The sequence below is a fragment of the Streptomyces sp. NPDC039462 genome, from assembly GCF_055639375.1.
On record NZ_JBVKAO010000001.1, the window covers coordinates 2,445,806 to 2,501,962 of the forward strand.

The 56,157-nt window shown below is 71.5% G+C and carries 51 protein-coding genes (2 of these 51 only partly in view); 22 read left to right on the plus strand and 29 right to left on the minus strand.

What is annotated here, in order from left to right; all coding sequences use genetic code 11:
• The 3 genes from ACZ7LU_RS10070 to ctaD form a co-directional block, all read right to left on the minus strand.
• Window positions 1-779, minus strand: partial view of an AraC-like ligand-binding domain-containing protein gene (locus ACZ7LU_RS10070; protein WP_471916342.1) — the 5' portion only. Its footprint begins 184 nt before the window's first position; 779 of the gene's 963 nt are visible here — the first part of the coding sequence; its start codon is at window positions 777-779; its stop codon lies off the left edge, out of view.
• 64 nt (window positions 780-843) lie between these two features.
• A complete protein-coding gene (locus ACZ7LU_RS10075; protein WP_471916343.1) occupies window positions 844-1,218 on the minus strand; it encodes a hypothetical protein in 375 nt (124 codons plus the stop codon).
• A 5-nt stretch (window positions 1,219-1,223) separates the two neighbouring features.
• Window positions 1,224-2,903 carry an aa3-type cytochrome oxidase subunit I gene (gene ctaD / locus ACZ7LU_RS10080; protein ID WP_471916524.1) on the minus strand — a complete coding sequence of 560 codons (1,680 nt, stop codon included), beginning with the start codon at window positions 2,901-2,903 and terminating at the stop codon, window positions 1,224-1,226.
• Between the two features lie 124 nt (window positions 2,904-3,027).
• On the opposite strand from ctaD, the gene ACZ7LU_RS10085 reads away from it, so the two are divergent.
• Both ACZ7LU_RS10085 and ACZ7LU_RS10090 read left to right on the plus strand, forming a co-directional pair.
• A complete protein-coding gene (locus tag ACZ7LU_RS10085) occupies window positions 3,028-3,600 on the plus strand; it encodes an RNA polymerase sigma factor (protein WP_468315609.1) in 573 nt (190 codons plus the stop codon).
• Window positions 3,590-4,603 (plus strand): CU044_5270 family protein, encoded by a 1,014-nt coding sequence (locus ACZ7LU_RS10090; protein ID WP_471916344.1) that lies wholly within the window; start codon window positions 3,590-3,592, stop codon window positions 4,601-4,603. The genes ACZ7LU_RS10085 and ACZ7LU_RS10090 overlap by 11 nt, the downstream gene beginning before the upstream one ends.
• A 14-nt stretch (window positions 4,604-4,617) precedes the next feature.
• Here ACZ7LU_RS10090 and ACZ7LU_RS10095 read toward each other — a convergent pair whose 3' ends face one another.
• Complete coding sequence (locus ACZ7LU_RS10095; RefSeq protein WP_471916345.1) at window positions 4,618-6,903, minus strand: FUSC family protein; 2,286 nt, start codon at window positions 6,901-6,903, stop codon at window positions 4,618-4,620.
• Window positions 6,904-7,142: 239 nt separating this feature from the next.
• Here ACZ7LU_RS10095 and ACZ7LU_RS10100 point away from each other — a divergent pair, with 239 nt between their 5' ends.
• Entirely contained in the window at window positions 7,143-7,613 is a 471-nt protein-coding gene (locus ACZ7LU_RS10100; RefSeq protein ID WP_471916346.1) for a peroxiredoxin, read from the plus strand.
• A 77-nt stretch (window positions 7,614-7,690) separates the two neighbouring features.
• Here the strand turns inward: ACZ7LU_RS10100 and ACZ7LU_RS10105 are convergent, their stop codons facing one another.
• Complete coding sequence (locus tag ACZ7LU_RS10105; protein ID WP_471916347.1) at window positions 7,691-8,074, minus strand: hypothetical protein; 384 nt, start codon at window positions 8,072-8,074, stop codon at window positions 7,691-7,693.
• A 261-nt stretch (window positions 8,075-8,335) separates the two neighbouring features.
• Between ACZ7LU_RS10105 and ACZ7LU_RS10110 the strand changes: the two genes are divergently transcribed.
• Both ACZ7LU_RS10110 and ACZ7LU_RS10115 read left to right on the plus strand, forming a co-directional pair.
• Window positions 8,336-8,893: a PadR family transcriptional regulator gene (locus ACZ7LU_RS10110; RefSeq protein WP_468084871.1), complete on the plus strand. Its 558-nt coding sequence runs from the start codon at window positions 8,336-8,338 to the stop codon at window positions 8,891-8,893.
• A 50-nt stretch (window positions 8,894-8,943) separates the two neighbouring features.
• On the plus strand, window positions 8,944-10,668 hold the full coding sequence (locus ACZ7LU_RS10115; RefSeq protein ID WP_471916348.1) for an acyl-CoA dehydrogenase family protein: 1,725 nt from the start codon (window positions 8,944-8,946) through the stop codon (window positions 10,666-10,668).
• A 127-nt stretch (window positions 10,669-10,795) separates the two neighbouring features.
• Here the strand turns inward: ACZ7LU_RS10115 and ACZ7LU_RS10120 are convergent, their stop codons facing one another.
• The 5 genes from ACZ7LU_RS10120 to ACZ7LU_RS10140 form a co-directional block, all read right to left on the minus strand.
• Window positions 10,796-11,257 carry a nuclear transport factor 2 family protein gene (locus ACZ7LU_RS10120; RefSeq protein ID WP_471916349.1) on the minus strand — a complete coding sequence of 154 codons (462 nt, stop codon included), beginning with the start codon at window positions 11,255-11,257 and terminating at the stop codon, window positions 10,796-10,798.
• Between the two features lie 84 nt (window positions 11,258-11,341).
• Complete coding sequence (amaB, locus tag ACZ7LU_RS10125) at window positions 11,342-12,874, minus strand: L-piperidine-6-carboxylate dehydrogenase (protein ID WP_471916350.1); 1,533 nt, start codon at window positions 12,872-12,874, stop codon at window positions 11,342-11,344.
• A complete protein-coding gene (gene hglS, locus ACZ7LU_RS10130; RefSeq protein ID WP_471916351.1) occupies window positions 12,871-14,259 on the minus strand; it encodes a 2-oxoadipate dioxygenase/decarboxylase in 1,389 nt (462 codons plus the stop codon). Before hglS ends, amaB begins: the two co-directional genes overlap by 4 nt.
• 68 nt (window positions 14,260-14,327) lie before the next feature.
• Window positions 14,328-15,527 carry an NAD(P)/FAD-dependent oxidoreductase gene (locus tag ACZ7LU_RS10135; RefSeq protein ID WP_471916352.1) on the minus strand — a complete coding sequence of 400 codons (1,200 nt, stop codon included), beginning with the start codon at window positions 15,525-15,527 and terminating at the stop codon, window positions 14,328-14,330.
• A 222-nt stretch (window positions 15,528-15,749) separates the two neighbouring features.
• On the minus strand, window positions 15,750-16,649 hold the full coding sequence (locus ACZ7LU_RS10140) for an alpha/beta hydrolase (RefSeq protein WP_471916353.1): 900 nt from the start codon (window positions 16,647-16,649) through the stop codon (window positions 15,750-15,752).
• Between the two features lie 116 nt (window positions 16,650-16,765).
• Here ACZ7LU_RS10140 and ACZ7LU_RS10145 point away from each other — a divergent pair, with 116 nt between their 5' ends.
• A complete protein-coding gene (locus ACZ7LU_RS10145; RefSeq protein WP_471916354.1) occupies window positions 16,766-17,809 on the plus strand; it encodes a helix-turn-helix domain-containing protein in 1,044 nt (347 codons plus the stop codon).
• Here the strand turns inward: ACZ7LU_RS10145 and ACZ7LU_RS10150 are convergent.
• Entirely contained in the window at window positions 17,781-18,743 is a 963-nt protein-coding gene (locus ACZ7LU_RS10150) for a type II CAAX prenyl endopeptidase Rce1 family protein (protein ID WP_471916355.1), read from the minus strand. The two genes, ACZ7LU_RS10145 and ACZ7LU_RS10150, sit on opposite strands and share 29 nt — an antisense overlap.
• A gap of 406 nt (window positions 18,744-19,149) precedes the next feature.
• Between ACZ7LU_RS10150 and ACZ7LU_RS10155 the strand changes: the two genes are divergently transcribed.
• Window positions 19,150-21,111, plus strand: a complete 1,962-nt coding sequence (locus tag ACZ7LU_RS10155; protein WP_471916356.1) for a serine/threonine-protein kinase — start codon at window positions 19,150-19,152, stop codon at window positions 21,109-21,111.
• Window positions 21,112-21,164: 53 nt separating this feature from the next.
• On the opposite strand, the gene ACZ7LU_RS10160 is transcribed toward ACZ7LU_RS10155, so the two are convergent.
• The 3 genes from ACZ7LU_RS10160 to ACZ7LU_RS10170 all read right to left on the minus strand — a co-directional run bounded on the left by ACZ7LU_RS10160 (window position 21,165) and on the right by ACZ7LU_RS10170 (window position 24,102).
• The gene (locus tag ACZ7LU_RS10160; RefSeq protein WP_471916357.1) at window positions 21,165-21,704 is read right to left on the minus strand and encodes a hypothetical protein; all 540 of its coding nucleotides are present in this window, start codon (window positions 21,702-21,704) and stop codon (window positions 21,165-21,167) included.
• A 158-nt stretch (window positions 21,705-21,862) separates the two neighbouring features.
• Window positions 21,863-22,309, minus strand: coding sequence for a hypothetical protein (locus ACZ7LU_RS10165; RefSeq protein WP_471916358.1), 447 nt, complete (start codon window positions 22,307-22,309; stop codon window positions 21,863-21,865).
• 383 nt (window positions 22,310-22,692) lie between these two features.
• Window positions 22,693-24,102, minus strand: a complete 1,410-nt coding sequence (locus tag ACZ7LU_RS10170) for a helix-turn-helix domain-containing protein (RefSeq protein ID WP_471916359.1) — start codon at window positions 24,100-24,102, stop codon at window positions 22,693-22,695.
• 220 nt (window positions 24,103-24,322) lie between these two features.
• Here ACZ7LU_RS10170 and ACZ7LU_RS10175 point away from each other — a divergent pair, with 220 nt between their 5' ends.
• A complete protein-coding gene (locus ACZ7LU_RS10175) occupies window positions 24,323-25,702 on the plus strand; it encodes a M64 family metallopeptidase (RefSeq protein WP_471916360.1) in 1,380 nt (459 codons plus the stop codon).
• Window positions 25,703-26,297: 595 nt separating this feature from the next.
• Here ACZ7LU_RS10175 and ACZ7LU_RS10180 read toward each other — a convergent pair.
• Window positions 26,298-27,362 (minus strand): LacI family DNA-binding transcriptional regulator, encoded by a 1,065-nt coding sequence (locus ACZ7LU_RS10180; RefSeq protein ID WP_471916361.1) that lies wholly within the window; start codon window positions 27,360-27,362, stop codon window positions 26,298-26,300.
• 265 nt (window positions 27,363-27,627) lie between these two features.
• Between ACZ7LU_RS10180 and uriH the strand changes: the two genes are divergently transcribed.
• Window positions 27,628-28,575 carry a uridine-preferring nucleoside hydrolase UriH gene (gene uriH / locus ACZ7LU_RS10185; RefSeq protein WP_398311360.1) on the plus strand — a complete coding sequence of 316 codons (948 nt, stop codon included), beginning with the start codon at window positions 27,628-27,630 and terminating at the stop codon, window positions 28,573-28,575.
• Complete coding sequence (gene uriT / locus ACZ7LU_RS10190) at window positions 28,572-30,023, plus strand: uridine transporter UriT (protein ID WP_468084885.1); 1,452 nt, start codon at window positions 28,572-28,574, stop codon at window positions 30,021-30,023. Before uriH ends, uriT begins: the two co-directional genes overlap by 4 nt.
• 40 nt (window positions 30,024-30,063) lie before the next feature.
• Here uriT and ACZ7LU_RS10195 read toward each other — a convergent pair whose 3' ends face one another.
• On the minus strand, window positions 30,064-30,990 hold the full coding sequence (locus ACZ7LU_RS10195) for an SMP-30/gluconolactonase/LRE family protein (RefSeq protein WP_471916362.1): 927 nt from the start codon (window positions 30,988-30,990) through the stop codon (window positions 30,064-30,066).
• 85 nt (window positions 30,991-31,075) lie between these two features.
• Here ACZ7LU_RS10195 and ACZ7LU_RS10200 point away from each other — a divergent pair, with 85 nt between their 5' ends.
• Window positions 31,076-31,537, plus strand: a complete 462-nt coding sequence (locus tag ACZ7LU_RS10200; protein WP_471916525.1) for an Lrp/AsnC family transcriptional regulator — start codon at window positions 31,076-31,078, stop codon at window positions 31,535-31,537.
• Window positions 31,538-31,542: 5 nt separating this feature from the next.
• Here ACZ7LU_RS10200 and ACZ7LU_RS10205 read toward each other — a convergent pair whose 3' ends face one another.
• From ACZ7LU_RS10205 to ACZ7LU_RS10235, 7 genes are all read right to left on the minus strand, one after another.
• The gene (locus ACZ7LU_RS10205; protein WP_471916363.1) at window positions 31,543-32,874 is read right to left on the minus strand and encodes an APC family permease; all 1,332 of its coding nucleotides are present in this window, start codon (window positions 32,872-32,874) and stop codon (window positions 31,543-31,545) included.
• A gap of 94 nt (window positions 32,875-32,968) precedes the next feature.
• Entirely contained in the window at window positions 32,969-33,733 is a 765-nt protein-coding gene (locus ACZ7LU_RS10210) for an SDR family NAD(P)-dependent oxidoreductase (protein WP_471916364.1), read from the minus strand.
• On the minus strand, window positions 33,730-34,716 hold the full coding sequence (locus tag ACZ7LU_RS10215; RefSeq protein WP_471916365.1) for an ornithine carbamoyltransferase: 987 nt from the start codon (window positions 34,714-34,716) through the stop codon (window positions 33,730-33,732). Before ACZ7LU_RS10215 ends, ACZ7LU_RS10210 begins: the two co-directional genes overlap by 4 nt.
• A 25-nt stretch (window positions 34,717-34,741) precedes the next feature.
• Window positions 34,742-36,013, minus strand: coding sequence for an APC family permease (locus tag ACZ7LU_RS10220; protein WP_471916366.1), 1,272 nt, complete (start codon window positions 36,011-36,013; stop codon window positions 34,742-34,744).
• A 26-nt stretch (window positions 36,014-36,039) separates the two neighbouring features.
• A complete protein-coding gene (locus ACZ7LU_RS10225) occupies window positions 36,040-36,828 on the minus strand; it encodes a HalD/BesD family halogenase (RefSeq protein WP_468315579.1) in 789 nt (262 codons plus the stop codon).
• Between the two features lie 261 nt (window positions 36,829-37,089).
• Complete coding sequence (locus ACZ7LU_RS10230) at window positions 37,090-37,359, minus strand: hypothetical protein (protein ID WP_471916367.1); 270 nt, start codon at window positions 37,357-37,359, stop codon at window positions 37,090-37,092.
• Window positions 37,360-37,435: 76 nt separating this feature from the next.
• Window positions 37,436-38,398 (minus strand): LysR family transcriptional regulator ArgP, encoded by a 963-nt coding sequence (locus ACZ7LU_RS10235; RefSeq protein WP_398311386.1) that lies wholly within the window; start codon window positions 38,396-38,398, stop codon window positions 37,436-37,438.
• Between the two features lie 70 nt (window positions 38,399-38,468).
• Here ACZ7LU_RS10235 and ACZ7LU_RS10240 point away from each other — a divergent pair, with 70 nt between their 5' ends.
• Window positions 38,469-39,083, plus strand: coding sequence for a LysE/ArgO family amino acid transporter (locus ACZ7LU_RS10240; RefSeq protein WP_468564006.1), 615 nt, complete (start codon window positions 38,469-38,471; stop codon window positions 39,081-39,083).
• Window positions 39,084-39,106: 23 nt separating this feature from the next.
• Here ACZ7LU_RS10240 and thrS read toward each other — a convergent pair whose 3' ends face one another.
• Window positions 39,107-40,378: a threonine--tRNA ligase gene (thrS, locus tag ACZ7LU_RS10245; protein ID WP_471916368.1), complete on the minus strand. Its 1,272-nt coding sequence runs from the start codon at window positions 40,376-40,378 to the stop codon at window positions 39,107-39,109.
• A 256-nt stretch (window positions 40,379-40,634) separates the two neighbouring features.
• A complete protein-coding gene (locus ACZ7LU_RS10250) occupies window positions 40,635-40,826 on the minus strand; it encodes a DUF4236 domain-containing protein (protein WP_160502320.1) in 192 nt (63 codons plus the stop codon).
• Window positions 40,827-40,988: 162 nt separating this feature from the next.
• On the opposite strand from ACZ7LU_RS10250, the gene ACZ7LU_RS10255 reads away from it, so the two are divergent.
• The 3 genes from ACZ7LU_RS10255 (at window position 40,989) to ACZ7LU_RS10265 (ending at window position 43,203) form a co-directional block, all read left to right on the plus strand.
• Entirely contained in the window at window positions 40,989-42,506 is a 1,518-nt protein-coding gene (locus ACZ7LU_RS10255) for an alpha/beta hydrolase (protein WP_471916369.1), read from the plus strand.
• Between the two features lie 149 nt (window positions 42,507-42,655).
• Window positions 42,656-42,829: a hypothetical protein gene (locus ACZ7LU_RS10260; protein WP_398311398.1), complete on the plus strand. Its 174-nt coding sequence runs from the start codon at window positions 42,656-42,658 to the stop codon at window positions 42,827-42,829.
• Between the two features lie 74 nt (window positions 42,830-42,903).
• Window positions 42,904-43,203, plus strand: coding sequence for a hypothetical protein (locus ACZ7LU_RS10265; RefSeq protein ID WP_471119985.1), 300 nt, complete (start codon window positions 42,904-42,906; stop codon window positions 43,201-43,203).
• Between the two features lie 87 nt (window positions 43,204-43,290).
• On the opposite strand, the gene ACZ7LU_RS10270 is transcribed toward ACZ7LU_RS10265, so the two are convergent.
• Window positions 43,291-46,110 carry an AfsR/SARP family transcriptional regulator gene (locus ACZ7LU_RS10270; RefSeq protein ID WP_471916370.1) on the minus strand — a complete coding sequence of 940 codons (2,820 nt, stop codon included), beginning with the start codon at window positions 46,108-46,110 and terminating at the stop codon, window positions 43,291-43,293.
• A gap of 107 nt (window positions 46,111-46,217) precedes the next feature.
• Here ACZ7LU_RS10270 and ACZ7LU_RS10275 point away from each other — a divergent pair, with 107 nt between their 5' ends.
• On the plus strand, window positions 46,218-47,063 hold the full coding sequence (locus tag ACZ7LU_RS10275) for a class I SAM-dependent methyltransferase (protein ID WP_471916371.1): 846 nt from the start codon (window positions 46,218-46,220) through the stop codon (window positions 47,061-47,063).
• Window positions 47,064-47,085: 22 nt separating this feature from the next.
• On the opposite strand, the gene ACZ7LU_RS10280 is transcribed toward ACZ7LU_RS10275, so the two are convergent.
• Both ACZ7LU_RS10280 and ACZ7LU_RS10285 read right to left on the minus strand, forming a co-directional pair.
• Window positions 47,086-47,520 (minus strand): ester cyclase, encoded by a 435-nt coding sequence (locus tag ACZ7LU_RS10280; protein WP_471916372.1) that lies wholly within the window; start codon window positions 47,518-47,520, stop codon window positions 47,086-47,088.
• A gap of 16 nt (window positions 47,521-47,536) precedes the next feature.
• Window positions 47,537-48,169, minus strand: coding sequence for an FMN-dependent NADH-azoreductase (locus tag ACZ7LU_RS10285; protein ID WP_471916373.1), 633 nt, complete (start codon window positions 48,167-48,169; stop codon window positions 47,537-47,539).
• 171 nt (window positions 48,170-48,340) lie between these two features.
• Between ACZ7LU_RS10285 and sigJ the strand changes: the two genes are divergently transcribed.
• The 5 genes from sigJ (at window position 48,341) to ACZ7LU_RS10310 (ending at window position 53,615) form a co-directional block, all read left to right on the plus strand.
• Complete coding sequence (gene sigJ / locus ACZ7LU_RS10290; protein WP_471916374.1) at window positions 48,341-49,282, plus strand: RNA polymerase sigma factor SigJ; 942 nt, start codon at window positions 48,341-48,343, stop codon at window positions 49,280-49,282.
• An 87-nt stretch (window positions 49,283-49,369) separates the two neighbouring features.
• Entirely contained in the window at window positions 49,370-50,554 is a 1,185-nt protein-coding gene (locus tag ACZ7LU_RS10295) for a serine hydrolase domain-containing protein (RefSeq protein ID WP_471916375.1), read from the plus strand.
• Window positions 50,555-50,715: 161 nt separating this feature from the next.
• The gene (locus ACZ7LU_RS10300) at window positions 50,716-51,822 is read left to right on the plus strand and encodes a GNAT family N-acetyltransferase (protein WP_470984831.1); all 1,107 of its coding nucleotides are present in this window, start codon (window positions 50,716-50,718) and stop codon (window positions 51,820-51,822) included.
• A gap of 2 nt (window positions 51,823-51,824) precedes the next feature.
• Complete coding sequence (locus ACZ7LU_RS10305; protein ID WP_468563990.1) at window positions 51,825-53,054, plus strand: DegT/DnrJ/EryC1/StrS family aminotransferase; 1,230 nt, start codon at window positions 51,825-51,827, stop codon at window positions 53,052-53,054.
• A gap of 33 nt (window positions 53,055-53,087) precedes the next feature.
• Window positions 53,088-53,615, plus strand: a complete 528-nt coding sequence (locus tag ACZ7LU_RS10310; RefSeq protein WP_468084904.1) for an SRPBCC family protein — start codon at window positions 53,088-53,090, stop codon at window positions 53,613-53,615.
• A 14-nt stretch (window positions 53,616-53,629) separates the two neighbouring features.
• Here ACZ7LU_RS10310 and ACZ7LU_RS10315 read toward each other — a convergent pair whose 3' ends face one another.
• Window positions 53,630-54,379 carry a dienelactone hydrolase family protein gene (locus tag ACZ7LU_RS10315; protein ID WP_471916376.1) on the minus strand — a complete coding sequence of 250 codons (750 nt, stop codon included), beginning with the start codon at window positions 54,377-54,379 and terminating at the stop codon, window positions 53,630-53,632.
• Window positions 54,380-54,563: 184 nt separating this feature from the next.
• On the opposite strand from ACZ7LU_RS10315, the gene ACZ7LU_RS10320 reads away from it, so the two are divergent.
• Window positions 54,564-56,157, plus strand: the 5' portion of a protein-coding gene (locus ACZ7LU_RS10320) for an ATP-binding protein (RefSeq protein ID WP_471916526.1). It continues 1,544 nt past the right edge of the window; only the first 1,594 of its 3,138 coding nucleotides appear in the window; it begins with the start codon at window positions 54,564-54,566; its stop codon lies off the right edge, out of view.

Below are 56,157 nucleotides of genomic sequence, written 5' to 3' on the forward strand. Positions count from 1 at the left end.
TTGGCGAGGCGTTCGGTGATGAGCCACTGTTCGAGGCTGATGCCCGCGTCGTTGAGCAGGAGGTAGAGCCTGCGCACGGAGACGGCGTGTTCCTGCGCGATCCGTTCGGGCGTGAGGTCGCGGTCCGCGAGGTGGCGGCGCGCGTAGGCGAGGATGCGGGTGACCAGCGTGTCGTCCATCGTCGAGCGGACGGTGGGGGAGTCCTCGGCGTGCGCGGCCGAGAGGAGCAGCGCACGGACGAGTTCGGTGGTGGCCGTGGCGAGGGCTCCGGCGCCGGGGTCGGCTTCGAGGCGTCCGGGGTCGCGCCACACCCCGCGCAGGTGGTTGAGGACGAGGTCGTACATCGGGCTCGCGCGCAGCCGGTGCGAGGCCTGCTCGACGGTGTCCACCGGTACGTCGAGGCGGTTCACGTCGAACATCATGGCCTGGGATGCGCCGTCGCCCGACCAGCCGTAGACACGGGGCGACAGTTCGTGGAAGACGCAGATGTCGTCCGGGCCGAGGACCCGCTGCCGCCCCGCGACCTCGGCGCGGTGGGCGCCCGACAGCTGGAGCGAGACGGAGATCACGGGGTTGCTGCGGTGATGTCGTACGTGCCGTTCGTTCCGCCGCACCTCGAAGCCCGAGTTGCGGGTGGCGAAGAGGTCGAGGCCGCCCACGCGCCACAGCTCCATGCGGGCGTGGATGCCCGTCTCGGGCTCTTCGTGGACGACCTCGTTGGGCACCGAGGAGTCGGTCAGCGCGTGGTGGAACGCGTCCGCCCGCTCGCGCGGCGCCACGGTGGAAAGATCGACAAGCAGCACAGGACCCCCAAGAGAACTACCCCGAGGAGGACATTCTGCCTTATTGAATCCTCAAGAAAACCTGCCCCACCGGAACTGCCGGAACCGCCAGGACCACCAGAATTGTCAGCGCCAGGACGAAGCCCACCAGGCTCCGCAGCAGGAGCCGCCGCCGCAGGACGCGGTACGTCTCCTCGTACTCGGCGCGCAGCTGGCGCCCGCGCCGGGCGATGTGCTGCCAGCCGTGCCGGGTGAGCGACAGGTGCTCCTCGGCGTAGAGCCGTTCCACCTCGGCGCGTTGGGTGTCGGTCAGCCAGGGCAGCCGCTCGGTGAAGTGCCGTGCGGCCGTGCGGCCCTCGGCGCGGGCGGCCGCCACGAGGAGATGGCCCTCGACGTCGTTGATGAAGGCCCGTACGCGCACCGGGCGGTCGTCCATCGCCGTCATCGCAGGGCCCGCTGTTCGTCCGCCGCGATCTCGGGGTGGTGCAGGTCGAACGCCGGCGACTCCGAGCGGATACGGGGAATCGTCTGGAAGTTGTGCCGCGGGGGCGGGCAGGACGTCGCCCACTCCAGCGAACGGCCGTAACCCCACGGGTCGTCGACCTCGATCTTCTTGCCGTACTTGGCCGTCTTCCAGATGTTGTAGAAGAACGGCAGGAACGACAGGCCGAGGAGGAAGGAGAAGATGGTCGAGACGGTGTTGAGCGTGGTGAATCCCTCCACCGCCAGATAGTCGGGGACCCGGCGGAGCATCCCTCCCGTGCCGAGCCAGTGCTGGACGAGGAAGGTGCCGTGGAAGCCGACGAACAGCGTCCAGAAGGTGATCTTGCCCAGGCGCTCGTCGAGCATCTTGCCGGTGAACTTCGGCCACCAGAAGTGGAAGCCGGAGAACATCGCGAAGACCACGGTGCCGAACACCACGTAGTGGAAGTGCGCCACCACGAAGTACGAGTCCGAGACGTGGAAGTCCATCGGCGGCGAGGCCAGGATGACACCCGTCAGACCGCCGAAGGTGAAGGTGATCAGGAAGCCGACCGCCCACAGCATCGGGGTCTCGAACGACAGGGACCCCTTCCACATCGTGCCGATCCAGTTGAAGAACTTCACGCCCGTCGGCACGGCGATCAGGAACGTCATGAAGGAGAAGAACGGCAACAGCACGCCGCCCGTGACGTACATGTGGTGGGCCCACACCGTCACCGACAGACCCGCGATCGCGATCGTCGCACCGATCAGACCCATGTAGCCGAACATCGGCTTGCGGGAGAAGACCGGGATGACCTCGGAGATGATGCCGAAGAACGGCAAGGCGATGATGTACACCTCTGGATGGCCGAAGAACCAGAAGAGGTGTTGCCACAGCAACGCGCCGCCGTTGGCCGCGTCGAAGATGTGCGCACCGAACTTGCGGTCCGCCTCCAGGGCGAACAGCGCGGCCGCCAGGACCGGGAAGGCCAGCAGCACGAGCACCGCGGTCAGCAGCACGTTCCACACGAAGATCGGCATGCGGAACATCGTCATGCCCGGCGCGCGCATGCAGATGATCGTGGTGATGAAGTTGACCGAGCCCAGGATCGTGCCGAAGCCGGAGAACGCCAGACCCATGATCCACATGTCCGCGCCGATGCCCGGCGAGCGGACCGCGTCCGAGAGCGGGCTGTAGGCGAACCAGCCGAAGTCGGCCGCGCCCTGCGGGGTGAGGAACCCGCCGACCGCGATCAGCGAGCCGAACAGGTACAGCCAGTAGGCGAACATGTTCAGCCGCGGGAAGGCCACATCGGGCGCACCGATCTGCAGCGGCATGATCCAGTTCGCGAAACCGGCGAACAACGGCGTCGCGAACATCAGCAGCATGATCGTGCCGTGCATCGTGAACGCCTGGTTGAACTGCTCGTTCGACATGATCTGCGTACCCGGACGGGCGAGCTCGGCGCGCATGAAGAGCGCCATCACACCGCCGATGCAGAAGAACGCGAACGACGTGACCAGATAGAGCGTGCCGATCGTCTTGTGGTCAGTGGTGGTCAGCCACTTGATCACGGCATGTCCGGGGCGCCGGGGCCGGGGTGCCGTACGCGCGGGCACGGATTCGGGGTCTGAGGCGCGCGCGGGCGGCGGCATCACGGTGTTGCTGTCCATGCCCCGCCTGTGTCCGGCGGGCGCTGATCTGTGACAGGTACGCGGAGCGACATGGATCACACCCCGCACGTGTGACGATCACAGCCGTGCCGGACACTTCGTAACCGTGAGCGACGACGAAACCTTCGCCGCTGCCTATCGCGAGCACTACTGGGCGGTCAGCCGCTACGTGGCACGGCGGCTCGGCGGCCCGACGAACGACACCGAGGAGGTGGTGGCCGACGTGTTCGCCGTCGCCTGGCGGCGCCGCGCCGACCTGCCGCCGGCCCCGCTGCCCTGGCTCTACGGGATAGCGCGGCGCTGCCTGGCCAACGCGGTCCGCGGCTACGGGCGTCGCCGCCGCCTCCTCGAACGGATCGGCCACGACGAGAGCCGCCACCGCAGGGACGTCGTGGCGGGCCCGGACGCCGAACGCCCGGGCGACTGGGTGCACGACGCCCTGGACCGGCTCTCCACGTCCGACCAGGAGGTGCTGCGCCTGACGGCCTGGGAGGAACTGGACACCGAAGAGCTCGCGACCGCCCTCGGCTGCGGCACCCGGGCGGCGGCGATGAGGCTGCACCGCGCCCGCCGCCGGCTGAGAGCCGAGATCGACCGCATGCGGCCTCCGCCGGCCGCACGGCCCGCCCCTGAAGCGACCCGCGCCACCGTTCCGGAGGACCACGGCCATGGCTCATGACGACGAACTCGCCCTCCTGCGCGCCGCCGACCCCGTGCCCGGCGACGACATCCGACACCGCGACCGGCCCTTGCCCGCCCACGCCGAGCGGCAGTTGAACCTGCTCCTGCACAGCGCGCCCGTCGCGCGCCGCAGGCCCGCACGCCAAGTGCGCCGCCTGGTCTGGGGCATCGAGATGGTCTCGCTCGCCGTGGCGGCCGCGCTGGCCCTCGTCCTCGCCGGGTCGAGCAGCGCGCCCGCTGCCGCGGCTCCCCATCCCCTCATGCTCCGGTCGGGGTCGACGCCGCTGCCGCTCGACCGGATCGCCGACCGGGCATCGGCGTCGTCGGCGGCCGCGAACGCGCCGCGCCTGCGCAGGGGAACGCACGTCCGGACGTGGAGCCTGGCGCTGGCGTCGGGCCCCGGCGCCGAAGCGCCGATCACCTTGCCCGAGGAGCGCGTCACCCGCTGGCGGGCGGACGGCAGCCACACGGAACTGGTCGTGGCCACCGACCCCCGCCGCCCCGGCAAGCCGGTCATCGCGGACGGCGACGACGGGCCGCATTTGGTCCACGACGGCAAGGTCCTCAGCGACCGAACCTACCCCCCGAGCACGGGTACGGCCCCTCCGCAGACCCGCCCCCCGCACACGCCGGAAGCCCTCCGCCGCTACCTGGCCGAGCTCAGCCGCCCGAGCGACCCCGCCCCGCTCACCGACACCAGCGAACTCCTCGACGCCGTCGCGATGTTCCTCCGCCACTGGACCCCCGGAGCCCGCGAGAGCGCGGCGCTCGCCCACCTCCTCGCCGACGCCGACGGCCTGCGCCCGGCGGGGACGGTCACCGACCGCCTCGGCCGCACCGGCCAGGCGTACGTCCACGAGAGCGAAGGACTGCGACGGATGCTGATCCTGGACCCGTCGGATGGTGACGTCCTCGGCTTGGAGGACACGGTCACCAAGGACGACCGCACCTACGGGGTGAAGGCGGGGGACGTCATGTCGTACAGCGCCTGGGTGCGCTGACCCCGCCGTCCGCCTCAGGGTTTCTTCCGCGCCCCCGTCGCGCCGCCGCTCTCCTCGGGTGCCGCGAGTGGGACCCCGAGCGGGCGCGCCAGGCCGACGATTCCCTCGTCGAGCCGTTGCAGATGCCGGAGCACGCGGAACGCCACCGAACCGGTGCGCAGCACCTCGTGGCGGCCGCTGTCCAGCATCGAGGCGATGCTGGACCCGGACTCGATGACGCCGTCCGGCTCCTCGTCGCGCACCTTCGCGGCGATCAGGTCGATGTTGTGGGTGATCCGCCGCCCGGCGAGCGCGAGCCGCGCGTCGGCCGCGACGCTCTTGCTCGACGGCACCAGCTCGGCCGTCGCCGCCAGCGAACGGGCGTGATAGGCGCAGGTCTCCAGGAGCGCGACGATGTACCGGGCCGTCTGCCGCCGGGCCCGCAGCGGCGCGATCGGGTGCGTCAACGGTTTCGTGGAACTGCGCAGGTCGTCGAGCGCGGTGTCCAGGTCGCGCGCCAGGTCCACGAGGTCGACCGCGGGCCCGCCGCTCAGCTGGGCCACCGCGGCCGACACGACGTCCCGCAGCCGGGCGAGGACGGTGCCGAGCTCCTCGTCGGTCCGGTGCGACGTGCGCACCGGAAGCACCAGGACCGCCGCGATGATCCCGCAGGCCGCGCCGAGCGCCGTCTCCTCGATCCGCAGCACGAGGACGTCGAGGCTGTAGGTGTTGAGCAGGGTGTAGAGCAGGCCCAGCATCGCCGTGACGAAGAAGGACATCAGCGCGTACGACAGCGGGGCGGTGAAGAACATCCCGAAGACACAGAGCACGACGAGGGCGAACGCGGCCCACGTGTGGTTGCCGACGGCGCCGGCCAGCGCCACCCCGGCCACCACACCGAGCACCGTGCCGACCAGACGGCGGTACCCCTTGACCATGATCTCGCCCGTCGACGCGGTGTTGAGGAAGACCACCCAGCACGTCAGGACCGCCCAGTACCACCGCTGCGTGGACAGGAACTCACCGCCCACGATGGCCAGCGCGGACCCCACCGCCACCTGCACCGCCGCCCTGGTGGTGGGCCGCCGCAGCCCGGTCTGCTCCGGCTCCTCCGCGCCCGCGGCCTCACCGGCGATCGAGATCTCCTCCGCCTCGAACTCCTCCCGGGACCGCATGGCTTCCGGGGTGTCGTACTCCTCGTCCCGCGCCCCCTGGGTCGCGAGCCGCAGACCCAGAATGGCGCGCGCCGCCTCACCGATCGCGCGGAAGCAGTCCTGGATCGTGGGCGAACCCTGCGGCAGACCCTGCTCCTCGCGGTAGCCGAGCAGCCTGTTGCGCACGTACGGGAGCGCCGTGCCGCGGTCGTCCGGCACCAGGCGCACCACGAGCAGGTGCAGCGCCCGCAGGTCCCTGCGCAGCGCGGTGCCCGCGTCGGGCCCGATCCGGCCGCGCCGCGACAGCGGTACGGAGGCGCTCGGCAGGTGCAGGGTGAGGGTCTCCACGCGCTCGGCGCTGCGGGCGTTGAGGAGCAGGACGCCGAGGCGTTCCGCGGCGATCTCGGCGTCGGCCACCCTGCGCTGCAGAAGCGCCGCCGTCGCCGCGTCGCGAGTGCCCTCCTCCAGGCGGCCCTGGATCATCAGCGCGGCCTCGTGCAGCCGGGCGGTGCTGCGCCGCAGGTCGTCGAGGATCTTCTCCAGTCCTTCGGGCGACTCCGCATCCGCTTCCAGGAGTTCGATCTGGTGGGCGATGAGCTGGGCGAGCCGAGCCCGGAACGCCTCGCGCAGCCGCGCCAGGGTGCGCTCGGGCGTCTCCGGCACCACGGCGAACCGTACGACCGCGCTGCACGCGAAGGCGATGACCAGCGTCAGGCAGAGCTCGGGCAGCGCCGATGTCGACGCGTCGACGAAGAGGGAGACGAAGTAGACCTGGAAGCCGATCAGGCCGAGCGCGGTGCCGCGTTCGCCGAAGCGGCGGCAGTAGACGGCGCCAAAGATCAGCAGGACGAAGAACAGGTCACCGGTGACCACCCGGGAGTTGAGCAGCGCCCCCAGCGAGATCGCCGCCAGCGCCACCGGCAGCCCGAGCGCCAGCGTGATCGCCTGCCCCCGGACCTCCTTCTCCTGGATCGCGAAGGTGGCGACCATCGCCGTCATCGCGCCCGCGACGAGATGGGTGACCGATGTGCCGAGCGGAGCGAGCACGGCGAGCGCGAGGAGGATCGCCCCGACCGTGCGCAGTCCCGCCATGAGCCGCAGGAGTCCCGGGTCGGATGCCGAGAAACGATCCCAGACGCCCTTCGCTGTCCGTCGTGCCACTGCCATCGTGATGCCGTACTCCCCGTCGTTCTCTCGGTGCCTCCCGGCGTGCCCCAGCATCGCACGAGGGCGTTTCGGGAGGTCAAGGCCGGTGGGGTGGGCAGCCGACGGGGCTTCGCGGCCATCGTCGCGGCCATCGAGTAGGGTTTCGCTCCCGCCACTTGAGGAGGCACCGTGTCGCCGATGGACCGTACGCGGGGAGGCGCCGTGCCGCCCATGGACCGCACGTCGCACAGGAGCCGGGCATGACGGCGCGCGTGGCGGTCGGTGACACCGTCGAGGACTTCACGCTGCCGGACGAGACGGGCACTCCGCGCCGGCTCTCCGAACTCCTCCGGGACGGCCCGGTGGTGCTGTTCTTCTACCCGGCGGCCCTCACCCCCGGCTGCACGGCGGAGGCCTGCCACTTCCGTGACCTGGCCGCCGAGTTCGACGCCGCGGGAGCGCGGCCCGTGGGCATCAGCGGCGACGAGGTGGTGCGCCAGCGGGAGTTCACGCAGCGGCACACCCTCGGGTTCCCGCTGCTCTCCGATCCCGAGGGTGTGGTGCGCGGCCGGTTCGGGGTGACCCGCGGCTTCTCGTTGGCGCCCACGAAGCGCGTCACGTTCGTCATCGGCAAGGACCGCACCGTCGCCGAGGTGGTCCGCAGCGAACTCCGCATGAGCGCACACGCCGACCGCGCGCTGGCCGCCGTCCGCAGGCTCGGGGCGGCCTGAACCCCCGGACGGATGGGGGAAGCCGACACCAACTCGGACGGCACGGATGCCTTTGGTGCCTTTAGCGGTTAGGGCGTTTACTTCGCGAGCTTGACGATCACACTGCCGATCTTCCACCCCGCTGCGCCGGTCATTCCGGCCTTCTTGCCGAGGGATCGAACGCGCGCCCGGTCTTCGGTGGATGCCGCGCGGTACGCATCCTGAGCTTTCCCGCCCAGGAGCGCGCCGCCGGTAGCGCAAGCACCCAGAGCGAGGATGCCTACCGGGCCACTGATCAGCACTGCTGCAGCGCCTCCGACGCCGCCTGACGCACCTGCTACAGCCGGAGCGATGAGGTTCGCCACCGCGACATCGGGTGCGGCTTCCGCGATTGTTTCGACACAGTCGATGTACTGCTTGTCTGCGAATTGCTTGCGCAGCATGCGCTGACGCTCTTCCTGGTCTTCCTCGTAATTTCCCACGTCAGGTCCTCCGGCAGGCCGATGAAACCTTGTGATCCCCGCGTCACCGTTCGAGATTGCCGTGCGGTTGAAGGTAAAACAAGGCGGAATTGATGAAACTTCACTTTCTGTAAAAGGAAAACGTTTTTCTAACGGGGCATCAATTTCGTAGCCGCGTGACCTGCGGGTGGGCCGCACGGCACCCCCGCGCCCCGGGTGAGCCACGTCTCACCTGGCCGGTGCCGCTTGTCTATGCAACGAGTTGCATAGAAGGATTCGGGCATGGCGCTTGAGCACGCGATTCTCGTCTCCCTGCTGGAGAAGCCGGGCTCCGGGTACGAACTGGCCCGGCGGTTCGACCGCTCCATCGGCTATTTCTGGGCCGCCACCCACCAGCAGATCTACCGCGTCCTCAAGCGCATGGAGAGCGACGGCTGGATCGCCGCCCGCGAGGTGGCGCAGCAGGACCGGCCGGACAAGAAGGAGTACTCCGTCGCAGGCCCCGGCCGGACCGTGCTCTCCGCGTGGCTGCAGGAGCCGATCCAGCCCGAGAGCATGCGGCACGAGCTCGCCGTGAAGATCCGCGGCGCGGCCTTCGACGACCCGGCCGAGCTGATCCACGAGGTGGAGCGGCACCGCCAGGCGCACGCCGACCGGCTCGCGCACTACCTCGCGGGGGAGCGGCGCGACTTCACGGGCCCCGAGGCCCCGGTCCCCGAAGCCCCCGACGCCGGACGGGAGCTCCAGCACGTCGTGCTGCGCGGCGGCATCGCGTACGAGCGGATGACCCTCGACTGGCTCGACGACGTGCTCGCCACCCTCCACCGCCTCAGTCACTGACACCTCCCGCCACCCCTACCCACCCCCCCGAGCCGGAAAGGCGAACCGCCATGGCCGACCCGCTGCTGTTCAACCCGACCACCTACGACCCGACGCACTTCGACCCCGAGACCCGCAGGCTGCTGCGCGCGACCGTCGACTGGTTCGAGGCGCGCGGCAAGCGCAGGCTGATCGAGGACTACCGCTCCCGCGCCTGGCTCGCGGACTTCCTGGAGTTCTCCGCCAAGGAAGGGCTCTTCGCGACCTTCCTCACCCCGGCCTCCGCCGCCGGCGAGGGACAGGACGACAAGCGCTGGGACACCGCCCGGATCGCCGCCCTCAACGAGATCTTCGGCTTCTACGGGCTCGACTACTGGTACGCGTGGCAGGTCACCATCCTGGGCCTCGGCCCCGTCTGGCAGAGCGACAACGCCGCGGCCCGCACCCGCGCCGCCGAGCTCCTCTCCCAGGGCGAGGTGTTCGCGTTCGGCCTGTCCGAGAAGACCCACGGCGCCGACATCTACTCCACCGACATGCTCCTGGAGCCCGACGGCGACGGCGGTTTCCGGGCCACCGGATCCAAGTACTACATCGGCAACGGCAACGCCGCGGGCCTCGTCTCCGTCTTCGGCCGCCGCACCGACATCGAGGGCCCCGACGGCTACGTCTTTTTCGCCGCCGACAGCCGCCACGAGGCGTACCACCTGGTCAAGAACGTCGTCGACTCGTCGAAGTACGTGAGCGAGTTCCGTCTGGAGAACTACCCGGTCGGCCCCGACGACGTCCTGCACACCGGCCGCGCCGCCTTCGACGCCGCCCTCAACACCGTCAACGTCGGCAAGTTCAACCTCTGCACCGCCTCCATCGGCATCTGCGAGCACGCGATGTACGAGGCCGTCACCCACGCCCACAACCGCATCCTCTACGGCCGCCCCGTCACCGCCTTCCCGCACGTGCGCCGCGAACTGACCGACGCGTACGTCCGGCTCGTCGGCATGAAGCTGTTCAGCGACCGCGCGGTCGACTACTTCCGCTCGGCCGGCCCCGATGACCGCCGCTACCTCCTCTTCAACCCCATGACGAAGATGAAGGTGACCACAGAGGGCGAGAAGGTCATCGACCTGATGTGGGACGTCATCGCCGCCAAGGGCTTCGAGAAGGACAACTACTTCGCGCAGGCGGCCGTCGAGATCCGCGGCCTGCCCAAGCTGGAGGGCACGGTCCACGTCAACCTCGCCCTGATCCTCAAGTTCATGGGCAACCACCTGCTGAACCCGGCCGAGTACGCGCCTGTGCCGACCCGCCTGGACGCGGCCGACGACGACTTCCTCTTCCGGCAGGGACCGGCCCGGGGCCTGGGCGCCATCCGCTTCCACGACTGGCGCACCGCCTTCGACGCGTACGCCGAGGTGCCCAACGTCGCCCGCTTCCGCGAGCAGGCCGACGCCCTCTGCGAGTTCGTCACGACGGCCGCCCCCGACGAGAAGCAGAGCCGCGACCTCGACCTGCTCCTCGCCGTCGGCCAGCTGTTCGCGCTGGTCGTGCACGGTCAGCTGATCCTGGAGCAGGCGCGCCTGACCGGCCTGGACCAGGACGTGCTCGACGAGCTCTTCGCCGTCCTCGTCCGGGACTTCTCCGCACACGCCGTCGAACTGCACGGCAAGGACTCCGCCACCGCCGACCAGCAGGCCTGGGCACTGGGCGCCGTCCGCCGCCCGGTCGTCGACGACGCCCGCTCGGCGCGCGTCTGGGAGCGCGTGGAGGCGCTGTCGGGGACGTACGAGATGGCGCCGTGAGCGAGACGGTCACCCGCTGGACCGAGTAGGCGGGTGGCCCGGCTGTCGGCCCTCTCCGGGATCGTGCGGTGGACGGCCAATCGTCGTCCGCCACTCCCGGAGAGGGCCGACAGCCGTCACCAGCTGGTCACGCATGCCCATCCGGGCGGGGCGGCGAGCCGGTCAGCGGCGAGAAGTCCTCGTACCGGACCTCATAGACACGCTCGGCGAACTTCCAGCCGCCGCCGGTGCGCTGGTAACGGTCGTGATAGATGGCGTAGTTCAGCCGCCCGCGGCCGTCCAGGCCACGCCCGATCTCGGAGATGTAAGCGCGACCGGACGCGGTGTCGCCGTCAAGCCGGATCACGCCGGGATGAGTGTTCTGCACGAGAAAGTCGACCGCGTCCGGCACCCGTCGGCCCCAGGCGCGGATCGCCTCTCGGCCTCGGAGCTCAACGGGGATGTTCGGCATCCGAAGCACACCGTCCGCAGTGAACAGTGAAGCGGCACGTTCGTAGTCCCGCATCATCGCGGCGTCGGTGAACTCACCGCGCAGCGCCTCGATCTCGACGCGATCCGCGATGCTCCGAAAGTCACTCATCGGCTCCATCCATGTCACCCGCTCTCTGGACAGCGTGCTCGTTTCCAGAGATAAGACGTCACAGCCCTCCGGGTTGTGCCACGGCCCGTGGTGCTACTGGAGGAAGCTGACGTTCTGGGCGAGGGAGAGGCGGCTGGAGTAGTTGATCGTGTTCGTGGCCGACCGCATGTAGGCGCGCCACGCGTCGGACCCCGACTCGCGGCCGCCGCCGGTCTCCTTCTCGCCCCCGAAGGCGCCGCCGATCTCCGCGCCCGACGTCCCGATGTTCACGTTGGCGATGCCGCAGTCCGAGCCCTCCGCGGACAGGAACCGCTCGGCCTCCTGCTGATCGCGGGTGAAGATGCTCGACGACAGGCCCTGGGGCACGTCGTTGTGCAGGGCGATCGCCTCGTCGAAGGTGTCGTACGCCATGACGTACAGGAGGGGCGCGAACGTCTCCGCGCGGACGGTGTCGGTCTGCCGGGCGACGCGGACCACGGCCGGTTCGACGTACGCGGCGTGCGGCGCCGACGCGGCCGGGCGGCGGGCGCCACCCGCGAGGAGTTCGCCGCCCTCACCGCGCACCCGGTCCAGCGCGGCGTGCATGCCGTCCAGGGCCCGCGCGGAGATGAGCGGCCCGACCAGCGTGGCCCGGTCGAAGGGGTCGCCGATGGGCAGCTTCCGGTAGGCGTCGGTGAGGCGGCTGACGAGCGTGTCGGCGACGTCGCGGTGCACGATCAGGCGCCGCAGCGTCGTACAGCGCTGCCCGGCGGTCCCGACCGCGGCGAACACGATGCTCTGAAGCGCGAGGTCCAGATCGGCGGAGGGCGCGACGACCGCCGCGTTGTTGCCGCCGAGTTCGAGCAGGCAGCGCCCGAAGCGGGCGGCGACGCGCGGGCCGACCTCGCGCCCCATGCGCGTCGAACCGGTGGCGCTGACCAGCGCGACCCGCGGGTCGTCCACGAGCCGCTCACCGACGGCCGCGTCGCCGAGCAGCAACCGGTGCACGTCCCGGGGCGCGCCGACGTCGTCGGCGGCCCTGGCCAGCAGCCGGTCGCAGGCCAGGGAGACGAGCGGGGTGAGTTCGGACGGCTTCCACACCACGGTGTCGCCGCAGACCAGCGCGACCGCCGTGTTCCACGACCACACCGCCGCCGGGAAGTTGAACGCGGAGATGACACCGACGACGCCGAGCGGATGCCAGGTCTCCGCCAGGCGGTGCCCGGGCCGCTCCGAGGCGATGGTGCGCCCGTACAGCTGCCGGGACAGGCCGACGGCGAAGTCACAGATGTCGATCATCTCCTGGACCTCGCCGAGCGCCTCGGAGCGGATCTTGCCCGCCTCGACGGTGATCAGGTCCGCCAGGTCCTCCTGGTGGGCGCGCAGCAACTCGCCGAGGCGCCGCACCAGTTCGCCGCGGCGCGGCGCCGGTGTGGTGCGCCAGTCGAGGAAGGCCGCACGGGCCGCGGTGAGTGCCTCCTCGGTTCCGGCCGTGCCCGTCGCGGCCAGGCCGAAGAGGTCCTCGCCGGTGATGGGGGTCCGGGCCCGCAGGCCGTCGCCCTCGGGAACCGTGACGCCGATGCGGTCGAGTCCGGCGCGGGCACGGGCGCGCAGCTCGTCGGTGGTGGGCAGGGCGATGCCGGTCATGACGCTCCCTGGGGACGTAGTGCGCGGGGGAGTCGGGCGAGGGAGCGGTCCCGCTGCCGCTCGTAGAGCGTGAACGGGTCGAGGACTTCCCGGCCCATGGCTTCGGCGAGCCGGTCGGCGTCGTACGCACTGCCTTCCTGGCCGCTGTTCCTGGACCCCGCCTCGCCGAGATTGGACTGGAAAATGCCGGCGGCCGACCGGGGCAGGAAGTCCTCGTACACGATCGGCTCGGCACGCAGCCAGCCGCCGTCCAGCAGGCCGGCGAGATCGGAAGGTGGGCGGCTGCCGTCCGCGGGCCGGTCCGGGACGGCGTGGTAGGTGAAGAAGCCGAGCCCGCGCACGGCCAGTTCGTGTTCGGTCGGCGGCAGGTGCTCGCTCCACACGGCCCGGGCGACATCGCCGCGCTCACCCGCCGGCCGGTGGCCGGCCCGCTCGTCGATGAGGCCGAGCAGCCGGTCGTAGAGGGCGCGGCCCTCGCGGGTCAGCGCGATGCCACGGGCCTCGACCTCGCCGAACCGCACCCGCAGCGCGCCGAGGGTCACACTGCCGTCCGCGGTGCGCAGCGCGCGCGGCTCGGCGAGCGCACGGAAGGAGGTCTGGCGCAGCAGCACGTCGGGTCCCGGCCAGCGCGGCGGACCCTGAATGGTGTCGATCATCTCGACGCCGCGCTCGGTCATGCGCCGGTAGAGCTCGTCGATGTCCAGGACGCGCGGGGTCAGATGGTTGATGTGGGTGCTGCGTACGCCGCCGATGTCCGCGGCGACGGCGGAGACACGCTCCAGTGCCGCATACCACTCACGGTCGATGGGTTCCGGCGACAACTCGAAGGCCCGCACCGCGAGTTCGAGGAACCGCTCGGCGTCCGTGCCGGGCAGTTCCCGCTCCGCCTCCGCCCGGTCGGCCAGCGCGAGCAGCTCCGGTGGGAACAGCTCGCGCCCCGCGAGGAACGTGGCGAGACGCGAGCGCAGATCCGCGTCGAAGAAGCGCGGATCGGACACGGTGAGCATGGACGTGAAGACCCGGAACGGGTTGCGGGCCAGCTCTTCCTCGTCCACCGGCCGGAACGCCGTCGACACGATCGGGAGCGCGCTCGCGGGGGTGTCGCGCAGGTCGTAGAAGCCGACCGGACGCATGCCGAGGGCACCGAAGACGCGACCGACCTGTTGCAGCTCCTCAGGGGTGCCGACCCGAATGGCGCCGTGCCGTTCGGCGGTGACCCGGCCGATGGACCCGAGGCGTTCCGCGTCGGCGCCCCGCGCGCGCAGGACGTCCTCGTTGACCTCGCGGGAGACGTCCACCAACGTCGTGTACGCGGGGACCTCGCGCCCGTACATCCGGGAGAGCCGGGCGGCGAACGCGGCGCGCAGCCGCCACTGTTCGATCATCGGCACGTCTTCCTTTCAGGAGCCGTTGCGGGAGTCCTTCCGGGGTTCCGGGGCCTTGTGTCGAGGAGTCACACCACATGGGCCTCCGGACGACTCGCGGACCCGGCCTCGAAGCGTTCCGTGGCCAGCGGCGCGACGTCGACGCACGGCCGCCGCCCCAAGTACAGGTCGCGGACGATCTCGCCCACCGCGGGGGCCTGGAGGAAGCCGTGCCCGGAGAACCCGGTGGCGTAAAGGAGGTTGGCCGGTGCGGCACAGCGGCCGATCAGCGCGTTGTGGTCCGGCGTGACCTCGTACAGGCCCGCCCAGCCGCCGGACACCTCCATCTCCGCGAGGGCCGGGGCCCGTTGGCGCGCCACCGCACGGAACAGCTCGAGCCACCCCGGCGTCCACGTGGTGTCGAAGCCCTCGGTCTCCCTGGGGTCGGCGAGGCCGAGGAGCAGTCCGTCGTCGCTGTTGTGGAAGTACGCCGACGACGCGAAGTCGATCGTGAAGGGGACGCGCGGCGCGGCGGGCACCGGCGGGACGGTGAAGGCCAGCTGACGGCGGAGCGGCCGCACCGGGAACTCGACGCCCACCATGGCGCCGATCCGCGCCGACCAGGCCCCGGCGGCGCAGACCACCGCGGAGCACGACACCGGACCGCGGTCGGTGTGCACGACGGTGACGCGGTCGCCGGCCGTGTCCATGCCGGTGACCGTGGTGTGTGTCGCGAACACGGCACCGGCCCGCGCCGCGGCGCGCGCATACCCGTGGACGACGAGCACCGGACGCGCGTGGCTGTCGGCGGGGGAGTGGGCGGCGGCCACCAGTCCCTCGGTGCTGAGGTAGGGGCAGAGCGCCCGCGCCTCACGGGGGCCGATCATGCGGCTGGGCACACCGAGACCGTTCTGCGTGCGCACGCCCTCCTCGAAGTCGGCCACCTGGTCGGGGCTGGTCAGCAGGAACAGATAGCCGACGGTGTCGAGCCCGATGTCCGCGCCCGGGCGGCGCGGAAAGTCCCGGAAGGCGCGCAGGCTGCGGTGGCCCAGCTCGATGTTGAGCGGATCGGAGAACTGCGCCCGCACCCCGCCGATCGGCTTTCCCGAGCTGCCGCAGGCGAGCTCGCCGCGCTCGACGACGACGATGTCGCGTACGCCTGCCTCGGCCAGGTGGAAGGCGATGCTCGCCCCCATCACACCGCCCCCGACGATCACGACGTCGGCGGCGGGCGGCAGAGCGCGGTACGCGGAGAGGGGCGACGGCGGCGGGGCCGGTGAGGAGGCCAAGAGGCCGCTCCCTTCCAGGCGACGGCCTGGGCTGTCATGGCGTGTCGTGTGGTGACGTGTCGTGACTGATGTGGCGCGGCAGGGCGTGTCATGGCGTGTCATGGAGCGGAAAGCTGAGCAGCTGTCCGCCTGCCCGCCATGGTGCAGCACGCCGCCCACCGCGGTCCATGAGGCATCACTCCGGTCGGCCGATATCACCCCACCGTTATCACCCCACCCGGCTCACTCGGTGAGCGCGCGCCGCAGGGCGTCCCCGAGCCGGGCGAGCTGCCGCTGCGACACGGCGGCGGACACGATGGCCTGCGAACCGTGGAAGGTGCCGGGCCACTGGTGCAGTTCCACCGACACACCCGCCTGCAGCAGACGCTGCGCGTAGATGATGTCCTCGTCGCGGTTCGGGTCGAACTCGGCGGTGGCGACGTAGGCGGGCGGCAGGCCGGACAGGTCGGTGGCCCGCGCCGGAGCGGCGTACGGCGTGGCGGGCCGGTCACCCAGATAGTGCTGCCACGACGCCCGCACGTTGGCGCGGGTCGCCCACGGCGTATCCGTGAAGTTCCTGGCCGACAACGTCTCCTGACGGTCGTCGAGGGAGGCTTCGTTGAGCAACTGGAAACAGATCGGCGGCCCTTGCTCGTCGCGGGCCCGCAGCGCCAGGGCCGCGGCGAGGTTCCCGCCGGCGCTGTGACCGCCGACCGCGATCCGCGCCGGGTCGACGCCGAGCTCCGCCGCGTGCTCGGCGGTCCACTTCAGCACGGCGTACGCGTCGTCGAGCGCGGCCGGGAAGCGGTGCTCGGGGGAGAGCCGGTAGCCCACCGAGACCAGCAGCGCCCCGGAGGCCGCCGCGATCCGACTGGCCCACGGGTGTTCGGTGTCCAGGTCGCCCGCGACCCGCGCGCCGCCATGCATCCAGACGACGGCTCCCCGCGCCTGCGGCGGCCGGTAGAGGCGGACCGGCACGTCGACCGGGACCGCGGGCACCGTGCGGTCCTCGATCTCCATGCCCGTGGTGTCCGGCGCCGGCTTCGCGGCGGCGTACTCGGCATACTTCTTGCGGGCGGCGACCGGGTCACTGAGATCCTGCGGCGGGAGCAGCGGGAGGAAGACTTCGAGTTCGGCATCCATGACGGTCATCCTCACAGCCGTCGTTCGGGCCGGCGTCCGCCAACTGTCGGGCTTCCCCGCCGGTTCGCGCGCCGACCGGCGCCCTGTGCCGACACCGTCGGCCCTATCCTCCTGTCATGGAAGCACTGGCGGTACGGCTGTCGGGACTCGATCCGCACGTCGAGGGCGCCATCCGCGTCGTCGCGTTCTACGACACGCTGATGCGTCGGCGGGTTGACCTCCAGGCGCTCGCCCGGGCCTCTGCCGGCTTGGCCGAGTGCGTGACCGGGGTGCTGCTCCACGGCACCGGGCGGGCGATCCGCGTCTCGCCCGAGGGCACCGCGGCATCCACCCCGCCGTCGCCCGCGTCCAGCACGACGCCGATCACCCTCGACGAGGAGGAGATCGGCACGGTGTGGCTGGAGCGCCCCGGCCCGCCCAATCCGCTCGACGACGTCCTCCTCGACCGGCTCGCCATCGCCGCCGCGGCGGCCGTCGAGCGGTACGGCCCCGCTCGTACCACGATGGCCGACCCCGCCCTGGTCGAACTCGCCATCAGCTGCGACAGCGAAGAGGCCGCCCGGGCCAGGGCGTTGCGCCTGCTGGGGTTCGCCGCCGACCTGCCGGTCCGCGTCGTCGCCGTACGCTCGCGGCTGCCGCTCGACCGCATCGGCGCCCTGATCTGCCCCTCCCGGCCGGTGAAGGCGGCACCGCTCGCCGACGTGGGCGTCATCCTGGCCACCACCGTCGACCAGAGCGCGTTCCCGGCAGGTGTACGCGCGGGTGTCGGCACCGCCGGAAGTCCGGAGCGGTCCTGGCGCGAAGCCCGCACCGCCCTCCGCTTCGCCACCCCGGGCCGGCCGGTCGTCCCCCACGAGGGACTGGGCGCGCTGGCGCTGCTCGCGCAGGTGTCGCACGACGCCGTGCGGGACAACGCCGACGTGGCCGCGATCGCGCGCCTCGCCGCCGGCGCGGCCGACGCCGCCGACCTGGAGACCCTGGACGCCTACTGCTCCACCGGCTCCCTGCGCCGGGCCGCGGACCTCCTGCACCTGCACCACAGCAGCGTCGCCCGCCGACTCGAACAGCTCGGAAAGAGCCTGGACATCGACCTGACCGAGCCCACCGGGCTGCTCCGCGCCCGGCTCGCCCTCACCGCGTGGCGGCTGCTCGACGGCTGAGGGCTGCGGACACGGCTGGACCGCTGCCGCTGTCACCGCCCCCTCGCCGCCTATCGACCCGCCGCCACACCGCGAATCCGGCCATGGCGACCAGCAGATACACCGGTACGAGGAGCTCCACGTCCGGGGACGACAGCTCCACGGACCAGCCCGCGCCACGCTCGTCTCCCTCGAACACGACCCGGTTGACGGTCAGGAACGCCAGATGCGCCCCGATGCCGACGCACAGCGGGGCGCGCCGCACCGCGGTGCGGGCCGTGACGAGCATCAGGCCGAACACCGTCAGCAGAATCAGGTAGCCGACCGGGTCCTGCCCGCCCGGCGCGAGCCCGACGGGACCGGCGTCCCCGCCGACGAGGGGCGCGACCCCGGCCTCCACCACCGTCGACAGGCCGGGCACGACCAGGAACACGGCCGTCGTGCCGAGTGCCGAGGCCAGGCCGCCGAACCGGCCGCGCAGCGCGGTCCACGTGCAGCCGCGCAGCGTCGTCTCCTCCGGCAGCGCCTCCAGGAGCAGCGCGACCACGCCGTTCGTCACCAGGAATCCGGCGAGCTCGGGCAGATCAGGACGCGACCAGCTCAGCAGACCGGTGGCCGTCCCCGCGCCGAGCACGAGCGCCGCGGCACCGACCGTCACCCCCGCCCCCACGAGTAGGGCCCGCAGATTGTCGCCAGGACCGCCGAACCCGATGTCCTTGAGGGAGCCGCCCCGGCGCCGCAGCGCCAGCACGACGAGCGGCAGGGCCACCGCGCTGACCAGCGCCGCCGGAACGAGCCGGGCGAGGAACCCGGACACCCCGAAGGCATCGGCGAGCACGGCACCCACCGCCGTACCCGCGCCCAGCGCCACCCCCATGACGAGACCGCCGCCCAGCGCCCGCCCCAGGACTCCGGTGAGCGAGGGGGCGGGTGTGGTGCGCTGGGGGCCTGCCATGTGTCTCTCCTCGGTACCGCTGAAAGCCGCCGGATCAGGGCTACTCCCCATCCTCGACGCCCGCGCGATCATGAGAGTCGTAGCCGTGGATGAAATGGCCGTACATCTTTCGATGCAGGCGCTTTCGCAGCAGGCGTCGCGTTCGCTTGTGTCATGGATTCTGGAGCCCGCGTGGATGGCGGCGACGGCACCGAAGCGGTGGCTGCCGCAGCTCCCGTCGGTTCTCCGTAGCCCAGCCGGCCATGGCCGAGCGTTTCGCCGTTGTCGCACAACGATCTTGGGCGCCCTCTTCACGTTCCGGTACACACCGGCAGATGCGGAAAAGCTCGTCTCGGCCCAGTTCATGGCGATGCCCCGACCGGGCCGATGCCCCGCCCCTGTCGGAGAGTTGGGCTACCTTACCCATGTGGAACAGCTGATCGCCGAGGATCCGGCGCACATAGGCCCGTACCGACTGATCGCCCGCCTCGGCGCGGGCGGCATGGGTCTCGTCTATCTCGGCCGCTCCGAAGGCGGGCGCACCGTCGCGGTGAAGGTCGTGCAGGCCGAGTTCGCCGCGCAGCCCGACTTCCGCAGGCGGTTCGCGCTCGAGGTGGATGCCGCCCGGCGGGTGGGCGGGGCGTGGACGGCCGCCGTGCTCGAATCCGACACCGCGGCGCGCGTGCCCTGGGTGGCGACGCAGTACGTGCCCGGCCCGTCCCTGCACGATGTCGTGGCCAGGGACTTCGGGCCGCTGCCCGAGGCGTCCGTACGCTTCCTCGCCGAGGGTCTCGCGCATGCACTGGTCGACATCCACGGGGCCGGACTGATCCACCGGGACCTCAAGCCGTCCAACGTCCTGGTCACCGTGGACGGCCCGCGCGTCATCGACTTCGGCATCGCCCGTGCCCTGGAAACCCTCGTCGAGGGCCCTCTGACCCGCACCGGCGCGGTGATCGGATCCCCGGGCTTCATGTCCCCGGAGCAGGTGCGTGGGCAGCGCCTCACACCCGCGTCCGACGTCTTCTGTCTGGGCTCGCTCCTCGCCTTCGCCGCGACCGGACGTTCACCCTTCGGCACCGTCGACATCGGGCTGCATTCGCTGATGTTCCGTGTCGCCGAAGAAGAGCCCGACCTCGTCGGCGTACCGGAGGCCCTGCTGCCGCTGGTACGGGAGTGCCTGCGCAAGGATCCGTCCGTCAGGCCCACCCCGCAGGACCTGGTCGCCCGAACCGCCACCGGCGCTTCCGCCACCTGGCTACCGGGCGAGGTCCTCGCCCAACTGGGCCGCAGCTCGGCCCAGTTGCTGGACTTCGCTCCGGAGGAAATACCGACTCCCACCGCCACGCCCACGTCACTGGACCCCCACCCGAACTTCCAGGCGCCCCCACTTCAGGCACCCTCCCTTCCGCCGCCACCACCGCCCTGGACCTTCCCGCACTACACGCCCACCCAGGGGGTCGACGGGGGCAGCCGACCGCCGACTCCCCGTCGCCGAAGGACTGTCATGGTCGCCGCGGCCGCTGCCGCGGTCGTGCTCATCGGGGGTGGGCTGATCGCTCTCAGTCCCTGGAAGGACGGCTCCTCCGGTGACGGTGGCAGCGGGGACACCCTGCCGGACAGCTTCGCCGGGGCCTGGGTGGGTGTTCAGAAGACCGGCGCCAAGGACAAGTCCACCGGCGCCCCGGTGACGGTGCTCACCCGGCTGACGCTCGACAAGGACGTCCGTGTCGATGAGAAGGCCGAGTACGCCGTCCTGGGCCTCGGCCGCCTGTGTGTCTACAGTCCCACTCTCACCTCGACATCCGACGGCACCTCGATCCAGGTGGGCGCCTCCACCTTGAAGCTCGCTCAGCCGAAGAGCGAGTCCGGGAAGTGCGAGAAGCGGCAGCCGGCCATGACGCTCAAGAGCCGAGGCGCCGGCAAGGTCGCCGTGACCAGCGACAACGCCAAGAGCACCCTCATCAAGGACGGGGTGGAAGACCCGAAGGTGAAGTCGCTCGACAAGTTCAACGGACGGTGGACCTACGACCCAGGGAAGTCCGTCTGGAAGTCGGTCACGGTGGTGATCGGCTATGGCCCCGGCCCGCGCGGCTTGCAGATCCATTTCCAGCGAGACGGCGGGGCGTGCCAGTACACGGCACAGGTGTTCAGCGTGCTGGAAGTCCAAGGGGGCGAGGAGCCGAAGGTTCTGGAGACCACCCCGGGGGAGCTCGAAGGCAGCGCATCCGCCGAGGACTGCGCCCGGGAGGGCCCGTTCTTCCGGGACGGCCCGCTCCTCCGGATCACCCGCACCAAGAGCAGCAAGGACCTGGAATTCACCATGTTTTCCCCGGGTCAGAATCTGCTGCTGTCGGCCGGGAAACTGAAACGGGCCTCCTCCGGATAGGGCAGCAGGACAGGGCGGCCAGTGGCAGGGGCGGCCGTCCAAGCTCGACGCGTTCAGGCGCTGTCTGGATGACCGCTGGAGCCGGGGCTGCACAAACGCCCGGACAGCGTTGGGGCCTGGATGCTGTACACATCGCCGACCCGCAGATTGCCTGGCGTGCTGTACTCGCCATAGGTGCCTATGACGGAGACGGTCACACGGGAAACGGGCTGCCGGAAAGTACGGAAATACGGTGCGTTCGCCGGGATTTCCGGGACCTCCAACAGGGGGATGCCGCGCCGCACCAACAGACGTTGCAGCTTCTCGAACCGAAGCCTGGGAGTGAACCGCCCGTACCGGGCACGAAGCGCGTCGTTGACGAGGGTCCGGTCCCGGTACGCGAGCCGGTGCACCTGCAGAGTGAAGTGGTGACCCGACCAGGGGTGGTCGGCGGAAGCACGGTCCCAGTAGAACTCGGCGAGACCGTAGTCACGGCACATGCTGCGGTCACCGAAGGTGTTTTCAGCGAAGTCCGGCCCAAGGACTTTGGTGACGTGGCCGGGAGAGTCGGCGGGGCCCACGCCGAGCAAGGTGCCGGTGGTGACGACGTCCACGTAGAACGCCAGGGAATGCGGAGTCAAAGGCTGATCCTCAATGCGATCAAGGCCGCAGCGCTCCCACCGCGGTTCATTTTCTCGACGAGACGCTCTGACGCGCCTCTCCGCTGCTCCAAGCGTATGAGGGGAAGCGGAGAGGACAACTCGACGCGTGATCAGAGTGCGGCTCCCTGCTCCGCTCGCGGCCAACTCCCGAGGGCCGAAGCGAGGCGGTCCTGAAGAGCAGGGTCCTGTACTTCAACCGCCAAGCGGTAGGCGAGGGGACCGATCTGCCATCCGGCGTGACGGTCGAAGTGCGGATATGGTCCCGCTTCGTTGTGTGCGAGTTTACCGACCAGCTCAGCGAGGCCGAGGAGCAAGTACTCAGCGGTCCGGCGCTCGCCTTCCAGGCTGCTCCGACGCACGCGGTCGAACAGGTCACGGCCTTGAGTCCACTGCGTTGAGTCGGACGCCATTTCCAGCGCCGCGTCGATCTCAGGCGTCCTGCCCAGACTCAGCGCGGCCGCCTCCAGGACCTGCCCGGCCCAGGCCACCGGCTGCCGCTGCCGCTCGAACAGCGCTCGTCCCCACTGGGCGATGCCACCCCGCTCACCACTGCACATTCCACGAGCATGACGATGCAGCCGTTCAGGAGCAACGGATTTGGGGCCGGTCAGGGCCCAGTACGAGACAGCTCCGGCCTGCCGCCCCGACGGGCGCGGCCTCCAGCAGCTCGGGCTCGGCGGCGAGCAGGAGCATGTAGCGCCGGCAGCGTGCATGAACGTGGGCCGCACCGCAGAGACAGGAAAGAGTGCGAGTGCAACGCAGCGGTCATCGACACCCTCAGAAGCGGCAGGCCGCACCTCCTGGTCGACCTCATCGGGCAGCAGGGTAGGAATCGTGAACGGGGCGGGGGCTTCGGGCCGGGAGGCCATCGCCTCGCCGGTGCTGCCGGGCAGGCGCAGCCTTCTGCGCGTGGCAGTCCGGTGGCCCCGGAACTGCCGGCTCACATCGGGGGAGTGGCGGGTGCCGGCCCCAAGGTGGTCGTGCCGGGTGCGGCGCGGTGGCCGAGGCCCGTGCGGTACGCGTCCATCGCGGCCTCCACCCGCCCGGTGCGGCGCAGCAGATCGCCCAGGAGGCGGCAGAGGTCCGCCAGGTCGCCGACCGCGCTGGAGCGTTCGAGGAGAGACAGCGCCGCGCAGTAGTGCTCCTCGGCGCTCTCGGTGTCGCCCCGCTCCTCGGCGATCAGCCCGAGCAGCCGGTGCGCGCCACCCGCGTGCACCGCGCCGCGCCCGGCCCCCAGCGACCCGGCCCCGAGCGTCCCGGCACCCCCCGCCTCGTCGTCGTCCGCGGTGAGGAGCGGCCGCAGCAGTGCCTCCGCCTCCTCGGCCCTGCCGCGCCGCCGCAGTACGTCCGCCAGCTCGACCTCGACTTGTTCGGTGAAGAGCGCGGCCCGCTTGGAGGCGAGGATGCCGCGGGCCGTGCGCAGCTCGGTCTCGGCGCGCTCCAGGTCGCCGTCCTGCGCGTGTACGTACCCGCGCATCCAGTGGCAGTGCGCCAGCTCGGTGCGGATGTGCAGCTGGCGGTAGAGCTCCTGGGCCTTGGCGAGCGACGCGTCGGCCTCGGCGATGCGGCCTTCGGCGATGAGGGTGCGGGCCACGCCGCGGTGCATCCCCGCGACCAGCGCGGGATCGTCGACGCGCGGGGCGAGCGCGAGCGCCAGCTCGGCGGCGTGCGCGGCCCGCGCGTGCGCACCCATGTCCATGTACGGCGCGATGGACGCCGTGTAGAGGAGCAGCAGGGCGTCGGGGTCGTGCAGTCCCGCGGTGTCGAGTTCGTCGAGGGTGCTCTCCAACAGGTAGCAGGCGTACCGCAGTTCGCCGCTGAGGAGGTGGGCCGTGGCGCGGCCCCGGATGGCCGGGACGCGGCGGGGCAGCGGCTCGTCGGCGAGCAGCCGCTCGACGGCGGCGAACCGGTCGCGGGCGCCGGTGAGGTCGCCGGACTCCAGGAGGCAGTCGCCGAGGCCCTGCAGGGCGTCGGCCTGTTCGGCCACGAGCGCGTGCTCGACGGCTTCCTCGTGGAGCGCGCCGAACACCGCGGCCGCGTCCTCGGGGGCGCCGGTGGCCAGGGCGCGCCGCGCGTCGGTCAGCCGCAGGCGCAGCCCCGCGACGAGGTGGGCGGGGCGGCCCGTGGCCAGCTCTTCGTAGCTGACATCGAGGCGGGCGGCGAGGTGGCGCAGGGCAGCCTCGGAGGGGCGCACCTTGCCCGACTCCAGAGTGGAGACGTACGCGGGGGTGTAGGCGGGCTCAGCCAACTGGCGCTGGGTCAGCCCGCGTTCACCGCGCAGGCGTTGGACGCGCCGGCCGATCTCGGCCGGTTCGTCGGGCCGCACACCCTCGGAACTCTTCTGCGTCACCGCTGCCTCTCCGCCGTCTCTCCGGACGCCTGCTTCTACGTACGTGGCGCTGAGGCCGTGTACTCACCGCGGCGCGAAGTACTCACCGCGGCGTGAACTCGTCCGTCCCACAAGCAACTTGTCGCACACCCATTGCCTGGCGTCCCGGAAGCCCCTACGTTGAGCCGCGCCTTAACCCTACTTAACCCGCCATTTATATCGCGGACTTCGGAGGACGCCCATGCCCCCCACGCATCGAATAACCAGCCGTGCAGACGGCCCGTCCGGCCGTGCGGACGGCGGCCCGTCCGGCCGGGCAAGACGTAGGCACCTGCGCATCGCCCTCGCCACGGGCATCGCCCTCACCGCGGCGGTCGTCGCCACCGGCCCCGCGGGCACGGCCACGGCGGCGGACCCGGAGCCGGACGCCGCGCGGACCGAGCACGTCGAGTACTTCACCGGCCCCGGCGGCCACCCCCGGCACACCGAGGTGCCCGCCTCCCCGGCGCTCTCCGCGAAGGAACGCGCGGAGATCAAGGGCGACGGCGACGTCGTCCCGATCGTCGAAGCGGGGCCGACCGACGCCAAGCTCGACGTCGTCTTCATCGGCGACGGCTACACCGCCTCCCAGCAGGAAGACTTCCACGCCGACGTGCGCGCCAAGTGGGCGAAGGTCTCCGCCGTCGAGCCCTACGCCTCCTACAAGGGCCTCTTCAACGTCTGGGCGGTCGACGCGGTCTCCCGGCAGTCCGGCGTCTCCGGCGACCCGACGAGCGGTACCGTCAAGGACACCGCGCTCGGCTCCGCCTTCTTCTGCGACGGCATCGAGCGACTGCTCTGCGTCGACACCAACAAGGTCGAGTCGTACGCGAAGAAGGCCGCCGACCCCGACCTCGTCATCGTCCTCGCCGACTCCACCAAGTACGGCGGCGCGGGCTACAACGACATCACCTCACCCTCCGGCTACGACGGCATCGCCACGGCCTCCTCGGACAACGCCCAGTCCGACCAGGTCGTCGTCCACGAGACCGGCCACTCGCTGGGCAAGCTGGCCGACGAGTACTGGTACGACGAGTACGGCACGTACCAGGGCGCCGAGCCCTGGGAGACCAACATCAGCAAGCTGCGGGCCGACCAGCTCACCGCGCAGAAGAAGAAGTGGTACCGGTGGATCGGCCGGACCTCGCCGGACGGCGGGAAGGTCGGTGCGTATGAGGGCGGCGGCTATTACCCGCGCGGCCTGTACCGCCCGACCACCGACTCGATCATGCGGACGCTCGGCCGCGAGTTCAACCTGCCCGGCCGCGAGGCCATGATCGCCGGCTTCCACCGGCACGCCTCCGTCGTCACCGCGGTCACGCCCACGGACCGCGCCGTGCGACGCGACACCAAGGTCCGCGTGCAGGTGGCGGACGGCATCCGACTGCGCTGGAGCGTCGACGGCCGCGAGGTCCGCCATGCCGACGGCGACGCAACCGTGACCCCGCGCGCCCTGGGGGTCCCGTCCGACGGCCGCACACACCACCTCTCGGTCCGCGCCACCGACCCGACGAACGCCGTCCGCGACCCGGCACTGCGCACGTTGCTGTCCGACTCGCTCACGTGGCGGGTCAAGCGGTAGTCCACCACCTGGCTGTGCCGGCCGTGCCCCGGGAAGCTTGCCGGCCGGGGTCCGCCATCCGCGCCCCGGCGCCACTCCCCGCTGCCGGCCGGAACCGCCCGAGCGTCGGACGGCACGCAGCCCGCCCGCCTCCGGGCGCGCGGGCCGCGCCGCTCAGCGCTGGCTTGGGCTCCGGCCGGTGGCCGTCCGCACAGGCTGCCTGCCCCGGGGTCGCGGTTCGCGATCTCGGGGCATCTCGGGGCTCCTCTCTGCCCGTCCGGTTGGCTTCCCGGCGGGAGTTGGGTGGCAGGTCGGGAGTGCAGTCTCGGGGCGTGCGGGTCGTGTGCCGTCGTGTTGTCTCGGCGACCGGTCGGCGGCCGTACGTACAGGCTGTCCGGCCCCGGGCCGCCGTCCGCGATCCGGGGCTGCGCTCCCTTCTGAGCGGCTGAGCTGTCTGGACGGCGGCACGCCGACCGGTTCGCCTTCTGGTGCGGGGCCCCGCCATCGGTGTCCGTGAGGCGGCACGCACTCCAGCCCGCCTACGGGGGAGGTACCCGCGCCGCGCCGACTCGGAGGCGTGACCGGCCCCGCCGACTGACTGGGCGGCTCGCTCAGCTCATGTGGCGGCTGAAGCGCTGACCGGGTGCGCCGCCCGGGCGGCGGGCGGTGCGGCGGTCGTGCCGACCGGTGTGCTCGAGCCGCGGACCACAAGTTCGGGAGCGAGCCGTATCGCGCGGCGCGAACCCCCCGTGCCGTCGGAGAGGCGGCGGCCGAGGAGTCGTGCCGCCTCTGCGGCCAGTTCGGCCACCGGCTGGCGGACCGTGGTGATGCCCGGGGCGGAGAGTGCCGCCATCGGGATGTCGTCGAAGCCGGTGACGGCGACCTCGCCGGGCACGTCGGCGCCGAGCTGCTGCAGGCGTTGCAGCGCCCCGACGGCGATCAGGTCGTTGGCGCAGACCAGGGCGTCGGGCCGGGCGGGCCACACCTCGTCGACCGCGGCCCGCCCCCACTCGACGGAGAAGTCGCCGAGGGCCACCCGGTCCGGCGCGCCGGGGTCGAGTGCGCCGGCCCCCGCGGCGTACGCGGCGCGCCGCTCGGCGGCCGCCGATGCGGTCCCCGCCGCGCCGAGGAAGCAGACCCGGCGCCGCCCCGCGGCGGCCAGATGATCGAGGACGAGGGCCATGCCCGCGGTGTTGTCGACCGCGACGGAGTCGGCGATGCCCGGACCGCAGCCACGGTCCATCAGGACGAGAGGCACGCGCGCCGCCGCCGCTGCCACCGCCTCCCGGCTGCGCTCCTCGTCCGCCGGGATCACCAGGAGCGCGTCCACCTGCCGGCTCAGCAGGTCGGCGATGTACTCCGCCTCGGCCACCGGGTCGTCGTCGCAGTCGGCCAGCAGCACGGCCCGTCCCTCGGCGTGCAGGACGTGCGTCAACTCCCGCACCAGCGTGGGGTAGAAGGGGTTCGTGATCTGCGGCAGGACAAGCCCGACCGTGCCCGTGGAGCGGCTGCGCAGGGCGCGGGCCGCGTGGTTCGGACGGTAGCCGAGCGCGTCCGACGCCTCACGAACACGGCGGGCCGTCTCCGCGCCGACGGGGCGCGTGCCGGCCAGGACCCGGGAGACCGTGGCGACGGAGCAGCCGGAGACCCGGGCCACGTCTCTCAGCGTTACGTCCCCCACGCCGCGCCCACCCTTCCGACGAGCCGATCAAATTTCGGCAAACGTTATCAGCGGGGGTTCACCGCGACCAGACCCTGTTTTCGGGGCAAATTGCGCCGGTTGTGTGGCACTTGCCCCGCTCCGGTCCATGTCCGTTCCGGGCGAGTTTGCAGGGGTGTGGTTTCGGCCATTGACATAATTCGCACCTGTGCACAGAGTCTTCGGAGAACGTTTTCCCGAGCCGGCGCCGCGCAGCGCCGGCTCAGCCGAACAAAGAGGTTCCGCGATGCCCCGAAAGATCATCCTGGACTGCGACCCCGGACATGACGACGCCATCGCCATGCTCCTGGCGCACGGCAACCCGGATGTCGAGCTGGTCGCTGTCACCACCGTGGTGGGCAACCAGACCCTGGAGAAGGTCACCCGCAACGCCCTCTCGGTGGCCCGCATCGCGAACATCACCGGCGTCCCCTTCGCCGCGGGATGCCCCCGCCCCCTCGTGCGCGACGTCGAGAACGCCCCCGACATCCACGGCGAGAGCGGCATCGACGGCCCCCTGATGCCCGAGCCCACCCTCGCCCTGGACGAGCGCCACGCCGTCGACCTCATCATCGACACGGTCATGGCCCATGAGCCCGGCGAGATCACCATCGTCCCGACCGCGGGCCTCACCAACATCGCCCTCGCCGCACGCAAGGAGCCCCGCATCGTCGAGCGCGTCCGCGAGGTCGTCCTCATGGGCGGCGGCTACCACACGGGCAACTGGAGCCCCGTCGCCGAGTTCAACATCAAGATCGACCCCGAGGCCGCGCACATCGTCTTCAACGAGAGCTGGCCCGTCACCATGGTCGGCCTCGACCTGACCCACCAGGCCCTCGCCACCCCCGAGGTCATCGAGCGCATCGGCAAGGTCGGCACCAAGCCCGCCCTCTTCGTCAACGAGCTCCTCGACTTCTTCGGCGCCATGTACCTGGAGGCCCAGGGCTTCGAGGCGCCCCCGGTCCACGACCCGTGCGCCGTCGCGTACGTCATCGACCCGAGCGTCATGACGGTCCGCAAGGCACCCGTCGACGTCGAGCTGACCGGCACGCTCACGCTCGGCATGACCGTGACGGACTTCCGCGCGCCCGCCCCCGACGACTGCCACACCCAGGTCGCCGTCGACCTGGACCACACGCGCTTCTGGGACCTGATCGTGGACGCCCTCGAGCGGATCGGCGACGTCAGCGCATGAACGCCTCCTTCACCGAACCCGCCGCCGCACCCGGCGGCGCCCGCGGCTCCCGACCGGTCCGCATCGGCGTCCTGGTCACCGCGCTCCTCGCGGCCTGCTTCGCCTTCCAGCTCAACGCGAGCATGCTCAGCCCCGCCCTGAAGAACATCGAGGACTCCCTCGGCGCGACCTCCGCCGAGATCGGCCTCACCCAGACCGCGTTCTTCACCTCGGCCGCGCTCTTCTCGCTCTTCCTGCCGCGCCTCGGCGACCTCGTCGGCCGGCGCAGGGTCCTCACCGGCATGCTGGCGCTCATGGTCGTCGGCTGCGTCGTCGCCGCGCTCGCCGAAAGCGTGCCGATGCTCTTCGCGGGCCGCGTCATCCAGGGCGTCTCCGGACCCACCGTGCCGCTCTGCCTGATCATGCTGCGCAACGAGGTCCACGAACCGAAGAAGTACGGCACACTGCTCGGCGTCATCACCGCCGTCAACGGCGGCATCGCCGGCGTCGACTCCCTCGCCGGCGGCTACCTCGCCGACCACCACGGCTTCCAGTCGGTGTTCTGGACCATGGCAGGAGTGGCCGCGCTCGCCACGATCCTCGTCGCCGCCCTCACCCCCGAGTCGAAGGCGGTCCATGCCACCGACACCCGCATGGACTGGCCCGGAGTCACCCTCCTGGTCATCTCCGTCGGCGCGGCCCTCATCGCCCTGAACGAGGCGGGCAAGCTCGGCAACGCGAACTGGCCGCTCGTCGTCGCCCTGTTTGTCGTCGCCGCCATCGCCTTCGCCCTGTTCTGGCGCATCGAGGACCGCAGCAGCCACCCCCTGGTCGCCACCCGCCACCTGCGCCAGCGCTCCACCTGGGCGCTGCTGCTCACCACGGTCCTCACCATGACCGGCGTGTTCGCCGTCATGAACGGCATGATCCCCGCCTTCGCGCAGGACGCGCAGGCAGGCTTCGGCATGAGCGCCGAGCAATCCGCCTGGTGGACCCTGACGCCGTACGCCCTTGCGGGCCTCGCCATGGGCCCGCTCGCCGGACGCCTCGCCGCCACGTACGGCTATGGCCGCATCCTGCGCGTCGGCCTCATCGGCTCGGCCGTGACGGTCACGCTGATGCTGTTCACGCTGCACGCCGACTCGCGGCTGCTGCTCCTCGCCGCGTCGATCCTCATCGGCGTGACGTACGCGGGCGTGGGCAACATCGTCCTCAACGGCCTCGGCATCGTGCTCTCCCCGAAGGAGAACCCGGGCTTCCTGCCCGGCCTGAACGCGGGCGCGTTCAACCTCGGCGCGGGCCTCAGCTTCGCTGTCCTGTACGCCGTGCAGACCGCCGCGGAACCGGCCGACAAGACGTCGCCCGCCGGCTACACGGCAGGCATGATCGCCGGAGTCGCCCTCATCGCGGCGGCCTTCGCGACGTCCTTCCTCATCCCCAAGCCGGTGGAGGCGGAAGCCACGGAGTGAACGCGCCGCCCCAAGCGCCGCACCCACGCGCCGCACCCGCTCAGGCGCGCACCCGCGGCAGCCCCGTCACGGCCATCACCACTGAGTAGAGCGAGCTCGTCGCCGTGATGAAGAGCCGGTTGTTCTTCGGGCCGCCGAAGGCGATGTTCGACACCGGCTCCGGCACCCGCAGCCGTCCGATGAGGGTGCCGTCGGGGTCGTAGCAGTGCACCCCTCCCTCGATGGCGGCGGCCCACAGGCGGCCGCCGTCGTCGAAGCGGAGGTTGTCGAACCGGCTGACGTCGTCCTTCGCCTCGGCGAAGATCCTGCCCTCGGACAGCGTGCCGTCCTCGCGCACGTCGAAGACCCGGATGCATCCGCCCCCGGTGTCCGAGACGTACAACTGCCGCTCGTCGGGCGAGAACACGAGGCCGTTCGGCGCCCCGAAGCCGTCCGCGACCAGCCGCACCTCGCCCGTCGACGGGTCGATCCGGTACACGTTGCGGCCGTCGATCTCGGGGTCGGCGCGGAAGCCCTCGTAGTCGCTGGTGATCCCGAAGTCCGGGTCCGAGAACCACACCGAACCGTCCGAGTGGACGACCGCGTCGTTCGGGCTGTTCAGCCGCTTCCCCTCGAAGCGCTCGGCGAGCACGGTGATCCGGCCGTCGGGCTCGGTGCGGGTGACCCGGCGGTTGCCCTGCTCGCAGCAGATCAGCCGGCCTTCGCGGTCGATGGTGTTGCCGTTGACGTGCCCGGCGGACGAGCGGAACAGGGAGACAGCGCCGGTCTCCTCGTCCCAGCGCAGCAGCCGGTCGTTCGGAATGTCGCTCCAGACGAGCTGACGCCAGGCGGGCAGATAGAGCGGCCCCTCGGCCCACCGGCAGCCCCCGTACAGCTTCTCCAGCCGGTCGTCCCCGTTCGCACACCGCCCCGTACGGAACCGCTCGTCCAGGATCTCGTACAGGGAGGTGCTGTCGTCGCCGGACATGAATACCCCTTAGCCGTCAGGAACCGAATGTCGTTCGGACGATCATGACTATGCCAGAACGCTGTATGGTTGCGCCATGGTGACTGTGGATGTCATGGACCGTCGGCTGATCGCCCTCCTCCAGGAGGACGCGACGATCTCGTACGCCGCCCTCGGCAAGGGAGCGGGTCTCTCCGCGGGCGCCGCCCACGAGCGGGTCCGCAAGCTGCGCGAGCGCGGCGTCATCCGGCGTACGACCGTCGAGGTGGACCCCGCCGCGCTCGACCGCGGGGTGCTCGCCTTCGTGATGGTCGAATCGACGGCGTGGATGGGGGAGTCCGCGGACGCGTTCGCGGCGATCCCCGAGATACAGGAAGCGCACGTCATCGCGGGCAGCGCCTCGGTCCTGGTGAAGGTCCGCACCGCCACGACCGAGCAGCTGCAGGACGTGCTCCGCCGGCTGTACGCGATCGAAGGGGTCAGCGGCACGCAGGCCACCGTCTCCCTGGAGACGTTCTTCGAACGCCCGGTGTCGCCCCTGCCCGGCGCCGGCCCGGCCTCGGCGTAGGGGCTTCAGCGCAGGGTCGACGCCCCGCGGCGGCGCCAGGCGGACACCGCGCCGAGGGCCACGCCGACCGCGAGGATGATCAGGCCGCGGGTCCACACCTCGGCCTCGATCTGCGTGGCGAGCAGCACGCAGGAGAGCGCGCCGAGGACCGGGAGTGCGGTGTACGCCCGGAAGTGGGGACGCTCCACGCGGTCGCGGCGCAGCACGAGGACGGCGGTGTTGACGAGGAAGAACACGACGAGGAGCAGCAGCACCAGGGTGGAGGCGAGCGTCTCCACGTCCCCCGTCAGGGCCAGCAGGAAAGAGAGGACGGTCGTGGCCGCGATGGTCGCCCACGGAGTGCGGCGGCCGGGCAGCACACGGGTCAGGAAGTGCGGCAGGAGTCCGTCCCGTGCCATGCCGTAGGCCAGCCGCGAACTCATGATGCCGGTGAGCAGCGCGCCGTTGGCGACGGCGACGAGGGCGATGGCGCTGAACAGCTTCGGAGGCACTCCGCCGGCCTCCCGCACCACTTCGAGCAGCGGGCCGCTGGAGTCGGCGAGCGTCTCGGTGGGGACGGCCACCGAGGCGACGATCCCGACGAGGGCGTAGACGGCCCCCGCCGTCACCAGGGCGCCGAAGAGGGCGCGGGGGTAGGAACGGCGCGGGTCGCGGGTCTCCTCGGCGACGTTGACGGAGGTCTCGAAGCCGACGAAGGAGTAGTACGCGAGCACCGTCCCGCTCAGGACGCCGGCGGCGGCACCCTTCTCCGCGGTGCCGAGCTGGACGAGCCTCCCGGCGTCGCCGTCGCCGCGCAGGAACAGCCACACGCCGAGGCCGACGACCAGCAGGAGACCGCCCACTTCGATGACCGTCGCGGCCACGTTGGCGCGGGTGGACTCGCTGATGCCGCGGGCATTGAGGAGGGCGAGAGCACCCAGGAAGAGGGCCGCCACCAGGACGACGGGCAGGGTGACGAAGGCGGTCAGATACTCCCCGGCGAAGCCCCGGGCCAGCGCGGCCACGGAGACGATGCCCGCCGCCAGCATGCAGAACCCGGCCAGGAATCCGGCGAAGGGTCCGTAGGCGAGCGTCGCGTAGTGGGAGGCGCCCCCGGCCTTCGGATACTTCGTGGCGAGCTCGGCGTACGAGGAGGCAGTCAGCAGCGAGAGCAGCAGGGCGAGGACCAGGGGCACCCAGACGGCGCCGCCCGATTCGGCGGCGATCTGCCCGACGAGGACGTAGACCCCCGCCCCGAGCACGTCTCCGAGGATGAAGAAGTAGAGCAGGGGAGTCGTCAGGGCCTTCTTCAGCCCGACGGACCGGTCGCCGGACTGATCGGTGAGTTGCTCGGCCACTCGTTTTCCGCTCCTCGGTGTGGAATCCCTCGTTCAGTCTGTCGAACGCCACCGCGTGGCGCACGCGGGCCGGCGTTCGACACGAGGGTTCCCCCTAAACGCTTCCTCCACCGTCCACGGTCAGCACGGTGCCCGTGACGAAGTCGGCGTCGGGCCCGGCGAGGAAGGCGACCGCCGCGGCGATGTCCTCGGGCGTGCCGATCCTGCCCAGCGGCCGGTCGGCGGCCTCGGCGAGGAACTCGGCGTCGGACTGGCCGAGTTGACGTGCCTCGCGGGCGAGCATGGGCGTGCGGGTGTCGCCCGGGGCGACGCAGTTGACCCTGATGCCGGCGGGGCTGTGGTCCAGCGCCATGGCCTGTGTGAGCATCACCACACCGGCCTTCGCCGTGCAGTACGCGGCGGCCTTCGCCCCGGCGCGCAGGCCCCAGCCGGAGGCGACGGTGACGATGCTCCCGTGTCCGGCACGCTCCATGTGCGGGATGACCTCCCGGCACACGAGGAAGACCGAGTCCACGTTGTCCGCGAACGTCGCGTGCCAGTCGTCCAGGGACAGCTCCCGTACCGTCCCGCGCCGGATGCTGCCCGCGACGCAGCACACGTCGGTGATGCCGCCGAGCCTGCCGACGACCTCTTTCACCAGGGCCGATACCTCGCCCTCGGCGGAGACGTCGCACACGAACGGCTCGGCGTGCCCGCCTGCGGCGCGGATGTCGCGGGCCACGGCCTCCGCCTCGTGGTCCCGGTCGACGACCGCGACGGCCGCGCCCTCGTCCGCGAGGCGGCGTGCGACGGCGCGGCCGATGCCACCGCCGCCCCCGGTGACCAGCGCCACCCGTGTGCCAGGTCGTACGGCCGTCATCGCGGGCCTCCCGAGAGCGTTCCGTCGAAGAGCTGGGTGAGGAGGGCCTTCTGGGTGTGCAGGCGGTTCTCGGCCTGCTGGAAGATCTTCGACCGGGGGCCGTCCTTCACCTCGGCGTCGACCTCCTCGCCGCGGTTGGTGGGCATGCAGTCGAGGAAGACGGCCTCCTCGCCGGCGAGCCGCATCAGCGGTTCGGTGATCCGCCACCGGTCCGCGAGCCGGGTCCTCGCCTGGATCTCCTCCTGACCGACGAGTGTGGGGGACTTCCAGCTCAGGGTGTACACGGCGGAGCAGCCGCGGACGGCTTCCTCCAGGTCGTGCGTGAGGTCGACGCGCGCGCCGGTGCGGGCGGCGACTTCCTGGACGGCGGCGGTCACGCGCTCCTCGGGCGCGAATCCCGGCGGGTGCGCGACGGTGATGCGGTGGCCGAGCAGGGCCGCGGCCATCATGGAGGAGTGCAGCACCCCGGGGGTCTTCTGCCGCGGCGAGTAGGACCAGGCGTACACGATCCGTTCGGCCGGGACCCCCGCCCCGTACAGCTCGCGCAGTGTCATGAGGTCGGCGAGGACCTGGCAGGGGTGTTCCTCGTCGTCCAGCGCGTTGATGACGGGGATCGTCGCCCGGTCGGCCATGGCGCGCAGGCGGCGGTGGCCCGCGCCGTACTCGTTCATGTCGTACCAGCGGACCACGAGCGCGTCGAGGTAGCGGTTGAGTACGCCGATGGTGTCCTCGATCGACTCGCGATTGGCGAGCCGTAGCTCTTCCACCCCGTACGGGTAGCTGTCGGCGCCGAGTTGGGAGGCGGCGACCTGGAAGGAGACGCGGGTTCTGGTGGACGGCACGTTGAAGAGGAGGCCGATGCAGCGGCCCGCGAGGTGGGCGCGCGTGTCGTCGCCGCGTTTCATCGCTTCGGCGAGGTCGAGCAGGGAGCACATTTCCTTGGCTGTGAGGTCCTGTATTCGCAGGATGTGTCGCGCGGTCACGTGAGTACTCCTGTCTCGGGGGGGGTTAGGTGACGCGCTTGCGCAGCCACCGCTCGGCGATCACGGCGACGAGCAGCATCGCCAGGGCGATGACGACGCTGACGCCGAAGAACGGCAGCATGACGACGGTGGCCGCGATGACCGCCAGGTTCAGGCGGGCGGTGCGGCCCCGGGGGAGGAGCCGGGTGGCGGAGAGGAAGGCCATGAGGAAGATGAGCAGGTAGGTCGCCGATGAGGCCTTGATCAGTGTGGTCTCGCTGGAGTCGGTGGCCAGGAGGATGACGACCGAGACGGCATAGCCGGGCAGGAGGGCGAGGACGGCGCGTGCCGGGACCCTGCCCTGCGGGGTGAGCCGGCTGAGGCCGGTCGGCAGGAGGCCGTCGCGGGCGAGTGCGAAGACGACGCGCGAGGTGCCGAGGCACCAGGCGTTGGTGGTGAGCAGCAGCAGAATTCCGGCGACGAGATATCCGGCGCTGCGCAGCCCGGATCCCGTGGCCGCCTCCAGGAGCCGCACGAACGCCGTCAGATCCGACTGGCCCGCGGACGTCTCGGGCAGGGCCACGGAGACGGTGAACGCCATGGCGAAGTACAGGAGCCCCACACAACAGACGGCGTAGAGAATTCCTTTGGGGAACGTGCGGCCGGGGTCCCGCACTTCCTCGGCCACCGGAGCCGCGTTCTCCCAGCCGATGAATCCGAAGAAACAGATGAGCAACGTACTGCCGAGAGCGCTCCAGCCGTGCGGCGCGAACGGCGCGAGGCGCGTGTAGTCCCCCTGGGGAAGGGCCAGACAGATGACGAAGGCCAGCAGGAGCACCACAGTGCCGAGAACCACCATCTGGGCGCGCGTACTGACCCTGATCCCGCAGAGGTTGAGCAGCACGCAGAACACGATGACGGCGGCGCCCGCGAGGAGGGCCGCCCGGTTCGACGCCGTGGGTTCGACCGCTGCGAGCAGATAGCGGCCGGCCGCGAGGCCGAGCACCGGATTTCCGGCGAGCAGCGTGATGAGGAGGAAGACGGCGGCGATCCGGCCCGCCCGGGGCCCGAACGCCGCTTCCACGAACTGGGCGACGCCCTTGCTCGTGGGGTGCCGTACGGACAGCGTCGCGAAGATCAGTGCGAAGGGGTAGCTGTAAAGGATGAGCAGCCCCCAGGCGACCAGGGACAGCGGCCCCGCCTCGGCCCAGGCGAGAGCGGGAATCAGGAGCACACCGGCGCCCATCACAGAGGTGACGTAGTGCGCCACGAGACCCGAGGTGCCCAGCCGGCGCGGCAGCTGAGGGGGCTCGGGCACCTGGGTCCGAGCCCCTTCGGCTGAGGTCATACGGTCTGCCTCGGCTGCCCCGCCTGCTCGTCGCGCGAGCCGTTCCAGAGTCCGTCCATGGTTTCGTGGCTGATCTGTTTGTGCAGGTCACCCTGGGAGGCGTAGCCCATGTTGATGATCAGGCGGCGGCCGCTGCTCAGCGGATAGACGCGGTGCAGGGTGGTGTCGGTGCGCATCAAGTAGAGGTCGCCCGGGCGTAGTTCGAAGGAGTGGATGGGCTGCGCGATGAACTGGCGGTGCAGCTGCGGATCCTGCTTGTTCCAGTACGTGCGGGGCACGCACTGGACGAATCCGCCGTGCTCGGCGGGCGGGCAGGCGACGACCCAGACGAGCGCGAAGCTGTAGTCGTCCCAGTGCCATCCGTGCGTGTCGCCGGACTGCTCCAGCTCGGTGATCACGTACCGCTCCGGCTCGTAGGGACAGGTGAGCACGGGCTCGCCCGCGACCTTCCCCAGCGCGTCGAGGAGATCCGCGGAGGCGTACACCGCCGGAATGACCGAACCGTGCTCGCTGATTTCCTTGTGGCGGACATTGCGCATCAGCCGAGGCGTGCCGCCGGTTTCCTTGAAGCGCATTCCGCGGCGGACGCCGTGTTCGGCGACGAGGCTTTCGATCTCGTCCGCAACCGATGATTTGACATGGTCAGGAACGAGGAAGGGCAATTTCGCGAATCCGAGCTGGAGGAAATCGCGGCGCGCGCCCTCCAGCAGGTGGTCCTCGACATTTTTGACGAGGTGTTCCGAGAGGGACTGGACGAGGCCCCCGATCCGGTCGTCCGGTCGCATGACCAGCTCCCCACATGGTCGGCAGGAGGTGTGTTCACTTCGGTCTTTTCGAATACCGAAGCCTACCGGGTCGACCTGTGGGCACCATCGAAAGCGATGAGTTCAAGCCAGTGCGGCGCGGTGTGCCTGGCAGGAGCCTGGAGGCGTCCATTCAGAAGGCCGAGCTCCGTTTTACATGATTCACGTGAAACGAAGCAGCGTTATTTTTGACGCGAACATTCTTTCTGTCACATTGTCGTATTGTCGCGGGAAGGTGTGGTGTCAGCCGTCCGACCGGTCGGCGACCCGCACCGAGAGCCCGTAGTCCAGCTCGGCCCCGTCGACGAGCAGCGCCTCGACGGACCGCGTCGCCGGGTCGATGTCGGCCTCCATGCCGCCCCCGACGTAGCGCGGGTAGCCGGACGCGCCGGTCTCGCCCGTGGCGACCACCACCGCGGAACGCAGCGCATGGTCACCGCCGATCGTCCCCGTCCCGCGCTCGGTGAACTCGGGCACCAGCAGAAGCTCGTAAATCCGCGGATCAGTCGTCATGCCAGTGACGCTAGACAGGAGTCGCCCGCACCGCACGTTCTGTCCGCCGCGTGTCACCGGCTCCGGGGCCGACCGGTCACTGGTCCAGGGCCTGGGCGGCCGCGGTCACCACCGCGTCCGCCAGCGCGGCCAGCGCGGGCGAGTCGAGCTTCCACTGCTGCCAGAACAGCGGTACGTCCACGACCCGGTCGGGGTCGAGCAGGGTCAGCGCGCCCGCCCGCAACAGGGGCTCGGCCTGAGCCTGCGGCACCACGCCCCAGCCGAGACCCGCCTCGACCGCCTCGAGGAACCCGCGCGACGAGGGAACGTAATGCCGCAGCGGGCTCGCGCCGCGCCCGCCCGTCACCTTGCGTGCGAAGTCGTCCTGCAGGCAGTCGCGGCGGTCGAAGAACACCGCGGGCGCGTCCGCGAGGACCTCCCCGAGCGGCACGCGCGGCCAGTCGCCGAGCCGCCGTGCCGCGAACCCGGGCGAGGCGACCGGCAGATACCGCATCCGCCCGAGCCGCCGCACCGTACAGCCCGACACCGCGTCCGGCGACGACGTGACAGCAGCCATCACCGAGCCCTCGCGCAGCAGTGACGTCGTGTGGTCCTCGTCCTCGCGCCGCAGCTCGAAACAGACCCGCGGCTCGTCGGGCATCCGGGCCAGGGCGGTCAGGAACCAGGTCGCGAGCGAGTCGGCGTTCACCGCGACCGGCAGGACGGCGGGCTCGCCCGTGTCGCTGATGCCGAGCTCGGCGCGCGCGTCCCGCTCCAGGCGGGCCAGCTGCCGGGCGAACCGCACGACGACCTGCCCCGACTCGGTGGGCCGCACCGGTTTGGTCCGCATCAGCAGCACCCGCCCTGTACGGCGCTCCAGTGCCTTGACGCGCTGGCTGACCGCGGGCGGCGTGACGTGCAGGGCGGCCGCCGCGGCGTCGAAGGTGCCCTCGTCGACGACGGCGAGGAGCGTCCGCACGTGTTCGAGCGGCAGCTCCGAGAGCGCCCCGGACGGAAGGCTCGTCCGCCCTGCCTCTTTGGCCTTCTCGGTATGCGGCATCACGATTGCTTAAGCTACATGAGAATCTTTACCTGTACTTAGTGCGTCAGTGATCCTTAACGTCGAAGCCATGGGAACAGCACTGACCGCCGCGGCTGCCGGATTCGGCACCGGACTCTCGCTCATCGTCGCCATCGGCTCGCAGAACGCCTTCGTACTGCGGCAGGGCATCCGACGTCAGGCGGTGTTCAGCGTGGTGGCCATCTGCGCCCTCTCCGACATGGTGCTCATCGGGGCGGGCGTCGCCGGAGTCGGCAGCCTCGTGACCGCCTGGCCCCCGGCGATGACCCTCGTCGGCCTGATAGGCGGAGGCTTCCTCCTCTCGTACGCCGTCATCGCCGCGCGCCGCGCCCTGCGCCCCACCGCGATGACGGCCGTCGGCGAGACGGCCGGATCACGGCGCGGCGCGCTGCTCGCCTGCCTGGCCATGACCTGGCTCAACCCGCATGTCTATCTCGACACGGTCCTCCTCCTCGGCTCGGTCGCCGCCGGCCACGACGGCCTCCGCTGGGCCTTCGGCGTCGGCGCCATGCTCGGCAGCGTGTGCTGGTTCGCCGCGCTCGGCTACGGCGCTCGGCTGCTCAGCGGCTTCTTCGCGCGGCCCGCCTCGTGGCGGGCGCTGGACTTCCTGATCGCGGCGACGATGACGGTCATGGGCGTGACGCTGGTCGTCGGCGCACTCTGACCGCCCCTCACCTCCTGTCGTGGTCAGGCGTCCCACAGTTCGGCCCGGTGCGCCCCGACGAGGGCGCCGATGCGGGCCAGGGCCTCAGCGACGGGCAGCGCGTCGAGGCGCCGCCCGTCCCGCAGCCGCAGCGCGACCAGGTCGTCGGCGTCCTCCTTCGCGCCGACGACGGCCTGGTAGGGCACGAGGCGGGCGGCCCGGACGCGAGCGCCCAGGCTGCCCTCCCCGGGCCTGGCGAGCTCCGCCCGCAGTCCGAGCTCGGCGCACTGCCGCAGGAGGCGCTCGGCACCGGGCAGTTGTGCCTCCGAGACCGGCAGGACCACAAGCTGGGTCGGGGCGAGCCAGGCGGGGAAGGCTCCGCCGTGCTGTTCGACGAGATGGGCGACGGCTCGCTCCACGCTGCCGATGACGCTGCGGTGGACCATCACCGGCCGGTGCTTGGCGCCGTCCGCGCCGACGTAGCGCAGATCGAACCGTTCGGGCTGGTGGAAGTCGACCTGGACGGTGGAGAGGGTCGACTCGCGGCCCGCTCCGTCGACCACCTGGACGTCGATCTTCGGTCCGTAGAACGCGGCCTCGCCCTCGACAGCCTCATAGGGCAACCCGGACCGGTCGAGGACCTCGGTCAACAGGTCGGTGGAGCGCCGCCACTTCTCCGGATCGGCGACATACTTGCCGCCGGGGCCGGGCAGGGACAGCCGGAAGCGAGCCGGACGGATGCCCAGTGCGTCGTACGCGCGGCGGATCATCCCCAGAGCGGCGCTCGCCTCGTCGGCGACCTGGTCAAGGGTGCAGAAGATGTGCGCGTCGTTCAGGTGGATGGCCCGCACCCGACTCAATCCGCCCAGTACGCCGGAGAGTTCAGCGCGATACATGCCGCCGAGTTCGGCCATGCGCAGCGGCAGCTCACGGTAACTGTGGGACCGGGAGCGGTAGATGAGCGCGTGGTGCGGGCAGAGGCTCGGACGCAGCACCACCTGCTCGCCGCCCAGGTCCATCGGCGGGAACATGTCGTCGCTGTAGTGCGACCAGTGCCCGGAGATCTCGTACAGCTCCCGCTTTCCGAGCACGGGCGAGTACACGTGCCGGTATCCGGCGCGCCGTTCGGCGTCGCGGATGTACTCCTCCAGGGCGTGCCGCACGGCCGCCCCGTCCGGCAGCCAGTACGGCAGTCCGGCGCCCATCAACGGATCGGTGCCGAACAGGCCGAGTTCGCGGCCCAGTCTGCGGTGGTCATGCGGTGCGTCGCGACGGTCGTCGTCGGCGGCGTCGGCCAGGCGGGTCATGTCGTTCATCGAGGTCTCCTCGCGGACATCGGGCGAGTGACCTTCCGCGAGCAGAAGCCCCGGGGCACTCGCCCCGGGGCTTCGAACTGAGCACATCGATCAGCGCGCCGGGACACTCTCCGGCGTCGTCGTCATCGCGGCGCGCTTCTTCATGCCGGTGACCGTAACAGGACAGGTCTCGGCACGGCATCGCATTTTGGGGAGCGGCTGTGTGAGGAGGGCTCTGTGGGGAGCAGCTCTGTGGGGAGCGGCTCTTGGACGGCTTTCAGCGCCGCTTCGTCGTACGCCGCCAGCCGAACGGACCCGGCAGGTCCATCGACGTGGTGCGCCGACCGGTGCTGCTGTGAGTGCGCCGGGGTCCGTGACGGCCTCCCGTGGTGAGGGACCACGAGCGCTTGTTGATGTTCAGCCGAACCCCGGGAAGTATCCGGAAACTCTTGCGGAACGTGAGTGGCATGAACTCCTCCTTGCGTCCGTCCGCGAGTACCCGCACCGGGGCGCTCCTCACGGCCCCCTAGGTGGCTGTTCGGGGTAAACCCCCATACGGGTGGGCCAGTTGGGATGATGTGGCCGCTCCGTCCCGACGGCGAAGATCCTCCGTATGACAAAGATCCTCGGTATGACGAAAACCAAGCGGAACACCGCCTTACTGGCCGCCTCCGCGTCCGCCGTCGTCCTCACCCTCACCGCGCCGCTCGCCGCCTCCGCGGCACCGGCCGCACCAGCCGCACCAGCCGCACCGGCGACCGCCACCGCGGCGCTCGACTGGACGGAGTGCGAGGGTCAGGCGCCGGGCTCGAGGCAGGAGTGCGCGACGCTCGACGTGCCGATGGACCACGCCCACCCCGAAGGCAAGAAGATCGAGATCGCGATCTCCCGCGTCCCCAGTGAGAAGCCCGCGGCCCGCCGCGGCGCACTGCTGCTGATCCCCGGCGGGCCCGGCGGGTCCAGCATCAACGACCCGTCCGGCAAGGGGCGGGAACTGCCCCAGAGCGTGCGCGACGCCTACGACCTGATCGGCTTCGACCCCCGCGGCCTCGGCCGTTCCACCCCGGTCGACTGCGGCTTCGAACACGCCGACCTCGCCTCGACCAGCCTGCGCCCCTGGACCGCCCCGGACGGCTCCGTCACCGGCAACATGGCCACGGCGAAACGCCTGTCCGACGCCTGCGCCCGCAACGGCGGCGAGCTGATGCGCCACATCAGCACCGCCGACAACGCCCGCGACATCGACCGCATCCGCGCCGCGCTCGGCGAGGAGAGACTCTCGGCGTGGGCGGTCTCCTACGGCACATACGTGAGCGCCGTCTACAGCCGGCTGTTCCCGCACCGCACCGACCGGATCGTGCTGGACAGCAACGACGATCCCGACCCCCGCCGGGTCGGCCGCAACTGGCTCGCGGCGCACGAGCAGGGCGTCGAGGACACCTTCCCGGAGTTCGCCGCATGGGCCTCCGCGCCCGGCCACGACTACCGCCTCGCGGACACGGCGGCCGAAGTGCGCCCGCTCTTCCTCCGCCTCGCCGCCCGCCTGGACCGCGAACCGATCCCCTGGCGCGGCGCCAACCCGGCGGTCCTGAACGGCAACGTACTGCGGCAGGCCATGCTCACCGCGATGGCCGACCCCGACGACTTCCCCGATCTCGCCCGGCTGATGCTCGGCGCCCAGAAGGGAGAGCTGCCGCCCGCACCCCAGGCGCCGCCCGAGAAGGCGCTGCAGAACTCCCTCGCCGTCGGCTCCGCGACCCTCTGCAACGACGTCGCGTGGCCAACCTCACCCGCCGTGTATCAGAAGGGCGTCACCGAGAGTCGCGCCAAGTATCCGCTGACCGCCGGCATGCCCAGGAACGCGATGCTCTGCGCCGCCTGGCCGTTCCGGCCGAAGGCGCCCGCGGTCCGCGTCACCGACCGCGGCCCGTCCAACATCCTCCTCGTCCAGAACGAGCGCGACCCCAACACCCCGCTGAGCGGCGCCCTGAAACTGCGCGAGGCGCTGGGCCGCCGCGCCGTCATGGTGACGGTCGACGCCACCGGGCACGACGTCTACCTCGCCAACGGAAACGCATGCGGCGACCGGACGGTCACCCGCTTCCTGGCCACGGGCAAGAGGCCCGGTCAGGACATGCACTGCGGCTGAGCCGCCCACCGCGTGTGAAGGTGGTCACAAGCGGCCGTCTCATGATCGGGGTCGGGTGCCATCGGGGCACCGAGTTCGCGTAAGGTCGCGGGTCGGCCGCCCACGGCCGACCCGATCACAAGTAGTCACCGAACAAGGAGCCGCAGGTCATGCCGGCCAATGACGCCACCCAGGCGCCGATCTATCACACCCTCGTCCAGGAGCACGGCGATGTCGTCGCCACGGCCCGCAAGGCCGCGGAGGAGACGCAGCAGACGGCCGAGGACCTGTTGGACTTCAGCACACCCGCCCGGCCGGGCACGCCCACCGGGCCCGCGTCCTAGCGGCGCCGGCGCGGCACGGGCGCCGGGCGGGCCGCCGCTCGCGCCGGCCCCGGCCGATCGGCCAGGATGGCGCAATGGATTACGAGTACTGGAAAGACATCCACGACCGCGGCGGCATCCCCGCGGTCAAGAGCGCCCTGGAGGACCTGCCCGGTGACCTGCCCCCGCAGGACGCCGACGCCGCGACCGCACTGGCCCTCCAGGTCATCGAGGACGACATCGCCCGGATCAACGCACGGGCGGACCGGGCCGAGGCGCGGGCCCGCGCGCTGGCCGAGCAGGCGCGCGAGGTGAATCAGCAGCTCACCGAGCACGCCACACAGTCGAAGGACGCCGCCGGTACGGCGGACGGTGAGCCCTCACCGGGCACCTGACACGAGACCGCGCGTACCGCCGCCTCGGGGACGCGCCACCGATAACACCACAGCCAGGGACGCCGCCCCGGTACGCACGCGCTGCGGTCACGTACGCGCCATCAACCGCACCATCGCCATGTCGTACCGCGCCTGCAGTCCCGCGTCCGCCGAGACGCGGAGGAGTGCCCCGAGGGCGCGGACCGCGCCGTCGTCGTAGCCCGATGTCTCCGCCTCGCGGGCCGCGCTCTCCAGTCGCCGGATGCCCTCGGTCTCGTCGCCCATCCCCAGCAGCGCCTCCCCGATCACGGTGCGCAGCAGCACCCGGGCCGCCGTGGACGCCTCCGACGGGCTGTCGAGGTCGAGGGCGGCGACGGCCGTCTCGAAGGCCGCCTGCCACTCCCTGGCGTCGAGGCGGTGCCGGGCGAGGTGGTAGAGCGCGAGCCGTTCGGTGCTCCGGTCGCCGACGCTGTGCGCGAGCTCCGCCGCGAGCGCGCACCCCTCGGCGGCTTCCTCGGGGCTGCCGAGTTCGGCCTGCGCGAGCGACAGGTTGATCAGCGCGGTCGCCTCGCCGCGGGTGTCACCGGCGCGGGCGGCGAGCACCGGCGCGGCCTCCAGATGGACCAGCGCCTCAGGGGTGCGGCCCTCCTCCGTCAGGACCCAGCCGAGCAGGGCACGGACCCGCGACTCGGCGCGCGCGTCGCCGTCGGCCTCGGTCGCCTCAAGTGCCGTCCGCAGCAGGGGAGTCCAGTCGTCCCGCACCCGCCACACGATCTGCGGCCAGAGCGCGAGGACGATCCGCCACGTCCTGCCGTGCAGTCCGGCGGCGTGCGCCGCGGCCGCCGCCAGCGTCAGGTCGTCGCGCTCGGCCGCGTACCAGTCCATGGCCTGCTCGCGGTCGGCGAACTCCCTGGTCGCCGGCGGTGAACGGAAGTCCGAGGGCAGCGTGAAGCACGACTCGTCACCGGGCTCCGCCGCGTCCGCGGCGGCCAGCGCCGTCGCCACGCTGTGGTCGAGCCCGCGCACCAGGACGTCGGGCCCGGCCTCCAGGCCGCGCGCGTACAGCCGCACGAGGTCGTGCAGCGTCCAGCGGTCCGGCGCGGTCCTGATCACGAGGTGCGCCGCCGTGAGCTTGTCGAGCGCCGCCTCGGCCGCGACCGGGTCCGTACCGGCGAGGGCCGCGGCCGTGTAGCGGTCGACGTGCGTGCCCGGGTGCTGTCCGAGCGGGGCGAAGTGGTGCGCGGCGTCGTCGGGCAGCCTGCGCACGGTCAGCCGCAGCGCCGCCCGGACGCCCGTGTCCTCCACGTCCAGCAGGCTCAACCGGCGTGACTCGTCCGAGAGTTCGGCGCACATCGCGCTCAGCGACCAGTCCGGCTGGTCCGCGAGCCGCGCGGCCGCCACCCGCAGCGCGAGCGGAAGCCCGCCGCACAACTCCGCGAGGCGCCGCGCCGCCACCTCTTCCGCGAGCACCCGCTCCTTGCCGAGCACCGCGGTGAGGAGGGCGGTGCTGTCGTCCGGTTCGAGGACGTCCAGGGGGACGGGCCGGGCGGCGTCGGAGGCGATGAGCCCGCGCAGCCTGTACCGGCTCGTGACCACGGTGACGCACTCCGCACCACCCGGCAGCAACTCCCTGACCTGCTCGGACGCGCGTGCGTTGTCGAGTACGACGAGGAGTCGGCGGTCGGCGCACAGGGACCGGAAGAGCGCGGACGCGCCGCCCGCCGACTCCGGGACGCGGCGCGGCGCGACACCGAGCGCCAGCAGGAACTCCCGCAGCACTTCGAGGAGAGCCGGTTCACCCGTGTCGCTGAAGCCGCGCAGATTGGCGTAGAGCAGGCCGCCGGGGAACAGTTCGCGGTTGCGGTGCGCCCAGTGCGCCACGAAGGCGGTCTTGCCGACTCCGGCGGGTCCGGTGACGAGGCAGACGGGCGCTTCACCGGCGGCGGCCCGGGAGAGCGCGGTGAGCTCGGCGGCGCGCCCGTGGAAGCCGCGCGGCATGCGGGGCAGGAGGTCGATCGGGCCGGGCAAGGGCAAGGGGGTGGGCGAGGGGGAAGGCGGGAGACCGGGAACCGGGGCCGGGGAAGGAACAGCGGCGGCCACGGGCGCGGGGGAGGGGGCGCTGGTCGCAGCCGGTGCCCCAGCCGTGGGCGGGGCCGGTGCCGGCTCCCGTGCCGCGTCTCCTCCCTCCCCCTCGCCGCGCAACACATCGGTGTAGGCATCGGCCAGTTCCCGGCCCGGGTCGACCCCCAGCTCGTCGGCGAGCAGCCGTCGGGTGCGGTGGAAGCAGTCGAGCGCCTCCGAGCGGCGCCCCGCCCGCTGCAGTTCCCGCACGAGCGCGGCGGACAGCGACTCGCGCAGCGGGTGGACACTGGCCTCCGCGCGCAGCACGGCCGCGGCCCGGGCGTGCTCGCCCATCCGCGAGTAGGCGGCGGCCAGCGACTCCACCGAGGCGAGGCGGAGTTCCTCCAGCGCCTGGGCGGCCGTCTGCAGCGGCTGACTCGGATACGCGCCGGTCAACGCGGGCCCCTGCCACAGCGACAGCGCCTCCTGGTACATCGCCACGGCGTCGGCGGGCGCGCGCTGGCTGCGGGCCAGCGTCACCAGCTCCTCGAAACGGTGCGCGTCGAGCAGTGACTCCGGCATCCGCAGGACGTACGCCGTGCCCTGGGTGAGCAGCTCGACGCCGAACATGTCGGCGTCCGCACCCGTGAGCAGGGCCCGCAGCCGCGACACATGCCCCTGGATGACACCGCGGGCCCGCGTCGGCGGCTCGTGGTCCCACAGAGCGTCCGTCAACTGGCCGACCGGGACCGGGTGGTTCGGCCTGAGCAGCAGAGCGGCGAGCAGGCTGCGCCGCTTGGCGGGACCGAGCGGCAGCACGCCGACCTCAGTGGCGACGGAAACCGCTCCGAGCAGCCGGAACTCCACTGGTGCAACTCCTCTGGGGGGAAAAGATCCAGATTACCGCTCACGGTCGCGTACCTTTCGCGCAGGAGCGGACCGGTAGCCGGTGGTACGAGAGGTGGCGAGCGGGCATGGCGGCCGACTGGGAGTGGGACGAGACGTTGTTCGCGGGAGCCGCCGCACACTATGCGCGCGGACGGCTCCCCTACGCGCCCGGACTGGCGGACGCCTTGGCAGACGCCCTGGAACTCGACGGGCGAGGGCGCCTCATCGACGTGGGCTGCGGGCCGGGAACCGTCGCGCTGACCCTGGCCCCGCTGTTCGGCGAAGTCGTCGGCGTGGACCCCGACGGCGACATGCTCGCCGAAGCCGGCCGCGCCGCTGCCGCTAGGGGAGTGGCCGGGCGGACGCGCTGGGTGCGGGCCCGCGCCGAGGACCTGCCCGCGGGGCTCGGCACCTTCACCGTCGCGACCTTCGCCCAGTCCTTCCACTGGATGGACCGCGACCCGGTGGCCGCGACCGTCAAGCGCATGCTGCGCCCCGGCGGCGCCCTGGTGCACATCTCCGACCTGAAGTCGGAGCCGCGCACCGTCGCGGGGCTCCCGTACCCGCCACCGCCCCACGCCGCCATGGACGAACTGGTCAAGCGCTACTTGGGTCCGGTCCGCCGGGCAGGCCGCGGAGTGCTGCCGAGGGGCACCCCCGGCGGCGAGGCGGCGGTGTTCGCCCGAGCGGGCTTCTCCGGGCCCCAGCGCCTTGTCGTCCCGGGCGGACCGGCCCTGGAACGCTCGGCCGACGACGTCGTCGCGGGGGTGTTCTCGCTGTCCAGCTCGGCGCCGCACCTGTTCGGGACGGAACTCGACCGCTTCGAGGCGGACCTGCGCCGACTGCTGCGGCAGGCCTCCGCGTCGGCCCGGTTCTCCGAACCGGGCCCGAGCACAGAGGTCTTCATCTGGTGGAACGACACGGCGTGGTGACGCCTGATCAACCGTCTGTCGCTCACGTCCGGATCAGGCCGAGTTGTTTCATCTGTGCCAGGACGTCGACGAGCCCCCAGGTCTCAGCGATGCGGCCGTCGACGAACCGGACGATCATGATCTCTTTGTAGGTGATGGATTTGCCGGTCGGCGGGACGCCCATGTACGCGCCCCGGTGCGTTCCGGTGATGGTGTTCCTGAAGACGAGCTTGTCGCCCTCCGCGATGACGTCCTCGACCTCGATGTGCAGGTCGGGAAAGGCGCGGAAAAGTATGGCGCCCACCTGCTTGAGCGCTTCGGCTCCCGTCGCGTCGACCGGCAACGGTGTGCGGATCAGCACGTCCGGGGCGACGACCTCGTCGACCGCCTTCCAGAAGAGCTCCAAGTCACCGCTGCTCTGGGCCTCGTGCAAACGGTTGAACGCCGCTTTGTTGCGTGCTGTCTGGCGCATCGGCATGTCGCTTCTCCTCGCTTCATTTGGTTGCGGTTGCGCGGCCGGCTTCACCAGCCGCCACGAGGGCTTCCGTGTGCAGGTCCGCGGCGAGGTCCCTGAGATGCTCCATGCCGGGGGAGGTGGCGGCGAGGGTGAGTTCCCGTTCGACGACGGTGAGGTCGGCCTGCCACATGTCGGCGAGGACGCGCCTGAGGTACGGGGTGGAGTGGTCCCAGCCCTCGCGTGGGGTGCCGTCGGCGTAGCCGCCGCCTCGCACGGTGGCCAGGACCGTCGGCTTGTCCTTGAGCAGCGGGCTGCCCACGGGGGCCCCGGCGATGACCAGGTCGGCCCAGGTCTTGAAGTGCTGGGAGACACCGAAGTTGTACAGCGGCACGGCCAGTACCACCGCATCGGCGGCCGTCAGCTCCGCGACGAGCGATTCGGCGAGCAGGCGAGCGTCGCGCTGGGCGGGCGTGCGGTCGGGTTCGGGCGTCAAAGCGCCGATGTGGGCCTGAGCCCACGCGTCGGCGGGCAGTGGATCGGTGCCCAGATGGCGGCGCACCACCGGCTCGTGCGGGTGGGCCGCGGTCCACTCCGCTTCCACGATGTCGGCCAGTTCGGCACTGGCCGAAGTGCCGGGAAGGATGCTGGCGTCAAGCCGGAACAGGCTCATGGTGTCTCCCTGGGGTGCTGCCGTGCCGATCCGGCGGACCGGCCGGCGAGTTCGTCTCGGCACTTCGACAACCCGGCCCCACCGAATGTGAGGCGACGCACCGGCCTCACTTTCCGGCACGCTGTCTTGTCGGTGAGGGTGAAGGCAGACACGACCGAGGGAGCCGTCACGATGACCACCCCGCCGCCCGCGCCGGGACTGCGCAGACCGGAACCAGGACTCGACGCGCTCATGGGCGAGCGGCGCCACCTGATCAATCTCGCCTACCGGCTGCTGGGCTCCCTCGCCGAAGCCGAGGACGCCGTGCAGGAGACCTACACCCGCTGGTACGCCATGTCCCGGCAGCAGCAGGACGCCATTGATTCCCCCGGCGCCTGGCTGACGACGGTCGCCAGCCGTATCTGCCTCAATGTGCTCGGCTCGGCAAGGGCCCGGCGGGAGACCTACGTCGGCGAATGGCTCCCCGAGCCGCTGCCCGAGCCCACGGAGTGGATCAGCGGGCGGCCGGGCGGTGGGGCCGTCGACCCGGCCGACCGGGTGACCCTGGACGAATCGGTCAACCTGGCGTTCCTGGTGGTGCTCGATTCGATGACGCCGGCCGAGCGCGTCGCGTTCATCCTGCACGACGTCTTCCGCTACTCCTTCGCGGAAGTGGCCGAGATCGTCGGCCGCACACCGGCGGCATGCCGCCAGCTGGCCTCTTCGGCCCGGCGCCGCACCCGCGCCACGCAGCCTTCCGCGACCCTGCCGGCCGAGCGCGCCGGCATTGTCAGAGACTTCAAACAGGCGTGGGAGGCCAAGGACATAGACGCCCTGCTCGGCCTCCTCGACCCCGACGCCACGGCGATCGGCGACGGAGGCGGCCTCGCCACCACGTTCCTGGACCCCATCGAAGGCGGCGAGCAGGTTGCGCGCGCCTGGGTCGAGATCGCCCGCCGCAGGCCCGACGACATGACGTTCCTGGAACGTACGGTCAACGGTCAGCCCGGTGTGGTGGCCGAACAGGACGGCGTCGTCGTGACGGTGTTCGCCTTCGAGGTCGTGGACCGGAAGATCAAGCAGATCTTGGTGGTACGCAACCCCGAGAAGCTCCGCGGCTGGACGACGGGCTGAGTCCGTCCCTCAACCTCCGACGGCCGTTCGCGGTCTTGCCGCACGAGGGGCGACGGAGGCCCCGCGGGCGAGAGCGAGGAGTGCGGAATGGTGTTACGGAAGAGCTCGAAGTTCGGCGTGGTGGGTCTCGTGGCGGCCGCGATGGCCGCCACGGCCTTCGTCGCCCCGGCGCAGGCGGTCCCGGAGAGGCCGGATGCACCGGACACGGCTCCCACGGCGCAGGGCCACCGGGCCACCCAGCGCGCGATGGACGCCGCCGTGCGGGCGGGCCACACCCCCGGCATCACGGCACAGGCACGCGACCGCCACGGAGTCTGGGCGTCGACGTCGGGCGTCGGGGACCGCACCACGGGCGCCCCGCGCGGCAAGAACGACCGGTTCCGCGTCGGCAGCATCACCAAGACGTTCGTGGCGACCGTCCTCCTCCAACTGGAGGCGGAGGGCGAGCTCGATCTCGACGACACCGTGGACCGCCACCTCCCCGGCCTGATCCGCGGCAACGGGAACGACGGCCGCAAGATCACCGTCCGGCAGCTCCTCAACCACACCAGCGGTCTGTTCGACTACCTCGCCGACGAGAAGTACGTCGAGAAGTACATGCGCGGCGACGGCTATCTCAAGCACCGCTACGACACCCTGCCGCCCGAGAAGCACGTGGGCGTGGCCCTGGCGCACAAGCCGTTGTTCGAGCCCGGCGCCAAGCACTCGTACTCGAACACCAACTACGTCCTCGCCGGGCTGATCATCGAGGCGGTCGGCGGCAGGACGTACGAGGCGGAGGTCCACGACCGCATCATCGAGCCGCTGGGGCTGAAGGCCACCACCAACCCCGGCAACAGCATCCGCCTGCCCCGGCCCAGCAGCCGCGGCTACTCCAAGCTCTTCCCCTCGGACCCCGGCCGGATCGACGACATCACCGAGATGAACGGCTCACAGGGCTGGGCGGACGGCGACATCATCTCCACCACCGGCGACCTGAACCGCTTCTACAACGCCCTGCTGCGCGGCAAGCTCCTGCCTCCGAAGCAGCTCAAGGCGATGCGGACCACCGTCACGACCCCCAACGCCCCCGACATGGCCTACGGGCTCGGCATCACCCGCTTCAAGACGAGCTGCGGCACGACTCTCTGGGGCCACGGCGGAGGCATGGTGGGCTGGCTGTCTCTGGCCGTCAGTACCTCGGACGGCCGGCACCAGCTCTCCTTCAGCTACAACGGCGACTGGGACGAGGGGTCCATGCAGAGGGTCATGGAAGCCGAGTACTGCGCGTGACCGGCGGCCCGGCCCCGGCCCCGGCGCGAGTCGGTACCCATGGCGGTCGGCACCCTTGACACCTGCGTACGGGTTCGCGACCTTTGAGCCTCGCAGGCCCAGGGGACGGGGAACGGGGGAGCGGCCGGCCATGACTTCCATCGAAGGACGGTCCGCCTGAGATGGACATATCGATCCATGGTCTCGACGGGCTGAGCGCCTCGCTGCAGGGCGCCTGGCACCGGGCCATGGACGAGTCGCCGCACTTCGGCAACCCCTTCCTCGCACCGGAGTTCGCGATGGGCGTCGCCAGGCACCGCGGCGGCGCCTGGGTGGCGGTCCTGCGCGAGCAGGGCGAGCCCGTCGGCTTCTTCCCGTACGAGCGCAACTCCTTAGGGGTGGGCCGGGCCATCGGGCTCGGCCTCTCCGACTGCCAGGCCCTCGTGCACCGCCCCGGCGTCACCTGGGACACCCGCGAACTGCTGCGGGCCTGCCACCTCTCCGTCTTCGAGTTCGACCACCTCGTCGAGGGCCAGACGCCCTTCGCCGAGTACGTCACGGGCACGTTCGCGTCACCCGTGCTCGATCTCAAGGCCGACGCCGACAGCTACGCGAAGTGGTTGCGCGGCGCCTACCCCGGCCTGGTCAAGACGACACTGAAGAAGGAACGCCGCCTGAGCCGCGACATCGGCGAGATGCGGTTCGTCCACGACGAGCGCGACCCCGGGATGCTGCGCACACTCATGCGTTGGAAGTCCGCCCAGTACCGCAGGACGGGCCGCATGGACCGGTTCGCGAAGCAGTGGATCGTCGATCTGGTCGACGACCTCTTCCAGATCCGCGAAAAGCACTTCACCGGTGTGCTGTCGGTGGTGTACGCGGGCGACCGGCCGGTGGCCGCGCACTTCGGGCCGACGTCGCGCACCGTGTTCGCCGCCTGGTTCACCGCGTACGACCCCGAGTTCGGCTACTACTCGCCCGGCCTGCTGATGCACCTGCGGATGGCCGAGGCCGCGGGCCGGGCCGACGTGCGGATCATGGACATGGGCCGGGGAGACAAGGAGTACAAGGACTGGCTGAAGACCCGCGAACTACGCGTGGCTGAAGGATTCGCGACCCGCCCCCACCCGGTGGCGACGGCGCACCGGCTGTGGCGCAGACCCGTACGCGGCCTGCGCAACACGGTTCTGGCCCACCCCCGCCTGCGGGAACCGGCCGACCGGCTGCTGAAGACCGCCGGCACGCTGCGCACGTCGCGCCGAGGGGGCGACCAAGGCAACGGAGGCTGAGCATGTCGTACGGATCGGGGCTCGCCACGGCGATGGCGCGCCGACTGGGACGCCCCTGCGTCTACACACCATCGGCACGGCTCGCGCTCTACCTCGCGCTGCGGCACTGGTGCCGGCCCGGCGCGCGCGTGCTGATGTCGCCGGTCAACGACGACGTGATCCTCTTCGTCGTCCTCGCGGCCGGACTGCGCCCGGTGCAGGCGCCCGTCTCCGCCCGGGACGGCAACATCGACCCCGCCGCCGTCCCGGAGGAGACCTGGCGGAACGTGGACGCCGTCCTCACCACGAACCTGTACGGCATGCCCGACCGCGTCGTCGAACTGCGCCGCCGCTGCGACCAGTTGGGCATCCCGCTGTTCGAGGACGCCGCCCACGCGATCGGCACCCGCGTGGCCGGGCGCCCGATCGGGACGTTCGGGAAGGCCGCGGCGTTCAGCCTCTCCAAGCACGTGGCGGCGATGGCCGGCGGCTTCCTCGCCGTCGAGGACGAGCGCACCCGCCGAAGACTGGAAGAACTGCGCGACGAACTCCTGGTGCCGAGCAGCCTCCGCACCGACCTGTCCACCACCCTGCGCCCGCTCGCGCGTTCAGCCGTCCGCGGCCTCCACTTGGTCCGCCCCGTGTGGCGCACCATGCGGCGCCTCGGGATGCTGGAGCGCGACACCTTCCGCATGGACCTCCATGCGCCCCGCCTCGCCCGCTGCGCCTCCGAGGCACCGAGCCTCACCGCGTACGAACCGTGGGTCCGTGTCGACCTGCACGGCTACCGGTCCCGCCACGGGGCCCTGGTCCGCGCCCAGTTGAGGGCGCGCATGGCCCGCCTCGACGACGACCTCGCCCGGCGCGGCGTGGGTGCGTCGCTGCTCGCGCGGACCACCTGGGCGTCCCCGGCACTCCGCGACCGAACCGCGGACGGCGGGCCTCCGCCGCTCTTCCGTGTGCCGCTCCTGGTCCAGGACCGCGACATCCTGGTGGACCGCCTGGTCCGGCACGGCGTGGTCACCGGATACATCTACGACCCGCCGCTCGACGACTACGCGGGCGCGGAGTTCGTCGAACCGTCCCCCGACCCGTCGGCCGCCCGCTGGTTCGCCGCGCACGCGCTCCCGGCGGACCCGCTGCTCGCCCAGCAGATCAACAGGGCGCTGTCGAGGGAGCGGGCGACCCCGGCGCGACCGCCTTCCGGCGACCGCGAGGAGCGGCCGCTTCCCGCCCGACCTACTGGCGGGTAAGGTCAAGGGCCGCCGAGGAACGGAGCATTCCCCATGGCCCGCACGTTCACCGTGTCCCGCAGCATCGTGGTCCAGGCGCCGCCGACGGCGGTGTACGAGCAGCTCAGCCGGCCCGCGCGGATGGGCCGCTGGAGTCCGGAGAACCTCGGCGCGACCGTGCCGGGCCCGGACGAACCGGCCCGGGTGGGCCTGGTCTTCGACGGGCACAACAAGCGCGGAGCGGTCCGCTGGACCACCCGCTGCACGGTGACCGCAGCGGACCCGGGCAGCCGCTTCGCCTTCCGGGTCCACGCGATCGGCCTGAAGCGCCCTCGCCTGCGCGCACCCATCGCCACCTGGGAGTACCGCTTCGAGGAAGCGGACGCCGAGGTGGCGGGAGCGGCGGCGACCCGGGTGACCGAGACCTGGACGGACGACCGGCGCTCGTGGCCGGACCCCGTGGCGAACGTCTTCGACCGGATCGCCACGGGGGGCCACACCTTCGCCGCGTTCCAGGTGCGGAACATCGACAGGACCCTGCACAACCTCAAGAAGGAACTGGAGGGCGTGCGGGACCGCTGAGGCTCAGCTGACCCTCAGCGGCGGGCCAGGGTGCGGTCGAGCAGGGGCAGCAGCCGGTCCCAGTGGCGCTGCAGCGCGGCGGCGCTGAAGGCGTCGGTGTCGGACATGGTGAAGCCGTGGACGGTATCGGGGTAGATCTCGGTGCTGTACCCGACCCCCGCGGCATCCATGGCCCGGTTGAGCTCGCCGATCGCCTCGGGCGTCAAGTCGCCCTCGGCGAGGCCGATGTGGACCTCGGCCGTCAGCTTGTGGATGAGGCGGTGGGGGCTGTCGGCCGCGTCGGTCACCAGGAAGCCGGGGTGGAATCCGGCGACGGCGGCCACCAGGTCCGGGTGGGCCGTCGCGGTGCGCATCGCCAGGGCGGCGCCCAAGCAGTAGCCGATCACGCCCACCGGCCCGGCACCGACCTCGGGCTGGTCGTTCAGAAACGTCAGGTAGGCGTCGGCGTCCCGCAGCACGCGCTCGGTGGTGTGCGCCTCGACCAGCGGCATCGCCTGGGCGAAGACCGCGGGCCGTGCTTCTTCCCCGATGTGCTCGGGCAGGTCGAGCACCGGCGCGGGGCCGTGCCGGTAGTAGAGGTTGGGGACGAGCACGTAGTACCCGTGCCCGGCCAGCTCGCGGGCCTTGTTCTCCAACTCGGGCCGCAGACCGAAGGCGTCCGGATACAGCAGCACTCCCGGATGCCGCTCACCCTGGTCGGGAACGGCGACGAACGCGTCGGCCAGGCCGTCCGCGGTGGCGATCTGCACTGTCTTGTCGGGCAAGTCGTTCCTTCCTTGGGCCGTTGCGCGGGGCACAGCCCGTAGCGGGGCTGGTCAACCAAAGATCAACCCGGTTGTACGGCACGGTATGCGCTGCACCGTCACGAGGTCGCCACCGGGGTGCGCGGTGGGGGTCGGCCAATCCGCCGTTGGCTAATCTGCCGGGGTGACCATCGACCCTGCCCGGGTGCCCATCGACCTGACGCTGCTGCCGCGTGTCGCCCACCGCGGGCGGGAGGTCACCGCGCCCCGGCTCCGCGCCCTCCTCGCGCTGCTCGCCGCCGAGCCGCGTACGGGCTGCGGCGTCGAGCGGCTCGTGGCGGGGCTCTGGCCGGACGCGCTGCCCGAGCGGCCGGGCAAGGCGCTGCAGGTCCTCGTGTCCAGGGCGCGGGCACAGCTGGGCGCCGATGTCGTCGTGAGCACGCCGACCGGATACCGGCTCGGCCTCGCCGAGGACCGGATCGACAGTTCCGCCCTGCTGCTGCACGCGGCCGCGAGCACGGAGCGGGCCAGGGCCGGGGACCACGCGGGATCGCTCGCGGCGGCCGAGGCCGGGCTCGCGCTGTGGGAGGGCACCCCGGACGGGGCCGACGGCACGGACGATCCCGTCGCCGCGCTGCGCGCCGAACGCGCTCCCACGCACGGCACGCTCGTACGCGCACGGGCACTCGCGCTCGCCCGCCTCGGACGGCACGCGGAGGCGGCAGAACCGCTGGCCGTCGTCGCCGCCGCGCATCCGCGCGACGAGGAGGTGCTCGCCGAACTGCTGCGCGCCGAGGCCACGACGGCGGGCCCGGCCGCCGCGCTGATGCGGTACGAGACGTACCGCCGCGAGCTGCGCGACGCACTCGGCACGGACCCGGGCGCCCGGCTCAAGGCCGTGCAGCGGGAACTCCTCCACGGCGAGACGCCCGCGACCAGGCGCAGCGTGCCGCACGAGCCGAACCAGCTCCTCGGCCGCGACGAGGACATCGCGGCCGTCCGGCGGCTGCTGCGCGACTCCCGTGCCGTCACCGTCATCGGCCCCGGCGGCCTCGGCAAGACCCGGCTCGCACACGCCGTCGGCCGCCGGGCCGAACAGCGAGTGGTGCAGGTCGTGCCGCTGGCCGGGGTCACCGCGGACGAGGACGTGGCCGCGGAGGTCGCCACCGCGCTCGGCGCGGGAGAGGGCCGGTACGGCGCCATCGGCGGCCACGCCACGACCGACCCGGTCTCCGCCATCCGCGCCGTGCTCGGCACGGAGCCCGCGCTGCTGGTCCTCGACAACTGCGAACACGTCGTGCGGGGCGCCGCACACCTCGTACAAACCCTGCTCTCGTCCGCCGGGAACCTGCGGGTGCTCGCCACCAGCCGGTCCCCGCTCGACCTCACGTCGGAGGCGCTCTACACCCTGCCGGAGCTCGGACTCGACACCTGCGTCGAGCTGTTCACCCAACGCGCCAGAGCCGCCCGGCCCGGCGTGGACCTGCCGATGGACGAGGTCACCGAGCTCTGCCGCCACCTCGACGGACTGCCGCTCGCCGTGGAACTGGCCGCCGCGCGCGTACGCGTCCTCTCCGTGCCCCAGATCGCCCGCCGCCTCGGCGACCGGTTCGCACTCCTCCGCGGCGCCGCCCGGGACGTGCCCGAGCGCCACCGCACGCTGCACGCGGTCGTGGAGTGGAGCTGGCACCTCCTCGCGGAGCCGGCCAGAGCGGCGCTGCGCACCCTGTCCGTCTTCCCCGGCGGCTTCTCCGGCGAAGCGGCGGAACACGTCCTCGGCGACGACGCGCTGTCCCTGC

Excerpts from the sequence above, each read along its gene's own strand:
- ACZ7LU_RS10145 (WP_471916354.1), top strand. The coding sequence starts at position 16,766 with ATGGAAGCACTGGCGGTACGGCTGTCGGGACTCGATCCGCACGTCGAG.
- ACZ7LU_RS10255 (WP_471916369.1), top strand. The coding sequence starts at position 40,989 with ATGACGAAAACCAAGCGGAACACCGCCTTACTGGCCGCCTCCGCGTCC.
- ACZ7LU_RS10310 (WP_468084904.1), top strand. The coding sequence starts at position 53,088 with ATGGCCCGCACGTTCACCGTGTCCCGCAGCATCGTGGTCCAGGCGCCG.
- ACZ7LU_RS10140 (WP_471916353.1), bottom strand. The coding sequence starts at position 16,649 with ATGGATGCCGAACTCGAAGTCTTCCTCCCGCTGCTCCCGCCGCAGGAT.
- ACZ7LU_RS10175 (WP_471916360.1), top strand. The coding sequence starts at position 24,323 with ATGCCCCCCACGCATCGAATAACCAGCCGTGCAGACGGCCCGTCCGGC.
- sigJ (WP_471916374.1), top strand. The coding sequence starts at position 48,341 with ATGACCACCCCGCCGCCCGCGCCGGGACTGCGCAGACCGGAACCAGGA.
- ACZ7LU_RS10195 (WP_471916362.1), bottom strand. The coding sequence starts at position 30,990 with ATGTCCGGCGACGACAGCACCTCCCTGTACGAGATCCTGGACGAGCGG.
- ACZ7LU_RS10305 (WP_468563990.1), top strand. The coding sequence starts at position 51,825 with ATGTCGTACGGATCGGGGCTCGCCACGGCGATGGCGCGCCGACTGGGA.
- ACZ7LU_RS10285 (WP_471916373.1), bottom strand. The coding sequence starts at position 48,169 with ATGAGCCTGTTCCGGCTTGACGCCAGCATCCTTCCCGGCACTTCGGCC.
- ACZ7LU_RS10225 (WP_468315579.1), bottom strand. The coding sequence starts at position 36,828 with ATGCGACCGGACGACCGGATCGGGGGCCTCGTCCAGTCCCTCTCGGAA.
- ACZ7LU_RS10120 (WP_471916349.1), bottom strand. The coding sequence starts at position 11,257 with ATGGAGCCGATGAGTGACTTTCGGAGCATCGCGGATCGCGTCGAGATC.
- ACZ7LU_RS10295 (WP_471916375.1), top strand. The coding sequence starts at position 49,370 with ATGGTGTTACGGAAGAGCTCGAAGTTCGGCGTGGTGGGTCTCGTGGCG.
- ctaD (WP_471916524.1), bottom strand. The coding sequence starts at position 2,903 with ATGCCGCCGCCCGCGCGCGCCTCAGACCCCGAATCCGTGCCCGCGCGT.
- ACZ7LU_RS10265 (WP_471119985.1), top strand. The coding sequence starts at position 42,904 with ATGGATTACGAGTACTGGAAAGACATCCACGACCGCGGCGGCATCCCC.
- ACZ7LU_RS10110 (WP_468084871.1), top strand. The coding sequence starts at position 8,336 with ATGGCGCTTGAGCACGCGATTCTCGTCTCCCTGCTGGAGAAGCCGGGC.
- ACZ7LU_RS10230 (WP_471916367.1), bottom strand. The coding sequence starts at position 37,359 with ATGACGACTGATCCGCGGATTTACGAGCTTCTGCTGGTGCCCGAGTTC.
- ACZ7LU_RS10275 (WP_471916371.1), top strand. The coding sequence starts at position 46,218 with ATGGCGGCCGACTGGGAGTGGGACGAGACGTTGTTCGCGGGAGCCGCC.
- ACZ7LU_RS10300 (WP_470984831.1), top strand. The coding sequence starts at position 50,716 with ATGGACATATCGATCCATGGTCTCGACGGGCTGAGCGCCTCGCTGCAG.
- ACZ7LU_RS10100 (WP_471916346.1), top strand. The coding sequence starts at position 7,143 with ATGACGGCGCGCGTGGCGGTCGGTGACACCGTCGAGGACTTCACGCTG.
- uriH (WP_398311360.1), top strand. The coding sequence starts at position 27,628 with ATGCCCCGAAAGATCATCCTGGACTGCGACCCCGGACATGACGACGCC.
- ACZ7LU_RS10210 (WP_471916364.1), bottom strand. The coding sequence starts at position 33,733 with ATGACGGCCGTACGACCTGGCACACGGGTGGCGCTGGTCACCGGGGGC.
- ACZ7LU_RS10075 (WP_471916343.1), bottom strand. The coding sequence starts at position 1,218 with ATGGACGACCGCCCGGTGCGCGTACGGGCCTTCATCAACGACGTCGAG.
- ACZ7LU_RS10090 (WP_471916344.1), top strand. The coding sequence starts at position 3,590 with ATGGCTCATGACGACGAACTCGCCCTCCTGCGCGCCGCCGACCCCGTG.
- ACZ7LU_RS10150 (WP_471916355.1), bottom strand. The coding sequence starts at position 18,743 with ATGGCAGGCCCCCAGCGCACCACACCCGCCCCCTCGCTCACCGGAGTC.
- ACZ7LU_RS10260 (WP_398311398.1), top strand. The coding sequence starts at position 42,656 with ATGCCGGCCAATGACGCCACCCAGGCGCCGATCTATCACACCCTCGTC.
- ACZ7LU_RS10280 (WP_471916372.1), bottom strand. The coding sequence starts at position 47,520 with ATGCCGATGCGCCAGACAGCACGCAACAAAGCGGCGTTCAACCGTTTG.
- amaB (WP_471916350.1), bottom strand. The coding sequence starts at position 12,874 with ATGACCGGCATCGCCCTGCCCACCACCGACGAGCTGCGCGCCCGTGCC.
- ACZ7LU_RS10095 (WP_471916345.1), bottom strand. The coding sequence starts at position 6,903 with ATGGCAGTGGCACGACGGACAGCGAAGGGCGTCTGGGATCGTTTCTCG.
- thrS (WP_471916368.1), bottom strand. The coding sequence starts at position 40,378 with ATGAACGACATGACCCGCCTGGCCGACGCCGCCGACGACGACCGTCGC.
- hglS (WP_471916351.1), bottom strand. The coding sequence starts at position 14,259 with ATGATCGAACAGTGGCGGCTGCGCGCCGCGTTCGCCGCCCGGCTCTCC.
- uriT (WP_468084885.1), top strand. The coding sequence starts at position 28,572 with ATGAACGCCTCCTTCACCGAACCCGCCGCCGCACCCGGCGGCGCCCGC.
- ACZ7LU_RS10235 (WP_398311386.1), bottom strand. The coding sequence starts at position 38,398 with ATGCCGCATACCGAGAAGGCCAAAGAGGCAGGGCGGACGAGCCTTCCG.
- ACZ7LU_RS10250 (WP_160502320.1), bottom strand. The coding sequence starts at position 40,826 with ATGCCACTCACGTTCCGCAAGAGTTTCCGGATACTTCCCGGGGTTCGG.
- ACZ7LU_RS10240 (WP_468564006.1), top strand. The coding sequence starts at position 38,469 with ATGGGAACAGCACTGACCGCCGCGGCTGCCGGATTCGGCACCGGACTC.
- ACZ7LU_RS10165 (WP_471916358.1), bottom strand. The coding sequence starts at position 22,309 with ATGTGCAGTGGTGAGCGGGGTGGCATCGCCCAGTGGGGACGAGCGCTG.
- ACZ7LU_RS10115 (WP_471916348.1), top strand. The coding sequence starts at position 8,944 with ATGGCCGACCCGCTGCTGTTCAACCCGACCACCTACGACCCGACGCAC.